The following is a 56,745-nucleotide window of genomic DNA, read 5'->3' on the forward strand; positions in this document are numbered from 1 at the left end:
GGCGTGATTACTCTGGCTAGCAGTTTGATTCGGGAGCTGGAAACCGAAGTGGCTAGCGGCGCCCTGAGCGTCGACTACGACGAACACCAGGTGATCATCCGTTTCTCTGAAGATTCCACATTCTTGTCGGGCGACGCCACTATTAAGAAAGAAATGCTGCCTATTATCGAGCGGGTAGTGAACGTGCTGAAAAATTGCCGTGGCGATGTGGTGGTGGCCGGATATACAGACGACAGGCCCATCGCCAGCAGCCGTTACCGTTCCAATTGGGACCTTTCAGCGGCGCGGGCGGTGTCGGTGGTACACGAGTTGGTTCTGAACCGTGATGTGCCTGCCGATCGGGTGATTGCCGCCGGCCGTGCTGAAACCAACCCGCTGGTGCCCAACAACAGCCCGGAAAACCGTGCTGTGAACCGGCGAGTGGAAATTGCCATTCGCGGCCCGGTATGCGAGGACGACGTGCCTATCGAGCAGTTGCCGGCAGAAGTCATACCTTAAACAGGCGAGTTACCGCGAGATTAGCTCAAGGAAAGACCCGGGCACCAGGTTGACAGGCTGTTTTACCACGACATTGGAGCCGAGCAGCAAGGTCGTGAGAGACGGGTCTAAGACCAAAATTCACATCTGATTGAAGTGCTTTGAATGCCGTTGTAATAGCGTGAACAACACAAACTCGATCAGATTCATGTCTTATTGCACACAACAGGCGCGGACATATGGCCGCTTAGATCAATAATGGTAGTCGTTGGCTTTTTCGGCCAGATACTCGTCTTTGAGCTTTACATAGTTGCTGGCGGTGTACGGAAAAAAGCCGCGTTCCTTATCGGTCAGAGCCCTTGCCTGCTTACACGGCGAACCTACATAAAGATAGCCGGATTGCAAACGCTTGCCTGGGGGTACCAGGCAGCCCGCGCCGATAATCACTTCGTCTTCCACTACCGCACCGTCCATGATGATAGAGCCCATGCCCACCAGTACCCGGTGGCCCACAGTACAGCCATGCAGTAATGCCTTGTGACCGATGGTGACGTCGTCACCAATAATCAGCGGCCAACCGCCGGGGTTGAATGCACTGGCGTGAGTGATGTGCAGCACAGAGCCGTCTTGAACACTGCAGCGCGCGCCAATGCGGATTTTGTGCATGTCACCACGCACCACCGTCATCGGCCAAATCGAACAGTCTTCGCCGGTTGTCACATCGCCGATCACGACTGCGCTGGGGTCTATCCAGTTGCGCTCACCAAATTGTGGCGTGCTACCCTTGTGAGAACGTACATTCGCCATTACATAGTCCTATTCCAGGGAATATTCCGAAGTTGGAGGGTGATCAGGGAGTTGGCTTTGCAAAACGGGGCGTAGCCAAGAAAGGTGGAGCTCAAACCGCACAGGACATTTTTTGAGGCGCGTTTTGAAAAGCCAACTCCCTGATCGCCTTGCTCCATAGATATTCTTTTCAAACTACCCGACATTTGAACCGCTGAGAAGGGGAACGATGAACAATCCACTACTGACCAACGACTTGCTACCCAAATTTGAACACGTGCGCACTGAGCATATGGAACAAGCGATCGACCAGATTCTCAGTGAAAACCGCATGAAAATTATCAGCCTGGCGCAGAACGAAGAACCGGACTGGGACACTCTGGTGCAGCCCATGCAGTCGCTTGAGGACAAACTGAGCAACGCATGGTCGGTAATCTCCCATCTGAACGCGGTGATGAACAACGACGACCTGCGCAAAGTGTACAAAAACTGCCTGGAAAAGCTCACCGAGTACAGCACTGAGCTGAGCCAGAATGCGGTTTTGTGTGAGGCTTACAAAAAGCTGGCAGCCCGCGATGATTTCAGCGGACTAAGCGAAGCCCAGCGTAAAGCCGTGGAAAACACCCTGCGGGACTTCCACCTGGGTGGCGTTGACCTGCCCGATGATCAGAAAAAGCGCTACGCCGACCGGGCCCGCGAGCTCTCGGAGCTGTGCAACAGCTTCAGTGAAAACGTCCTGGACGCCACCCAGCATTGGTTCAAGCAAATCTCCGATAAGAGCGAGCTGGCCGGCGTGCCTGAGAGTGCCCTGGAAGGCGCCAAAGCGGCAGCCAAACAGAAAGATCTGGAGGGTTATGTCATTACTCTGCATTTCCCCAGCTTCCACCCGGTAATGACTTACTGCGACAATCGCGAGCTGCGCCGTGAAGTGTATGAAGCCTTTGTTACCCGCGCTTCCGACATGGGGCCAGACGCCGGCACTTGGGATAACACCCCGGTGATGGCGGAAATCCTAAAACGCCGCCACGCTCTGGCACAACTACTGGGCTTTAATAACTTTGCAGAGCGCTCGCTGGTCACAAAAATGGCCCGCGATACCGATGAAGTATTGGGCTTTTTGACGGATCTGGCGAACAAAGCCAAGCCGGTGGCAGAGCAGGAATTTGCCGAGCTCAAGGCCTTTGCAAAAGACGAACATGGCTTGGATGACCTGCAGGCTTGGGACATTGGTTATTACAGCGAAAAATTGCGCCAACAGCGTTACGATATTTCCCCGGAAGCCCTGCGCCCCTGGTTTCCGGTGGACAACGTGGTGCCTGGCCTGTTCCGCGTGACAGAAAAGCTGTTTGATATCCAGATTGAAGCCAAACCAGACGTAGAAACCTGGCACGAAGACGCCACCGCCTACTGCATCAGCCGTGACGGCGAGCCCATTGCCTGGTTCTATTTAGACCTGTTTGCCCGCCAAGGCAAGCGTGGCGGTGCCTGGATGGCGGATTGCCGGGTACGCTGGCGAAACCTGCACGGCACCCTGCAGTTGCCGGTGGCTTTCCTGACCTGCAACTTTACCCCACCGGTGAACGGCAAGCCGTCGCTGCTGACCCACGATGAGGTCACCACCCTGTTCCACGAGTTCGGTCACGGCCTGCACCACATGCTGACCCAGGTGGAGGTAATGGACGTGTCGGGTATTAATGGTGTGGCGTGGGACGCGGTCGAACTGCCGAGCCAGTTCCTCGAAAACTGGTGCTGGAACCCGGAATCGCTGGCGCTGATTGCTGCCCACCACGAAACTGGTGAGCCGCTACCGCAGGATATGTTGGAAAAGCTGTTAGCCGCAAAGAACTTCCAGTCGGGCATGGGGTTGGTGCGTCAGCTTGAATTCTCGCTGTTCGATTTCCGCTTGCACGCCGAGTTCGTCGACACCGCGCCGACCAACCCGCTGGACGTTCACCGTCAGGTACGTGATGAAATAGCGGTTATTGAGTCGCCAGAGTTCAATCGCTTCCCCAACTCGTTTTCCCACATCTTTGCCGGTGGGTATGCAGCGGGTTATTACAGTTATAAATGGGCTGAAGTGCTGGCGGCAGACGCGTTCTCGCTGTTTGAGCAAAATGGCATTTTCGACCCGGCAACCGGCAAGTCTTTCTTGCAGAATATTCTGGAGAAAGGCGGTTCACAAGAACCCATGGAGCTGTTCAAAGCCTTCCGCGGCCGCGAACCCGAGGTAGACGCGTTGTTGCAGCAAACTGGCATCAGCCCACAAGTCGCCTGACTCCATTTGCCACTGGCAATCTGCCCCGCCGGCCAAGACCGGCAGGGGCCACTTAATATGGAGTTATCAAATGCTAAGCCCGAAGCGTTTCATCGCCGGAGCCGTTTGTCCCCGCTGTGCGGAGATGGACAAAATTACCATGTACACCGACGACGCCGGTGAGCAAATCCGCGAATGCGTGGTTTGCGGTTTCACCGACGGCATCTCTGACATAGAAGCTCCGGCTGCCCCGGAACTGCAAACCCGCGTGAACAAGCGCAAAAACGAAGATGACCATACCGTTAAGCAGGTGGTGTTCTTCAAAGGGTCTGGGGATTAGATTCTATTTGGTGGTCTGATTTTTCGGTGGAGGGTCAAGGATGTGGGGTGTCTTTTCTTCTGGGAAAAACAACTCGCTTCGCTCAGACATATTTTTCCTGACAGAAAAGACACCCCACACCCCTCCCATTTGACTGTAGAGATAGGCTGACAAACAACACAACCAGTTTTTCCGCAAAGGAACGGATTTCAAATCCGTCCCTGGTCTTTCTTTAAAGTTTAAGGGGACAGATTTCAAATCTGTCCCCTTAAACTTTAAAGAACCATCGCCGCAACCCACCCGAAACCAAGCAAAGGCAAGTTGAAGTGCAGGAACGTGGGCACCACTGAATCCCATATGTGATTGTGCTGGCCGTCGGCATTCAGGCCGGCGGTGGGCCCGAGTGTCGAGTCAGACGCTGGCGAACCCGCGTCACCCAAGGCACCCGCGGTGCCAACCAGGGCAATGATGGCCATGGAGCTAAAACCCATTTCCAGCGCCATCGGCACATACAGCGCCGCAATGATAGGAATGGTGGAGAAGGACGAGCCAATACCCAAGGTAATCATCAGGCCTACCAGCAGCATCAGCAGGGCCGCCAGGGCTTTGTTGGCGCCGATGATGTCGACCGAGCTTTGCACCAGAGTGGTGATTTCGCCGGTTTCGCGCATGACTTCGGCAAAGCCGGAGGCGGCGATCATTATGAAACCGATCATCGCCAGCATTTTCATGCCTTCGGTGAACAGGTCGTCTGCTTCTTTCCACTTCACCACGCCCGACAGGTTGAACAGCAGGAAGCCGGCCAATGCGCCCAGAATCATGGAGCCGAGCCATAACTGCACCACAAAGGTGACCACAATGGCGGCCAGAGCCATCACCAGGGTCATGGGTTTGTAGGTGGTGGTGACTTTTTCGGTGCGGGTTATGGCGCTGAGATTGTAGTTACGTTCGCCGCGGTAGGTAATAAAAATAGCGACCAGCAGGCCACAGAGCATACCCAGAGCAGGCAGAGCCATGGCTTTCATGACGCTCAGACCTTCGGTATCGCCACCATTGGCGCTGATTTTGGCCATCAGGATTTCGTTCAGGTAAATACCGCCAAAACCCACGGGTATGAACATGTACGGGGTAATCAGGCCAAAGGTGAGTGCGCAGGCCACCATGCGGCGGTCCATTTTCAGCTTTGCCATGACATACAGCAGCGGCGGAACCACCAGTGGAATAAACGCAATGTGAATCGGCAGGATGTTCTGGGACGACAGTGCAATGGCCACCAGAATGGCGATGATCATGTAGCGCACGCTTTTCACAGCCGTACTGCTACCTTCGCTTTGCCCGACTTTGGCCAGGATTTTGTCGGCCAGCAGGTTGGCCAGGCCAGATTTACCGATAGCAACCGCAAAGGCGCCCAGAACGGCGTACGACAGCGCCACTTTGGCGCCTCCGCCCAGCCCATTGTTGAAGGCATCAATGGTGTCGTTCAGCGACATTCCGGCAATCAGGCCGCCGGAAACGGCACCTACTATCAGGGCAACAACAACGTGAATGCGGGCCACGCTTAATACAAGCATGATCAGCACCGCAGCAACAACGGCATTCATGGCAAACTCCGGGTATGCGTAATGAGTTATCCGGCCTTCTTGCGAAGGCTGAGATTATGAAAACGCGGTAATGTGCAGTAATTTGCCAGCTTAGTCAAAGGGCTTGTGTAACGTTTAAGGTTGGTCGATACGAGCAAAACGCGGAAGCTGCTCCCCTGCAACGTTTACGGTTTCGCGGAACATGCTGAGGGGGCGCACCCAAAGGCTATAATCGCCGTAGAGGCAGCGGTAGACCACCAATTTTTCCTCGGTCTCGCTGTGGCGGGCAATGTCGATCACTTCGTAATCTTTGCCCTTGTAGTGCCGATAGCGGCCCGGAAGGACATCTATTTGTTTTTCAGTCATGCGGGTGTTGTGCCTCGTTTGCGTTGCACTTGTCTTTGCTGCCGTTGTCTTTATAACCTTTTTGTGACTTTTTTTCGCTGCGGGCTTTCAAAGATGTCGGATATCTGGGTACATCGGTAGCAGTTTTTTAATCAGCCGATTCTGCGCTGCTGTTGGCACATCGTTTTCTTCCATAGCGAGAATAAGGTTCTCTGCCAGGGCATTAAACTGGGTGTTTGTGATGCCCATGGCCGCGTGCGATTCGCGCATCTCGCGCCCGGAATACTGGCATGGGCCGCCACTTAGTTCACACAATTGATCTGTCAGGTGGCGATGAAACTGCGCAACGTTTATGCCCTTGAACTGATGACTAATTCGCGTGTCGTCCACGATGAGATACAGCAGATCTTCCACCACATCCGCAATGCCTGCGCGCTCGCCCAACTGAAGATAGAGGCTGTTGTCGGGTTCGCGGTGAAAGCTTTGGCAGCCCGATAAAACAAGGCTGGCCAGGACAACAAAAGCGGCGAAGTGGGTTTTCATTGTGCCCGGACGCATGATCAGAAACTCCCCTGCAGAGACAGATAAACACCCTGTTGATCTTTCAGGGTTGCGACATCACCCAGATTAACGAACGCTGCTGTTACGGCCAGCCTGCGGTCCGGCACCCAGGCAATAAACAGGTCCCACCAGTCGTCTTCGCGGGCAAAGCTCAGGTTATCCGGCTTCTGACGGTACTCGGCGCCCAGCAGCCATTGGCGGTTAATAAATACGCCAGCGCCGGTTTCGGCCATAAACTCATAGCTATTATTGAGGTCGCCGCCAAAACCCAGCAGCCCGCCCTGGTTGGCACGGGTTCCACGCACGGTGGCGTTTAGCAGCAGGTTGCGGCCAAAGACGGCGGCAAAAAACAGTTTCGACCCGGCGAAATAGACGTCCGTGCCGCTGTCGTCTCGGGCACCGATAGCTTCCGGCACCGTGAAATCCTGCTGCCGTTTGTGTTGCACGCCGGCAGACCACTGGCCCCAAGGGCTATAGAGAGCGTCTCCTATCAGCCGTACTTTCACCCCGAAAACATCCTGATTGAGTTCATCCTTTTTAAGGCTGCTTAGATCCAGGGTCTGCCGTGCGAATGTAACTTCAACCCGGTTGTTCCAGTTCAAACCGGCACCAATGACCGCGAGCGTGTAGTCATCCACCTCGGCGCGACTTATGGCCACCGTTCCGCCCCATTCTTCATCACTTGCGTAGCTGCCAAGCAAGGCCCAGGGCACAAGCCCGCCGCCGGCGCTGCCTTCTATAGTGGTGACGCCACCGGTTGCCCACAGGCGACTGCCAACATCCGCAGATGCCAAGGGTGTTGCAAGAATCCCCAGGGTCAGAAAGGGTGCGAATATCACAGCACCCCGGTTGCTGAAAAAACGTGTCATGGCGAAGGCTCCGGCGTTTTTTCACTCAGTTCCTGCTGGCGTTCTGACAGGGCTGCAACCGTCTGCGCAAGTTTATCCGCAGAAACCGGACGGCTCAGATAAAAGCCTTGGCCGACATCGCAGCCCCAAGCCTGCAGTAATTTCCAGGTTTCAAGGTTCTCGATACCCTCGGCGACTACTTTTAGCCCAAGCCCGTGGGCCATATCGATGGTGGATCTTACAATCAACTGGTCCTGAGGTTCGGAATTTAGTCTGAGCACAAAGGATTTGTCTATTTTCAGTTCCTGAACGGGTAGTTTGCGCAGCTGTGAAAGCGAAGAATAGCCAGTACCAAAATCGTCAACGGACAGGGTTACACCGAGGTTACGGAGGCGGTTCAATGTCGCCATCGCTTCTACTGGGTCCTCCATCAATGCGCCTTCTGTTACTTCCAGAGTGATGCGCTCCATGTGGTGGTGCCAGTCGCTGAAAATGCTGGCTACGCGATCGGTCAGCGCCGGCCAGGTCAGGTCCATTGCGGACAGGTTGATTGCGACACCAGCATCCAGGCCCGCGTTGAACCAGGCGCGGGCATCGTTGGCAACCTTCTGCAGGATATGATCTGTCAGGTCATGGATCTGCCCAGACTGCTCGGCGAGGAAGATAAATTCTTCCGGTGATATAAAGCCCAGCTCCGGGTGTCTCCAGCGCACCAGAGCTTCCACTTGAAGCAACTGCCCGGTGCCGTTATCCAATTTGGGTTGGTAGTTCATGTGCAGGCCGTCGTGGCGGATTGCACTGTGCAGGTCTGAGACCAGTTTGAGTTCGCGTAGGTGGTTTTCATCCTGGCCCGGCTTATATCGCGCAATCGCAACACCTTTTTGCAAGGCCTGCTCAAAGGTCAGGTTTACGCGTCTTCTCAGCTCATTGGTTTGGCTGGCATCGGCAGGTAATTGCAGTGTTATCAAGCTTGCACGCAGGGAAAACGGGGTGTTGTCGATATTTAGGGGTGATTCGGCAGTGTTACGCAGAGTCAGCGCAAGTTGCTCCAGCGCTTCAGGGCTAAGCTTGGGGATCAGCGCCAGAAACTCACCGCCACCGGTGCGAGCAATCAGGCTGGCATCCGGAAGTTCATCACGCAGCCGTTGCGAGAGACTAAGCAGAATTTTGTCGCCGAACTCCAGGCCAAGCGTATCGTTGATGTCAGAAAGGTCGCTAACGCGCAGACCAATCAGGCTGCAGGGTTTACCGGCGTTAAAGCCATCTTCGGCTTTTTGCAGCAAAGCGTTACGGTTGCCCAGCCCGGTGACTTCGTCATGGCTTGCGGCATGGCGGATTTCCGTTTCACGACGGATAAGCCGGGCCAGTGTGTCCCGAAGCGTATCCCTGAGTTGCCTCAGCTCGCCTCCGGTGCGGATGTCAGGCGCTGGCGGGTTTTCCCCCTGCCCAACGGCTCGAGCGTAATGGGCCAGTTGCAACACCGGCCGGCCAAGATGCCTGGCGGTAAGCAGTGCCAGTAATATGGCAAGTGCCATGATGACAGTCACCAGCAGGGCTATTTCCAGGGCGCGACTGTAATAGTTTTGCAGGCTGGCTTCCCGGCTGGTCAGTAGAACCGCCTCGAATGAGCTTTGCTCGAAAGCACCCAGGTTCAGCGTGCGGGTGAAGTAGCGGTCGCTTTTGATGAAGTTTCGGTCATTTGCAGATATGTTTAGAGCCGGGTTCCCGGCGTTGTCGATATCGGAGGACGCGGCAAAGTTAGTGAATCCGCCGGAGCCGTTCGGGCTTGCTCGAAAAATAACCGAACTGCCGCTGAGCCGGGCGATGACATTTGCCAGTTCCTGATCGAGCTCGAAACCGGCAACCAGCCATGCTCTTAATCCGGGTGCTTCGACAGGAGTGACCAACACCTCATAGCCGCGCTGGTTAATGGTGAGCAGTGAACGGTCAGCACCGTTTTTACGCGCTGTGGCTAGCTGCGTTTCGGTAATGCTGGGTATCGTTTGTGTCAACGTAGATGCCAAGAGTTGTCCCTGGCTATCCAGCAGTAGCGCAAAGTCTGCGTCTACGCGTCCGCTGTGGTTTTCCAGAGCGCTGTTCAGGGTTGCCGGATTGCGGCTGGCAATGGCAGAACGAAAACCAAAGTCGCGGACAACGACATCCAGACGGGAGAGCTCGAGATCGGTGCGGCGGTCAATCACCTCTGTGGTCAGGCGTTCGGCTATCGTGAGTTGTTCCATGGCACGGCGCTGTTCGTCTTCGAACAGGTACACCATCATCAGCGCGCCGATCAGCAGGCTTACCAGCGCGACCATAGCAACCATGGCAGTAACCAGGCGACCGCGAAACCCTATGCGGTTAGTCCGTCCACCCATCAAAGTTCCTGAAATCGCTTTTGAAGATCATCCATCGGGCCCTCGAGGCGTGGCTCGGGCGTCAGCTCAATGCTGACGGTTTCTATACTGGAATTTGTCAGGCTGGTCGCATTAATTTCCCGAACCAGCGGCCTGGTGTTGTCTGGTAGGCGTGGGTGCCAGATATTCAGGCTCAGCGAGCCGGGTACTAGAGTGTCGTCGAAGTCTAGCGCGATCGTTACCTCGCCCTGCTCATTGGTTTGGCCGATGGCTCGGCTATCGGCGACAACAATGAAGGCCTGCATATGGTCGTGAATATTACAGCCAAGCTCGACAATGCCGGGCTGATCAAACACAACCGGTGCTTCGGGCTTATCAGCATAAAGTTCGAGATTAAAGGTTTTCGCCGGCGAAAAAGAATAGACGTGGTGCTGGGTGTTGTCCTGATTGGGGAAATCCACGCTGGAGCCTGTGGGCAGAATCAACACATGGGGATGAAACATGCGGTCTTTCTGAAACACTTCTGACTGCACGGGAGAGGGTTTGCTGCCGTCATTCAAATACACAACGGCTCCCGCGACAGGCGCGGCGCCATCAGCAAGCTGAACCCTGACCGTCAGGTCATCTGCCAGTAAAGACGCCGGTAGAAGACAACAGGCCATCAGTAAAACGGTATGTATCTTCATTTTGGCTACGAACCTTTCGATTGGCCTGAATCTTCCGGGGCCAGGTGGAGTCAGGCACTGCCAATTTGCCCAAATAACTCGTGCAGCAGCAGGTTAGCACGAGTTGCCTCCATATCGATAAACCCGCTAGCCTTCACCTTTAAAGTGGCAACGGTGGCCAGGTTCCGGCGGGGCTTCAGCAAACACGGAATCCTCGTTTAGCACTCAGTTGCGCAGGGTATAGCGGCCTGAGCCGAGGAAAAACACGGCTACAGCACTCATCAGAAAGAAAAGCTGCAGTTCCAGGTGCAGCCCGCCGTTGCTGCTCAGCAGCATCAACTGGTGGCTGTGCACTAGAATCAGGGCCACCAACATGTTTGCCACAATCAACAGGGCGCCGGTGCGGGTGTGAAAACCCAGAATAATCATCAACGGGGCCAGTACTTCGCCAATAATCACGCCCCAGGCCAGAAACGCCGGCAAGTTACGGCTGATTAGCTGGGCTTCAATATAGCCCACACCGCTTATCAGTTTATCGATGCCGTGAAAAAGCAGCAGGCAGCCCAAAGTGAGGCGGATAATCAGTTTTCCAAGATCGGTATTGGCAAGCATGGTTTGGGCCTCGGGCAGGTAAAAGACAGCGCACAGCTTAACGACTTCGGCGTCAGGCGCAAGGCAATGAATGTGATATAAAAAATGCTGAGTGCAGAAGGGGCTAGCGCCGGCGGCGATTGCCCAGAGTAAAACGGATGTGGTTGCGCACCAGCAGATTTTCCCAATACTGGCGCATTGAGTCCCAAGCCGCGTTGTTGGCCTGTGCCACGAACGGGTCCAGATTAAGATCGTAGTAGTTTGGGCTGCCGGCAATCTGCCGCACAGTTATCGCTACCGCGTCGTCCAGCTCATTGGCGAAGGGCTCGCCAATGAGCTCGTGTACCAGCAGGTTGGCACGTGTGGCCTCCAGATCCACCAGTTGGCTGCGGCGGAAGCTGTGGTTATTTTCGTACATATCTTCCATCAGGCGGTGGCACAGATAGGCGCTGATTAGCAGCCCATCAAGGCCGATATAGTGGCTAAGAAGCACAGACGGGTTGGTGAAAAAACGGGTGGCGGCGTCTAGAAAGGGCGTGAATAGACCTTCGTGGCCGGCTTCGCGGGCGCAGGTGTCAATCGCGTGAATCAGCCGCGGGGCTGTTTCGATGTATTCCACTGAAAACTGAAACAGGCAGCTAGCCGGCGCTTGACTGTTAAAGCTGATGCACGTTGGCAGCGCCTTGGCACGCAACTGCAGTTGGCGCCAAAAAGCGCCTGAGCGGGCTTCCCTGCACCTTGCAGTGTCAATGATGTCCAGGACTGCTTTCGGAGTCATGTACACGGTTGCCGGTGTCGATACGTAAAAAGATCGCATGGCGCCTCCCGTTCATGTCACGGGTATATGGGTTGTGCAGGCAAATGACCTGGTTAGGCGCAGGGTGAAGCCTGTAATGTAAATAAAGTGTAGACGACTATTTCAGCCTTGCCGGCCGGGGCGGTAACAATTTAACTTGGCTGTGGGAAGCTGTTATCGGCTTTCCTTATCGCGAAACCAGCGCCCCTGACGGTTAAAGTGCAGGTATACCAACCCCATACTCAGCGCTCGCGCCAGCATCAGGCTGGTCATCGCAAACCACAGCCCGTGATTTCCCCAGTCGGTGGTTAGCCACCACACCGGCAAATATACGCCCAGGGCGGCAAATAGCATGGTGTTCTGCATGGCTCGGGTTTGGGTGGCGCCAATGAAAACGCCGTCAAATAGAAACCCCCACACCGCGGTGAAAGGCAGCAGCCACACCCAGGGCAGATACTGCCAGGCGTTGATTTGCACGGCTTCGATGTTGGTTAATAATCCGATCAGCGTCTGGCCGCCCAGCACAAAAAGCGCTGTCAGCAGCAAGGCACCCCAAATCGACCAGCGCAGGGCGGTGTCGAATACCTGCTTGAACTGGCGCCGGCTGCCACGGCCGACGGCCTCGCCGATCAGAGCTTCAGCGGCGTTAGCAAAGCCATCCAGGGCGTTGGAGATAACCAGCAGAAAAGTAAAAAGTACCGCGTTGGCTGCCAGAATAGCATCGCCTTGGCGCGCGCCCTGAGCGGTAAAAAAGGCAAACGCCAGCAGCAAGGCGATGGTGCGCACCATAATAAAACGGTTTACCTGAAGTATGCGCAGGTAGTCGGCAAGGGTGCCAATCAGCGCGCGGGTCATGCGCTGGCCTTCGGGCATGCGCCGTAAAACGATCGCCAAACCAATCAGCGCCGCACCGTATTCCGCGATCACCGTAGCCATGGCCACCCCGCGGCTGTTCCAGCCGAATCCGGTCACAAACAGCACGTCTAGAACCAGATTCACGCCGTTGGCCACCACCAGCATGATCATTGGGCCGCGGGAATACTGGGTGCCAATCAGCCAACCCACCAGGGTGTACTGGCACAGTACCGCCGGCGCGCTCCAGATGCGGATGGCAGCGTATTCGGAGGCTAATTCCAACACGCCTGCGCTGGGGTTCATCAGCGCCAGACCGGCGTGTATCAATGGCTTTTGAAAAGTAATCAACACCAAACCGATGACTACTGCCAACAACAGCGAGCGCACCAGCAGTGCCACCTGCTCATGCTCGTCACGTTTGCCCCAGGCCTGAGCCACCAAACCGGTGGTGCCCATGCGCATAAAGCCGAAGGTCCAATACAAAATGCTGAACAGGTTAGCGCCCACAGCCACGGCGCCAAGATATTGCGGATCTGGCAGGTGCCCCAGCACGGCGGTGTCTACCAGGCCAAGCATCGGCACAGTAAGATTGGTGAGCATCAACGGCCACGCCAACGCCCATAATCGGCGATCCAGGCGGGTTAAACGGTGCAAGGGCGTCATAAACGGTTATCCAGAATAGTCACGGCGGTAAAGCGCTGGAATCATAACGTTGTTGAATTTCAGCTGTTTGTTAGCCTTTTCGTCATCTATTATGCTTATAATGGAGATCGAGATATTTGAAAGCAGTCTTTCACCCGACAATAATAATCTATGTGGAGACGCAATATGCGTGTGCGCGCAAAACGGGCTTGGGCCCTATGCGGCTTGGCTTTGTTCCCGGTAATGTCCATGGCGGACTGGGCCATGAACATGAGACCCGGTGTTACCCAAACCAGCAACGACATTTATGGCTTGCACATGACCATTCTGTGGATCTGTGTCGTCATCGGTGTTGTGGTGTTCGGCGTCATGTTCTGGTCGATCTTCGCCCATCGTAAGTCTCGCGGTCACAAGCCCGCGAATTTTCACGAGAACACCACAGTGGAAGTGCTTTGGACCATCATTCCTCTGATTATTCTTGTGGCTATGGCGGTTCCGGCCACCGTCACGCTGATTGATATGTATGACACCACCGAAGCCGATGTAGACATCAAGATCACTGGCTATCAGTGGAAATGGAAATACGACTACCTGGACGACGAGTTCGGTTACTTCTCCAGTTTGAGCACCCCCCGCGACCAGATTAATAACCGCCAGACCAAAGGCGAAAATTACCTGCTGGAAGTCGATAACCCGCTGGTTGTGCCGGTAGGCCAGAAAGTTCGATTGTTGATGACCGCAAACGATGTGATTCACTCTTGGTGGGTGCCAGAGTTCGGACTGAAAAAAGACGCCATTCCCGGTTTTATCAACGAAGCCTGGATACGAGTGGACACGCCGGGTACCTACCGCGGCCAGTGCACCGAGCTGTGCGGTAAAGACCACGGCTTCATGCCCATTGTTGTAGTAGCGGTGCCGCAGGCTGAATACCAGACCTGGGTTGGTGAGCAGCGCGCCGCGGCCGAGAAAGAAAAAGAGCTGACTCAAAAAGAATGGACCATGGCCGAGCTGATGGAGCGCGGTGAGCAAAGCTACCAAAGCGCTTGTGCCGCCTGCCACCAGGCCGATGGCAGTGGCTTGCCGCCGTCGTTTCCGGCGCTGCGTGGCAGTGCTATCGCCGTCGGCGACATGACTGGCCATATCGATATTGTGGTCAACGGCAAGCGCGGTACCGCCATGCAAGCCTTTGGCGAGCAGCTCAACGAAGTCGATATTGCGGCGATCATCACCTACGAGCGTAACGCCTGGGGTAACAACGTGGGCGACATGGTGACGCCCAAGGAAATTTTTGATTACAAGGTCCAGCAACAACAGTGACCCGTTGGCGGCGCCACGCTGCCAACCCAGACCTCTATAAGAATAACACGGCGGTTACGGGAGAAATTATGAGTACGGTTGCAGACGCTCACACCTCAGAGCATTCTTTAGGGCAGAACCACGATCATCACGGCCCAGCCAAGGGTTGGACTCGTTGGCTGTTTACGACCAACCACAAAGATATCGGGACCATGTACCTGATATTCAGTTTCGCTATGTTTTTGTTGGGTGGCTCCATGGCTATGGTCATCCGCGCCGAACTGTTCCAGCCCGGATTACAAATCGTACAGCCGGAATTTTTCAACCAGATGACCACCATGCACGGGCTTATTATGGTGTTTGGTGCAGTGATGCCGGCCTTTGTGGGCCTGGCTAACTGGATGCTACCGCTAATGGTCGGCGCACCGGATATGGCGTTGCCGCGGATGAACAACTGGAGCTTTTGGTTGCTGCCCTGCTCCTTCCTGATTCTGGTATCCACTCTGTTTATGGACGGCGGCGGCCCTAACTTCGGCTGGACCTTCTATGCGCCGCTGTCGACTACTTACGGCCCACCCAGTACCACTTACTTCATATTTGCCCTGCATATTGCCGGTGCGTCGTCGATTATGGGCGCCATCAACGTGATTGCCACGATTCTGAACATGCGTGCGCCGGGCATGACACTGATGAAAATGCCCCTGTTTGTCTGGACCTGGCTGATTACCGCGTTTCTTTTGCTGGCGGTTATGCCGGTGCTAGCAGGCGTGTTGACCATGATGCTGATGGACATCAACTTCGGCACCAGCTTCTTTGACGCCTCTGGCGGCGGTGACCCGGTGCTGTTCCAGCACATATTCTGGTTTTTCGGGCACCCCGAGGTGTACATCATGATTTTGCCGGCGTTTGGTGCCGTTTCGCACATAATCCCGGCTTTTTCCCGCAAGCCGCTGTTTGGCTATGCCTCTATGGTGTACGCGGTGGGCGCCATTGCGCTGCTATCATTCCTGGTATGGGCCCACCACATGTTTACGGTGGGGATTCCCATCGCCGGCCAGCTGTTCTTTATGTATGCCACTTTGCTGATAGCGGTACCTACTGGGGTTAAGGTGTTTAATTGGGTAGCGACCATGTTCCGCGGTTCGCTGACGTTCGAAGCACCGATGCTGTTCGCTATTGCGTTCGTTATTCTGTTCACAGTGGGTGGGTTTTCGGGGCTGATGCTGGCCATTGCTCCGGCCGATTTCCAATACCACGATACCTACTTTGTGGTGGCGCATTTCCATTACGTGCTGGTACCCGGCGCAATCTTTGGCATCTTTGCGTCTGCGTACTTCTGGCTGCCCAAGTGGACCGGCTACATGTATGACGAAACCCTGGCCAAGACCCATTTCTGGCTGTCGTTTGTGGGTATGAACCTAGCGTTTTTCCCCATGCACTTTTTGGGACTGGCGGGTATGCCGCGGCGAATTCCGGATTACGCCCTGCAATTTGCCGATTTCAACATGGTGTCTAGCATAGGTGCATTTGTGTTCGGGGCTACCCAGCTTCTGTTCCTGTTCATTGTAGTGAAATGCGCCCGCGGCGGCGGTGAGCCAGCGGCGGCCAAGCCCTGGGACGGCGCAGAGGGCCTCGAATGGACAGTGCCTTCACCTGCGCCTTACCACACCTTCTCCACACCACCGGAGGTGCATTGATTATGTCGGAACACCAGGAGTATTACGTACCGGATCAAAGCAAGTGGCCGATTATTGCTACGTTTGGGCTTGGTACAACGCTGTTCGGCGCAGCCACTATTATGGTTGACGGCGGTCAGGGTGCCAGTACCAGAAGTGGCTGGATGATCTTTATTGTGGGCATGTTATTGATGGCCTATATGATTTTCGGCTGGTTTGGCAGCGTGGTGCGTGAAAGCCGCGCTGGTCTTTACAGCCCACAAATGGACCGGTCTTTCCGCTGGGGCATGAGCTGGTTTATTTTTTCTGAAATCATGTTTTTCGCAGCGTTTTTTGGCGCCCTGTTTTACGCCCGGGTGTTTGCCATTCCCTGGCTGGGGGGCGAGGGCGATCGCGGTAGCTCGAATATGTTGTGGGAAGGGTTTCAGGCGACCTGGCCGCTGCTTAACACGCCCGACCCCAGCTTGTACCCAGCGCCCAAGGGGGTTATCGGGCCCTGGGGCTTGCCGTTGATAAACACCATTTTATTGGTGAGCTCGTCATTCACCATTACCGTTGCCCATCATGCGTTAAGGGCCGATAACCGTAAAAAATTGAAGCTGTGGCTGGGCGCCACGATTATTCTGGCGCTGGTATTTGTGGGTTTGCAGGCCGAAGAATACATGCACGCCTATCAGGACCTGAACCTGACGCTGCAGTCCGGGATTTATGGCAGTACCTTTTTTATGTTGACCGGGTTCCACGGCGCTCACGTGATTTTGGGCACCATCATGTTGATTGTGATGCTAATACGCATTAGCAAAGGTCATTTCAGCGCTGATAACCACTTCGGGTTCGAGGCGGTGGCCTGGTACTGGCACTTCGTCGATGTGGTTTGGTTGGTGCTGTTTGTCTTTGTGTACGTGATCTGACATTGCTCATCTGCCTTGTCAGAGCTGCTATCAGGGTTGACGTTAGGGTGTCGGATTCAGCGTTAAGCCGCCTTGCCAAAGCGACAGCAGAATGACCAGCAGCAACAGCACGCTCAGGGCAACGCGCAGCGCGAGGGAATTGATGACGCGATTGGTTTTTCCACCGTCGCGAATGAGAAAAAATAGGCCGCTGAACAGGCTGACGATCACCGCCAGTAATAGGGTAACAATGAGTGTTTTTAACATGTACAGGTCCGTTCGGTTAGCTTGTCTGTTCACTATAGCAAAGCATGGGTAATTCGCAGGGTCCACGGCGTTACTGGCATTGGGATTGGCGTCTTATGTTGTTTAGCGGGCTGTTTTTGCCGCTGTTACTGGGTTTGGGGGTGTGGCAGCTGCAGCGCGCCGAGTTTAAGCAGCAACAGCAGGTCCAGTGGGACCAGCAGACGTCTGAATTGGCCTGGCCGCAGCTGGTAGAACAGGGCCTGGACGCAGGTCGCCCCGTGCAGCTTAACGGATCGTATGGAGACACCACCTGGCTGCTGGACAATCGCACCCGTGATGGCATGGCCGGATACGAAGTGTTAACGGTGTTTTATCCACTCCAGGGGCCTGCGTTGGTTGTTAATCGCGGCTGGGTAATTGCACCGCGTACCCGCGAGCAGTTGCCGGAAATCCCAGCAACACAAGAACGGGTAGAAATTTCCGGGCGCCTGGCAGACTTTCCCCAACCACCGGTGCTAGCTGCCGTTCAGCCAGGCAGCGGCTGGCCAAGGCGGGTGCAAAGCCTGCCTCCGGAGGTGGCGCAAGACGTGGTGCCGGAAATACCCAGGTTGATTTTGCGCCTGGCTGACCAGAACCAGCCTGGCGCATTGCGGGCCGACTGGGCGCCAGACCGAATGGCCGTCGCAACCCATTACGGTTACGCCACCCAGTGGTTTGCGTTGGCGCTAATGCTGACTATGTTGACGGTGGTGGCCAGTTACCGTAAAGCTGCAGATTAGCAATACAGAAGTCCGGTAGTAATGTTTTCACAGTTCTACTAAATCGTTGTTCTATAATAGACGTGACCCGTTCAGGAGCCAATAATGACAACAACGGTGGCCCAGGAGCCTTCCCAGACAGCCTCGCCCAAGTCCATGAGTCCGCAGCAGATACGCAAAGGGCGGCGCATGGCGCTGCTGCTTATGGCGGTGGGTTTTGGCCCGATTATTCTGGCCAGCGCGATGTTCTACGGCGGCTGGCTCAATCCGGCTGAGCATACCAACAACGGTGCTTTGGTGACGCCTCTTGTTCCGCTTAGCGATTTGCAGTTGCAAACCGCACAGGGCGCGCCTTTGGCAGCCCGTTTCGGCCCCACGCAAACCAGCGCCACCTGGTTGCTTCTGGTGGTGGCGGACAATTGCACCGAGGTTTGCCAACAACTGCTGTACACCACTCGTCAAACCAATATTGCACTCGGCAAATACGCCACGCGGGTCAGCCGTGGTGCGGCCCTGACAAGCCTGCCACCGGCTCTTGCTCAGCGCTGGCCAGCAGACTTTGAACGTATGGAGCGGTTTGAGCCGTTGCCGGCCCAAACTCCCGTATGGCCACCGGGCGTGGAGCCAACCCAAGCGCCACAACTTTTGCTGGTAGACCCATTAGGCAACATTATGATGCGCTACCCGGCAAGTGTGCCGGGGGGCGATGTGTTGGATGACCTGAAACATCTGCTGAAAATCTCGCGAATAGGCTAAGGCGGGTGATGATGACAACGAATTACGCCAGCAATACCGAATCCATTACGGTACCTCGTCTGATGTTGCGTCTGGCCGTTCTGGCCGTTGGGCTGGCCGTGGTGGTAATCATGCTCGGCGCCTGGACCCGGCTGGTACACGCCGGCCTGGGCTGCCCGGACTGGCCTGGTTGCTACGGTTTTCTGACGGTGCCGCAGAGCGAAACCAAAATGGCCATCGCCAATGCGCGCTTTCCCGAAACTCCGGTGGATGTTGCCAAAGGATGGCCCGAGATGATTCACCGCTATGCTGCCGGCATGTTGGGCCTTCTGGTGTTCGGGCTGGCGGCTTACGCTGTGCGCCAACGCAAACTGAACGTCCCGGTAAAACTGCCCCTGTTTATAGCCGGTTTTATCGTGCTGCAAGGCGCGTTTGGCATGTGGACCGTTACTCTGAAGTTGTGGCCCCAGGTGGTGGCTTTGCATTTGCTAGGAGGCTTTACCACCCTGAGTTTGCTGGCGCTGCTGGTGTTAAGGCTACGCAGCCGCGTTCGGGGCGGGTTGGCGCAAACAGCCGTGTTGAAGTCCGCCGGCACGCGTCTCTGGCTTTATGGCGGGCTGCTGCTGGTGATTATGCAGATTGCCTTGGGCGGGTGGACAGCCGCCAACTACGCCGCCGTGGCTTGTACCGACTTACCCACCTGTGGTGGCCAGTGGTGGCCGCAAGACATGGACTTTGCCCACGGCTTTGATATAACCCAGCACGTTGGGCCCAATTATCTGGGAGGTAAGCTTAACGCTGATGGCCGGGTGGCTATTCATGTCAGCCATCGCTTAGGCGCCGTCGTTGTGCTGGTTTATTTCAGCGTGCTACTGGGACTGCTGTGGGCCCGGCGCCGGCGCAATGGCCTGGGCCAGTCAGTGGCTGTGGTAGCGGTTGTTCTGCTGGCACAGATTGGGCTGGGTTTGGCAAATGTGATTCTTTACATTCCGCTGGCGGTCGCCGTGGCTCATAACGCCACCGGTGCGCTGTTGTTGCTGAGCGTGATTCACCTGATCTGGCATCAACGTCAGTTGTCCCAAGGCTTGCCGGCACAGCTTTCGGGCGCTAAAGACAAGAAAAACAATTCGACGAATTCAGCAAAGCATCAGGAGATAACGGCATGAGTGAACAAGCGAACGTTTTGCCGGTTCCAGCCAACGCTATTGGCAATTCTTTAGGGAACTCTTTAGGCAACACTGTCGATAATTCTGTCGGCCATTCGGCTGGTAACCGCGCTGCGGCGCACTGGCGTGACTATCTGGAGCTGACCAAACCCAAAGTCGTCGCGATGATGATTCTAACCTCGGTCATTGGCATGCTGTTGGCGGTTTCCGGTTTGCCATCTTTTCAGGTTCTGGTGTTTGGCAACGCTGGCATTGCGTTGCTGGCCGGGGCTGCCGCGGTGATTAACCACGTGGTGGACCAGAAAGTAGACATTGTTATGGCGCGCACTCACAAGCGCCCGGTCGCCACAGGGCGGATTTCGGCTGCTGAAGGGCTGTTATTTGCAGGCGTATTGGCGCTGAGCGGTATGGTGATATTGATGTTGCTGGTGAACAGCCTGACAGCCTGGCTGACATTGGCGTCGCTGGTGGGTTATGCCGGCGTGTACACGCTTTTTCTGAAACGTGCCACGCCGCAGAATATTGTGATTGGCGGGTTAGCCGGCGCCATGCCGCCGCTGCTGGGCTGGACTGCGGTAACCGGGCAGGTAGACGGCCACGCGCTGCTGCTGGTGCTGATTATTTTCGCCTGGACGCCACCACATTTCTGGGCATTGGCAATTCACCGTAAGGAAGAGTACGCCAAGGCCCGCATTCCAATGCTGCCAGTGACCCACGGTAATCACTACACAGAACTGCACATCCTGCTGTACACTATTATTCTGCTTGCGGTTAGCCTGCTACCGTTTGTGACTGGAATGTCCGGTATGATTTATCTGGTCGGCGCTCTTGTACTTGGCTCGCGTTTTTTACAGTATGCGATACGCTTGCTGCGCGATGACGATCGAAGCGTAGCGCTGGACACCTTCAAATATTCCATCACCTATCTAATGGCATTGTTTGTCATTTTACTGGTTGATCACTATGCCATTATTTGATGCCTGACATGGAGCCCCGATGACCCGCCAGATTCGCACAACGGTAATCCTGCTGGTACTGGCGGTGGTGGCTGTATTCGGCCTTTCAATAGCGCGGTATTGGCTGGCGGAGCCAGCACCGGTCGAACCGCCACCGGACTTGGCCAGTGCCAATATCTATGTGTACGAGCCGCCGCGGCCGGTGATTGAGTTTGAACTCACTGATGAAAACGGCCAGACCGTTACCCGTGAAAATCTCCGCGGCCATTGGACCTTTGCTTTTGTAGGCTACACCAACTGCCCTGATATCTGCCCGGTAGCCATGGCGGCCCTGCGCCAGACCAATAAGTTGCTGCCTGCGACCTTGCCCCAGCCCCGTTACCTGCTGATCAGCGCCGACCCAGAACACGACACACCTGAAGTTTTAAAAAATTATACGAGCTTCTTTGGTGAAAATTTCCACGGTTACAGTGGTGATATAGACATAACCCGCGCCCTGGCGACCAGTTTGGGAGCGGTGTTTGTGCAGCGTGAAACGGAGGGTGGTTTACTGGTGGATCACAGCGGCCATTTTGCACTGATCGGCCCCTCGGCCGAAGTGGTGGCGCTGATACAGCCGCCCCATAAGCCGCAGCAACTAGCCGATGGCTTCGAGCAGATTTACCGCTGGGCAGATCGCCAGCGTCAGACAAACAGCTCCGCTTATTAATTCAGTTCTGCTTCAACGCTTTTTATAATTACAAGTAACCCACATGACTCAGAAAACGGCGTTTTCCGCGCTTCACTCGTCGCCTGCCACTTCCCGCGAACTTTTTACCGCACTGGCCGCCGGTGCGGTGCTTCTTCTTGTGGTGCACGGCCTTGGGCGTTTTATGGTAAGCGCCAATAAATCAGCACCTACATTCCGGCTCGCCGATTGCACACACTGACTTCCTCACCCATTCCATGAGGAATCAGCATGACCCCAACCGAACGAGCACAGGTCTGGCAGCAGCATATTGCTGACTGGCAAGTCTCCGGCGTGTCCGGCAGCGCTTACTGCAAGCAACAGTCGCTGGTTTACCATCAGTTTGTTTACTGGCGCCAGAAGTTAACCCCGACTGGAGACCCTCCAAAGCAGGCGCAAACGGTCACCGGGTTCGCTCGGGTCGTTTCTGCTCCTGGCGCTGGCATCGGCGGAGCCGATGGTCTGACCGTTTCACTGCCCGGTGGTGTCTCCATCACCGGTTTGCACGCCGGCAATATCGAGTTGCTCGGCGCTGTGTTGAGATAACTGTAATGCGCCACCGATATTTGCGCCCGTCCTTATCGTTGCCAGAGATTTATCTGTACCGGGCACCCGTTGATTTCCGCAAGCAGGCCCAGTGCCTGGCGGTCTTGGTTGAACAGGAGCTGGGCCACAACCCGTTTACCGGAGCGCTTTACGCCTTCACCAACCGGCAGCGGAATAAGATCAAGTGCCTGATGTGGGAAGACAACGGTTTTGTACTCCATTACAAGGCGCTGGCCGAGGAGTAGTTCAAGTGGCCTAAGGCCTCAGATGAGCTGATGCCACTGACGGGGGAGCAGATCAACTGGTTGCTGGACGGCTACGATATTGCCTTGTTAAAAGGGCACAAAACCCTGCATTATGAGGCTGTTAATTAGCCCTTTTATCGTGCTTCAGAGTGTTGTTTTTGCTATACTTTGTCCATGAAATTAAAGCCTGAAGCACCTTCAAAAACACCCGATATCAGCGACCTTTCGGCCGCTGAATTACGGCCGCTGAATTACGGCCGGTTGTCGAAGGTCTTCAGCAAGAACTGACCGCCAAGAGCGCTGAAATCCAACAGCGCGATCACACCATCCAGATTCTCGAAGAACTGCTGCGCTGGAAACGGATTCAGCAGTTCGGCGCCAGCAGTGAGAAGTCCGCACACCAGATTCATCTGTTTGACGAAGCCGAGCTGGAAGTTGAGATTGATGCCCTGCGCGATCAGTTGCCAGACGATGTTGCAGAGGAAGAGGCACCGCCGGCCTCCCGTAAACGTCGCCAGCGTGGATTCTCGGATACACTGCTGCGCGAGCGCATCGAACTGGCCCTCAGCGACGAAGAGAAGGTCGGCGCCTGTAAAACCTTTTTTACCAAGGTCAAAGAAGAACTGCAGTTCATCCCAGCCCAACTGAAAGTTCTGGAATACTGGCAGGAAAAAGCCGTGTTCGAGCAGGATGGTGAAGAGCGTATCCTGGCCGCCACCCGCCCGGTTCATCCACTGGGCAAATGCACGGCCACCACTTCTTTGCTGGCTTACATCATTACCTCAAAATACGCCGATGGCCTGCCTCTGTATCGTCTGGAGCACATGCTCAAACGCCTGGGCCATGAGATCAGCTGCACCAGCATGGCACACTGGGTTATCCGCCTGGATGACGTGTTCAAACCGCTGATCAACCTGATGCGAGAAGTGCAGAACAGCAGTGATTACCTGCAAGCCGATGAATCCCGAATGTACGTTCTGAAAGAAGACGGCAAAACGGCGCAATCTGATAAGTGGATGTGGGTCACCCGCGGTGGCCCGCCAGGGCGACCGTCGGTTCTATTTGAATACGATCCGTCACGGGCGGGAAAAGTGCCGGTGCGTCTGCTGGATGATTTTAACGGCATTCTGCAAGCCGATGGCTATTCGGGTTACGGCAAGGTGTGTCGAGATAACGACATCACCCGAATCGGTTGTTGGGATCACGCCCGGCGTAAGTTCGTGGAGGCCACCAAAGCGGCCAAGCCTCAGGGCAAAGGCAAACCCACGAACGTGTCCAAAGCCGATGTGGTTTTAAGCCACATCAACAAACTCTACGCCATCGAACGCAAGATCAAAGAATTGAGTGTAAGCGAGCGTTACCGCATTCGTCAGGAGCTGAGTGTGCCCGCATTAAAAACACTGAAGACCTGGCTGGAGACCAACGCAGGCCGAGTGGCAAAGGGCACGCTGACCCGTACCGCGATGGATTATACGTTGAACCAATGGCCCACCCTGGTGGGTTACTGCGAACGGGGCGACCTGCAGATCAGTAACGTACTGGCCGAAAACGCCATCCGTCCGTTCGCTCTGGGTCGAAAAGCCTGGCTATTTGCAGATACCTCACGGGGCGCCCGTGCCAGTGCAACGTGTTATTCCCTAGTCGAGACCGCTAAAACCAATAGCCTCGAACCCTCGATTTACATAGAGCATGTGCTAGAGCGTATTGCCAAGGCTGACACACTGGAAAAGCTGGAAGCACTGCTACCGTGGAACGTCGACCTGGAGCGGGCCTCAAAAAATGTGTCGCAGATCGACTGAGGACAAGTGGGTCGATTTAAGGGCGCTGGCCCAACAACTGGCGTTGGTCGGGCCGGTTTGTAGCGCTGCGCTCCACAAACCGGCCGCTGATGTGCATGTCGGCTTTTACCCCAAAAATCCTGCCACTGAGACTAAAACGTAGGGGGCGTGTTTACCCAGAGAACGCGAGCGATGATTCTGCCGGGATTGCGGTAACGATGGTGGCACTTCGATGAAAATGAGAAAGAATCTCCCGTTTGCAGAAAAAATTTGTCCCCGTCGACTTCGAGTTCTAGGCAACCCTCAATTAGATAGCCCAGTTCCTCCCCGTCGTGGCTGATTGTGCCATCGCTTTCCGCGCCGGGTTCGATGATGTGGATGTTCGCCTCCAAGTTTGCACCTTCTTGGGTCGGCGCGAGCCGTTCTAGTGCAATTTGGCCCGGATTGTCCTGGCTGCTAAGCCGAATCACAGGGCGCTCTCCGGCGCGACGCACCAGACTCTCCGACCTTGGTGGCTCGAACAATGCCGCAATACTCGTGTCCAGCGCATGGGCGATGTTGTGCAGTACGCGGAGCGACGGGGCGGTATTCCCGGATTCAATCTTTGAAACCATGCTTTCGGAACAGCCGGCGCCTGCAGCAACGTCCTTCATGCGCATACCTCGACTCATCCGAAGATGCTTCAGTCGCAGTCCCAACTCGCGATGATCCATCCCGGTTCTAGCGATTTCCGCCTCTCGGTCCATCAAGTAATCCTCCAACCTACGAGCGTCTGATTATTCCACATTGAACATCATTTTTGATGCTCGCGGCGATCTTGGCATATTCATTGCTCCGATTAATATTCAAGCCCATGAATAATAGTCACGGGAATGGTTAATCATAGTCAAGTTCTTCGGCAGTCGAGCGCTCTTTCTGTATTCGCGGCGCACTTAGCGATCAGAACTGGCAAAGATTGCATAACGGAACTGAACGGCTTCACTCCAGCCCAAGTTTACACCGGAGAACACAAAACCGTGGCAAAGAAACGACAGGCTGCACTGGAGCGGTATTACCAGAAACACTCCGAGTGCTTCGTGCGCGGAAAACCAGAGGCCAAACGGCCGCCAGAAGCCGCACACATCAACCCGATCACCTCGGAGGAATCAGGCGACGAAATGAGTGTTGCGGTGAACTTCCCGACATTGCCGGCGGCACGCCAGGCACTCAAACGGGAAAATCTACATTAACTTTTTAAAGAACTGTCCATATGAGGTTGACACGCAGGGATAACGGACTAATTTTCATGTACGTGAATATTATGAATGCACAATAATCCAAATCTGACGAGCCACTGGCAATCCTAGGCACTGAATTGGTTTGCGTGCATAGAGACAGTACTCGGTTTAGACGCCGGTTCGTGGAGATAACGGGCATTGAAGAGTCCTCATTTAGTGGGCACCGGCGGTGAAACTGACCAACAGACATTGAAAATTGAGTTCAACTCCGAGCGGACGACTGTGTATAGCACGTATGACCGGCACTAGCCGACGCTTGAATAGGCAACCTGACTGACAAAAGAGAGGTCTCATCTAATGAAAATTTCAGGCATTAAAGTTTTGGCTGGAGCTGCGGCTATTGTGCTGACGTTCGGCCTTGGGTCGGCGCAGGCCAAGGAAAAAGTTGAAGTAGCATTTATCGGACCGCTGACCGGTGGTGTCGCCGCTAACGGGATTGGTGGGCGGAACTCCGCGGAATTGGCGGTCTCGCTCCGCAACAAGGATCCGGACGCTAAATACGAATATGAGCTTCAAGTGCTGGATAGCGAATGCAAGTCCAATGTAGGTGTGCAGGTGGCCACTAAGGCCGCTGCGGATCGTAAAATCATTGCCGGAGTGACGCATTACTGCTCTGCGGTCGCAATGGCAACGGTGGATGTCTATCACCGGTTCAACCTTCCGATCGTGGTCTGGGGCGCGGTTTTGCCGGATGTGACCTACGGCAACAAATACCCGGAAGTTCATCGGGTCAACGGCACGATGATCAACCAGAACGAAACGGCCGCGAAGTTCATGACCGGCAATGGCTACAAAAAATGGGTAATCATCCATGACACCACCGACTACGGAAAGGGCCACAATAAGTACTTTTCGAAGTTTCTCACCGAAGACGGTGGCAAGATTCTCGCAACCTTTGGTGTTTCCGCCGATCAGCAGGATTTTACTGCGGTACTGACTCAGGCAAAGGCGCTCGACCCGGACGTGATTTACTTTGGAGGCCTTACGCCGCTGGGCGTACGTATTCGCCGACAGATGGAGAAGCTCGGAATCGATGTTCAGTTTGAAGGTACTTCCGGCATAGTCTCCGATGCCTACCTCGATGGTCTGGGTGATCTGGCCGAGGGTACGGTTGCGTTCATTGAAGGGGCGCCTATAGACAAACTCCCCGGCGGTCGTTTCTTCAAGGAAAAATACGACGAGGCTGGTTACGCGGATCCGGCGGAAGCCTACGGCCCGTTTGCTTTTGCAGCAATGAATCTGGTTCTCGACACGATTGAGAAGGTCGGACCTGACCGTCGCAAGGTGGTCGATGCTCTTTCCGAGGTTAAAGACGCGGACTCTATTGTCGGCAAAATCAGCTTCGATGATCACGGCCAGAACATCGTCGCACAAATCACCAATTATGTGGCCCAGGATGGCAAGTGGGTGGTCTGGGAAGACAGCAAGTACGCCACAGGGGAACGCAGCCTGGTCGGCCGCTGATTGCCCTACGGCTAATAATCCGGGGTCTCGTCAAGGGGCCCCGTTGGATTTTTAACGCCGAATTCTGACTCCTGCAGGACGCGAGCTCAGGATTCGGATTCGCACTAAGCTTTGAGGTGTTTGCCAATGGACGTCGGACTTTTCGGTCAGTACGTCATGAATGGCGTCATGCTGGGAATGATGTATGCACTGGTGGCTGTCGGATTCACCCTGTTTTTTGGGGTGCTGAACGTTATCCAGTTTTCTCATGGTGACGTGTTAATGGTCGGATCGTTTGTCGGGTACACGGCGATCCTGGGCCTTACCGCGATTGGGATCGACAATCCCGTTATTGAGTTGCTGGCCGCGGTTCTGGCTGCTGTTGGCCTGGTTGCAATGCTCGGTGCACTGATCGCCCGATACCTGGTCCTTCCGCTACGATCGTCGCCGCCGCTTAACACACTGCTCATCACTCTCATGCTTGGTACTGTGCTGCGGGAAAGCGTGCGTCTCTTCTTTCCCGACGGTTCCAACCCAAAACGTTTTCCATCTTTGCTGCCCACCGATGGCTTCAATTTCGGCAGCTTTACATTACGGGTCGATAGTGTGTTGCTCTTGATAGCCGGCATCGCCGTAATCTGGGCTATCCACCTGGTGATCAATCGGACCCGTCTCGGGTTAGCGATCCGCGCAGTCGCCCAGGATGAGGAAACGGCAATGACCATGGGCATCAATTTCCGCCTGGTCGTGCTGGTGACCTTCGCGATCGGTTCGGGCCTGGCCGCGTTTGCCGGTGTGATGAATGGGCTGTACTACAACGAGATCAACTTCAGTAATGGCCTGTTACTTGGCGTCATTGGTTTCGCTGCGGCGATCGTCGGCGGCCTCGGCAGCATCTACGGGGCCATTCTGGGAGGATTCCTGTTTGCGGCTCTGCAGACATTTGGTTCCGTGGCGCTGCCGTTTGCCAGTGCCTACAAGGACGTATTTGCCTTTACAGTGGTGATCGCAATCATGGCATGGCGGCCCACCGGTCTGATCGCCGAGCGCGAAAGCGAAAGGGTTTGAATTAATGAAACAATCACCTGTAGATATTAGTACGCCCGCGGTGGGTAGACTCCCGAAGTCTGCCCGCGCCCTCGGGATCGGGCTGCTTGCCGCAGCTCTTGTAACGGGTTACGCAATCTGGTTCCTGCATACCGAGGATGAGCTGACCGTTGGGTTTTTGCTGGTATTCGCCGTTGTTGCAACGGTTATTGCTGCCAGAACGGGTACGTTCCGTCATGTAGAAAGAGCCTTCAGCCAGCATGAGAAGGTCATGAACGGGGCTGCAATATGCGGCGTTCTCGTCATAGCCGGCGTGTTCCATGAAGCCCACTTCACTTTGCTGATGATTTCCACCGTATTGCTTTACATGCTCGCCGGCCTCGGCCTGACGATTCAGTTCGGGTATCTGGGGCTGGTGAACCTCTCCGGGGCCTCGTTTCTCGGCGTCGGTGCCTACACGGCTGCGGTGATGATCGAGCACACGTCTGTGCCACCTCTGCTGATTCTCCTTGCAGGCGGGTTGATGGCCGCGCTGGCGGGCGGGCTGCTCATCCTCCCGGTGCTTCGCACGAAGGGACACTATGCGGCAGTGGTAACCATCGCATTCGCCATCCTGTTCAAGAGTTTCCTTGAGGTGAACGATACCCTCGGCGGTGCGCAGGGCCTGTCGACAGGGGAGATGTCGCTGTTTGGCTGGGGGTTTAACTCCAGTATTGAGTTCGCAAACGGCCTCTTCATTTCTTTCTACTTCCAGTACCTGTTGCTCTCATTGGCGCTCCTCGTGGTGGCATTTGCGCTCACCAAGCGTCTTGAGCGGTCATGGATCGGTCTGAGCATGGATGCCGTGCGCCTCGATGAGACAGCCGCCGCCTGTTACGGACTGAACATCGGGCGCTGGAAGGCGCTGGGCTTTACTCTGGGCAATTTCCTGATCGGTATTGCCGGCGCTCTTTACGCAATGATGCTTGGTTTTATCGCCCCGGCAAACTTTGGTTTCAGTGACTCGCTGATCCTGGTGTCCATCGTTCTGCTGGGTGGCATGGGTAATCCCTGGGGCCTGGCGGTAGCCAGCGCGATCGTGGTCATCCTGCCTGAGAAATTGCAGATGATTCAGGAGTACCGGTTCCTTCTGTTTGCCTCGCTGGTCATATTGATTCTTTTGTTCCGCCCCGGTGGGCTTTTGCCGCGTGGCATGCGCAATTACATCCCGGGATGGAGTGGCAAGTCATGAGCGAAAAGGACGTATTGCTCTCCTGCGAGGGCGTGACGCGACGTTTCGGTGGGCTTGTTGCACTGGACGACCTGAATCTCGATGTGAATCAAGGCGACATCATGGGCCTTCTCGGGCCGAACGGTTCCGGCAAGACCACGTTTTTCAACGTTCTCACTGGCATTTACGACTTCAGCGATGGCCGGGCATTACTTGATGGCGAGGACATTACCTGGCACAGCGCCCAGGCGGTTTACCGGGCCGGCATCGCACGGACCTTCCAGCGCTCACGCATGTGTCTGTCGCTGTCTCTGCTGGACAATATCCTGGTGGGCGACCACAAGCGCCTGAACTTGGGTCTTGGCTTCAACCTCTTTCGGCGAAGTGCGTTTGCCCGGGATTTTGAGCAGAATTTCGAGCAAGCGCGTGACCTGGTAAAGGTTTTCAGCCCGGCGCTCGCGGATTGCATGTTTGATGCGGTCAGCGGGTTTCCGATGCTTGACCGTCGCCGCATCGAGATTTGTCGCGCGTTGATCAGTCAGCCAAAACTATTGCTGCTCGATGAGCCTTCGGCGGGCATGACGCACGAGGAAACGCACCAGCTAATGGACGACATCCTGTCGGTCCGGGAGCACACGCCCGAACTCGCCATCATCATTATTGAACATGAGATGAGCGTCATGGAGCGAATAACGGAGCACTGTACAGTGCTGAATTTTGGTAAGAAGATCTGCGAGGGCTCCTACGAGGAGATTGTTCATAATCCACAGGTGCGCGAAGCGTACCTGGGCATCGAGTGAGAACCGCTATGTCCGAAGGACTGAAAGTCGATGATGTGTACACGGGGTACGACAAGGCCGATGTGCTTGAAGGCGTTTCGCTGGAGGTAAAGCCCGGTAAAATAACCTGCCTCCTCGGCTCCAACGGCGTTGGCAAGACCACGCTGATCCGATCGATCCTTGGGCTGACGGCACCACGCGCAGGAGAAATCACCTTTCACGGTCGCAAAATAACCGGACTGCCTACGCACAAGGTCATCTCAACGGGCATTTCCTGTATTCCGGAAGGCCGTAAGGTCTTTCCGAAACTTACCGTTGAGGAAAACCTGCGTCTCGGCGCCTATCAGGTGAAATCCGAAGTGGAAATTCGGAAGCGTATCGAAGAAGCCTACGAGATTTTCCCACGCTTGAAGGAGAGGCGCCTTCAACTTGCCGGCACCATGTCCGGTGGTGAACAGGCCATGCTCTCAATCGGACGGGGGCTGATGAGCTCCCCGGATCTGCTGCTTATTGACGAACCGTCACTGGGTCTGTCCCCGCTGTTTGTGAAGGAAAACTTCCAGGTTATCAAGCGAATCAACGAACGCGGTGTGACCGTGTTTCTGGTGGAACAGAACGTCCGCCAGACACTTGCAATCTCCGATTACGGTTACGTGCTGAGTAAAGGCCGTGTCGCGGCGGAAGGTGACGCCGCGTCGCTGCAGGACAACGAAGATGTCCACCAGGCGTATTTCGGTTGATGCCCGGTACCCGGAGGGTGACGCGGCCATGTTCCCGACTGCGGGAGCAGGACCACAGATTGTTCACCAAAAGACAGGAGAGCAAATGTTATGAAAGCGACAATCGACCCGATTGAGCTCACTCAGGCTCTGATCCGTTTCAATACTATCAATCCACCCGGTAATGAGCATGATTGCGCACATTATCTGGGGACCCTCCTCGAAGATGCAGGGTTCCGGGTTTCCTACCCGGAGGGCGAGGGCGGGCGCACGAACGTGATTGCGCGGCTCGGTAACGGCTCGGGAAAACCCATCTGTTTTACGGGTCACATCGATACCGTTCCCCTTGGCGGTGAGCCCTGGCACGTCGATCCGTTTGCGGGCGATATCAAGGACGGCAAACTATACGGGCGCGGCTCGACTGACATGAAAGCGGGCGTGGCCGCGTTCGTTGCAGCCGCCATTGATCTTGCCGATGAACTCGATAGCGGACCTGGGGTGGTGCTGGTCATCACCGCCGGCGAGGAGACCGGCTGTGAGGGCGCCCACTTTCTGGCGGAACAGGGCGATGTGCTCGGCGAGGCCGGCGCAATGATCATTGCTGAACCGACCAGCAACTATCCGATGGTCGGCCATAAGGGCGCTTTGTGGCTGCATGCCATCACAAAGGGCGTTACGGCCCATGGTTCCATGCCGCAGTATGGCGAGAATGCGGTGTACAAGGCGGCGCGGGTGACCAGCAAGCTGGAGCAGTTTGAGTTCGGTCGCCCTGAGCACGAGGTGCTCGGCTTCGACACGCTGAACGTCGGGACCATCCATGGTGGCATGAACATGAACTCCGTGCCCGATCTTTGCCGGGTCGGCATCGATATCCGGACAACCCCGGGGGCTGACCATGCGGCGTTGAAATCGAATCTCGGCAATTATCTCAGCCCCGACCTGAGTGAACTGAAACCGATGGTTGACCTCAAGGGCATCTGGACAGAGCCGCAGCAGGAATGGGTAAAGGCTGTGTACGATATCATGACGCCGATTCTGGGCGAGGAGCCCGAACCGCGGGCAGTAACCTATTTCACCGATGGCTCGGTGCTGACTCCCTATTACGGCAACATTCCGTCCGTGATTCTCGGCCCCGGTGAGCCTCACATGGCCCATCAGACCGATGAATTCTGTTACGTCGAGCGTATCGAACAAATTCGCTTGGCCTATCGAGAGATCATGGCTCGCTGGGCGGCAGCATGACCCCTGAAGCGGGGTGGCGCTCGGCAACGGAAGCCCGGGCGGACATTGCAGCCGGCAGGCTCTCCAGTGAGGCTGTCACACTGGAGTGTCTTGAACGAATCAAGGAACGGGAGCCCGAAATCCAGGCCTGGGCTCACCTCGATGAGGGGGCGGCAGTCGATGCTGCCCGCCGAATCGATCAGTCCACTAATAATGGGATATTGCGTGGACTTCCCGTGGGTGCCAAAGATCTGTTCGACACCCACGACATGCCGACGGGGTGCGGCTCGCCCATATACGCGAACCGCCAACCTGCCTCGGATGCCGCTGCCGTTGCGTTAATTCGCCGTGCAGGCGGTCTGGTGTTGGGCAAGACCGTGACCACTGAATTCGCGTTCTTCTCGCCCGGCAAGACACGCAACCCACATGATCCGACGCGCACGCCGGGCGGTTCCTCCAGCGGGTCAGCCGCCGCCGTCGCTGACGGCATGGTGCCGTTCGCCCTGGGGACCCAAACCGCGGGATCCATCATCAGGCCGGCGTCCTACTGTGGCGTATTTGGCTATAAACCGACCTACGGTGACGTCAATACTGCCGGGCTGAAGCCCGGTGCCTGGTCACTCGATACGGTGGGTGTATTTGCCCGCAATGTTCCGGACGTGGCGCTTCTTGCGTCCGTCCTCAGCAGTCATGAACTGGAGTTGCGCTCGACGGATTCGATGCGACCGAGGATAGGCCTGTGTCGCACGCCCCAATGGCGTTCAGCACTACCGGAGACGGTGGACGCGTTGGCCTCGGCGATAAAAATCATAACGGATGCGGGGTGCGAGGTATCCGAAGTCACATTGCCGGAGCAGTACGACGACCTGCTCGAAGCGCAGTATGCGATTATGACTTTTGAGGCTTCGCGAGGCCTCAGCTTTGAGCGCGATGCTCACGGAGAGCATTTGAGTCGTCGTCTCCGAGAACTGCTGGACGAAGGTTCTCAGGTCTCGCACCAGAAATACATCGACGCAAAACACAAGGCCGCTACCTGCCGTGCCGCGCTGGATGACGTCTTCTCGGACGTTGACGTCCTGCTGGCGCCGAGCGCACCGGGTGAGGCACCGGCTTACACCGCGGGTACCGGCGACCCGATCTTCAACCGCATCTGGACACTGCTGGGAACCCCTTGCCTGAACGTCCCCGGTATGACCGGACCAAACGATCTCCCCGTCGGCGTTCAGCTGATTGCCCCGCTGCACGGCGATCGACTGTTGCTGGAGGTCGGGCAGTGGCTGGATCGGGCGTTCCGTGCGAACTGAGGGAATGATCACTGGAGGATAGCTAAAACCTCTGGTGCCGAAAACTGGGAAACCGGGAAGGATTGATTTTCTCCCATGCAAAGCCATGCTGCAGGGCTATCAAAATAGTCCTGCCCCGGTTTTTTGCAAACACCTAATAGGAGCCTGCGGGTCCTCAAGGTGAGCAGCAAACGACCGGATCATCGTCGCAGTTTCCTGTGCTCGTGGTTTGTCGGTCGTCCTGCGTACGCGAAGGTTGGAATTTCAACGCGTATTCAGGAGCACACTCATGTCATCTGCCGCTCAGGCATCCTCCCGGTCTGCCGAAGTCACCGCAGCCACGGCCTGGACTTACCCCGGTGCAGTAGTGGATCTTCCTCGGTCCTTTGCCCATTGTTAATGATCTTGCAGAGCAAGCGGTCTTGAGTAGTAAAAGCCCTGAACTAGATCCGCTCCCAGATCGGTGACAATCTTCCCTTGCTGCTCTGTTTCTATGCCCTCTACCGTGACCTCAAGCTTTAATGCCATAGCCATAGCAATCATGGATTCCATGACTGTGCGTGCATCAGCGCTGACTTCTAGGTCAATGACGAAAGCACGGTCGATTTTCAGCCCAGTCAGTGGTAACTGGGACAGATATTGAAATGAGGAATAGCCAGTACCGAAATCATCAAGACTGACTTTGAATCCTTGCTCACGCAGCTTTCTTATAGCAAGGTTTGCGTGATCAGGGTCCTGAATTAACGCGCCTTCTGTGATTTCTAGCTCCAAGGATTCTGTAGAGTAAGCGCTGCCGGATGCGCCGGAGACTTCCCAGTCTGTCAACGCCAACTCAAAACTGACCCACCCTTGGCGTTTAAGTATTGGTTAATAGGTTTTGGCTGCTGGTTGAGATCGGTGCGGTACCCGCCATTTTCTTATCCTTCAATCGACAACTTTCTCCCCGGATTTGGACGATGTGCGCGTGGTGTAACAGCCGATCCAATAGCGCAGCGGTTAATGTCGTGTCGCCATAGAAGGCACTGGCCCACTGTGAGAATGGGAGGTTACTGGTGACGATGACACTGCCGTGCTCGTAGCGTTTGGCAATGACATTAAAGAACAGATTGGCCTCTTCGCGACCAAATGGCAGATAGCCGATTTCGTCGATGATCAATAGCCGTGGCGCTAAGATACTGCGTTTTAAGTACTGATCCAGACGTTCCTGTTTTCGGGCAATAACCAGTTGCAGCATCATGTCGGCCGCGGCAATGAAGCGCGTTTTAATGCCTTGGCTGACGGCTTTGTGGCCCAGGCTGATGGCCAGGTGGCTTTTGCCAACGCCACTGGGGCCCAGAAGCACCACGTTCTCTGCTCGCTCTACAAAGGCCATGCTCGTCAGTTCATTCAGCTGTTTACGCGGGGCTCCGCTGGCGAACTTGAAATCATAATCTTCAAATAACTTTCGCCCCGGGAAACCCGCGAACTGCAGCAACGTCTCTCGGGATCGTTGTGACCGGGCGTTCAGTTCCAGGTGCAAAAGCTGTTCCAGGAAGTCAGCCAGGGTGCCTTCGTTTGAAGCAGCATGGTCGGCGATAGCCGCCCATTCACTGGCCAAGGTATCAAGTTTTAGGCTTGCGCAGGCGTGCTCGATACGTTGATGTTGCAGGTTCATAGGCGAGCCTCCAACAGCCGGTCGTACACGCTGAGGGGGTGCTGAAAGCTCTCTGTCGGAACAGGTCGGATTGAGGCCGGCGCTTGTTGTACCACCGGTTGTGGCCGTGATGGCAGCGGCGCGAGTTCAAAGCGCTCCTGATCCAGCCGTATCTGAGGTTTAACACCGGTGGTGCCGTGAATGCGCTGATGCGCTATTAACTCAAGCCAAGGCCCTATGTGCGCGTTGGCGGTGGCCACGTCCAACCTCAGTCCAGCCTGGTTCAGGGTGGCCGCCAGAGGCGTGATGAAGCTGCCCTTCAAATAACCATTGAAGCGCTCAACCTTGCCCTTGGTGCGAGCTCGGTAGGGCCGGCAGGCGCGGGCGATAAAACCGTAATCCTGAGCCGTCGCCAACAGTTGAGCATTCCAGCGATGGCGGCCTTCGTCGTAAGCATCACGCTCGATCATGATGGTCTTGGCGTTGTCGAACAGGATCTCTTGGGGGACTCCGCCAAAGTAATGGCAGGCCTCTTCGATGCCTTGCAACCAGTCTTCCTGGCGCTCGTGCTCGGAGAACCGGACGTAAGTGGCGCGACTGAACCCCAGCGTGGCCACAAAGGCTTTGATCTTGCGCCGGTGACGGGAAATGGTCGTAAAGTCGACCTGCATCTGTTTGCCAGGTGGCGTCTCAAAGCGAACCACCGGATCAGATTCAACGGTTTTGAAGTCGGCAATGTAGAACTTGAGCCGGCTGATCCCGCCGGCATAGCCGCGATCCTGAATCTCTCTTAACAGCACGGTTGCCGGTATCCAGTGTGGCTTCGCGGCTTCGATCCGCGCCAGCAAATAGTCTTTATAGGGATCCAGCTTAGTCGCTCTCTGCGTTCGGTCTGGATAGGTGGGTACCACGCTCAGATCCCGCAGATAGCGGCGCACGGTGTTGCGGGAAACGCCCAGTTTCTGAGCGATGGCGCGAATACTCTCGCCCTGACGATGCAATACATGAATTTCCACAAGTGTCTCCTGAGTCAACATCGGCCGCCCTGATCATGTTATTAGGCGGCTATTTTGCCTCAGGTGGGTCAATTTTCAGTTGGCGCTGGTGGGTCAGTATTACTGTGGCGGTGACACCAGTCAGCAATATGCTGCTGCCAGACCTGTGCTCGTTCGGTTGGGGTCATGCTGATTCCTCATGGAATGGGTGAGGACGTCAGTGTGTGCAATCGGTGAGCTGGAATGTAGGTGCTGATTTATTGGCGCTTACGTTTTATGTACACCCCACTTTTGCCTTATTTGGTGAATGACGGCCTGTTTTCCGCCGCAGACGGTGCGGCCGTGGCCACCTGGAATTATATGGGCTATCTGATGGGTGCCATGCTGGCCATTCGCTGGCACCGCATTGACCATATTCGCCGTATTTTGCCGCTGGCCGTGGTGGTGCACATTGCCACCACTGTGCTGGTGGCGGTTGAAGCCGATCTGACGGCTATTTCCACGACCCGCTGGCTTAACGGCGTGGCCAATGGCGTGGTGTTTGTGCAGGCACCAGCGCTTATTCTGGAGTGGCTGGTGTTGCGTAACCGCGCCAGCCTGAGCGGGCTGGTGTATTTCGGAGTGGGTTTTGGCCTGCTGCTGTCCGCAGGTGTGGTCAGCGGCACGGCGGACTGGCTGGAAGGCCCGGAACGCTGGTGGCCGGCGGCTGTTATCTCTGTCCCGCTGGCGGCTTGGGGCACCTGGAAGCTGATGCAGCTAGATGTGCCGATGCATCCACCGGTGGCTATTAACAAGTGCGGTAAAGCTCTCAGCACCCGGCTGTTCGACCGAGCCAGTACGCCACTGTTTCTGGCTTACGCCGGCGCCGGCCTGGGGTATATCCTGCCAATGACCTTTCTGCCCCTGCTGGCCAACGTAGAGCTGAAACCCGGGCATTGGTTGCAGGACGGCAGCTGGTTGCTGGTGGCGTTGTGCACCATTCTGGCACCGTGGATATGGAATCGCCTGGGTGCGATTATCGGCGACATTCTGGCGCTGAAGATTAACTTCGCCATTCAGTTAGCGGGTGTTCTCGCTGCGGTGGTGATTCCGGGTGCACCGGGGCTGATTCTATGCGCCATCCTGGTAGGCGTTACTTTCCTTGGTACGGTATTGCTGACCCAGCGCATTGGACGGGCACTGCATCCGCACCAGGGGCCACGCCTGTCTGCGGCAATGGTGGCCTTGTATGGCTTTACCCAAATGGTTGGCCCCTGGTTGACCAAGCAGTGGCTGGATGCTGGTGGAACTTTGTCGTCAGCGTTCGGTATAGGGGTAGGGGCGCTGGCATTTGGACTTGTGTTTCTGTTCTTCGTGCCGCGGCCTAATGAGTGGCATTCTCGTGTGGTGTGAGGTTTTTGCCGGTAAAGCGTAGCCTGTTGGTTGCGGTGGATTGATCGCGGCGGTGGGGAATATTTTTTCTTGGAAATGGAACTCGCTGCGCTCAGACACCCATTTCCGGCGAAAAAAATTCCCCACCACCCCGCTCTATGTAACAAAGTCGATATCGTTATGGAAAAGATTAAAGCGGTTTTTGGCTTATAGCTCATAGTAATCGTTAGCGGCTGGTGATCAAGCCTACTGACTCAGGCAATTTTTCACCGGGTCAACCGAAGCCTCGCCATGCTAAGCTTTCGACTTATCACCGGTTTCTGCAGGGTGTGGGGGTGAATTTGAATTTTTGGCCGGACAAAGGTGTCTGAGCGCAGCGAGTTCTTTCCCGGCCAAAAATTCAAATTTGCTCCCGCGCCAACTCTCAATCCGGCAGACTAAGCCCAGCCCAGCGAACCGAATTCAACCAAGAAGCCGAAGCAACGTGCTCCCAATAGAACACATCCTCCCCCAACTCAAACAAACCCTGGAAACCAACACCACTGCCTTGCTGCAGGCGCCGCCGGGCGCTGGCAAAACCACCCGTGTGCCGCTGGCATTGCTGGATGCACCCTGGCGTCAGGGAAGGCGGATTTTGATGTTGGAGCCGCGGCGACTGGCGGCTCGTTCGGCGGCGCGGTATATGGCCGGGCAGATGGGCGAGCAAGCCGGGCAGACGGTGGGTTACCGTACGCGTCTGGATACCCGGGTGTCGGCGGCTACCGTGATTGAAGTGGTGACCGAAGGCATTCTTACCCGTTTGATTCAGAGCGATCCGCTGTTAGAAGACTATGCCGCGGTGCTGTTTGACGAGTTTCACGAGCGTTCGTTACAGGCTGATCTAGGGCTGGCTTTGGTGCGGGAATCGCAGCAAGTGCTGCGAGAGGATTTACGGGTGTTGGTGATGTCAGCCACGTTGGATACGGCGCCCATTGCCCGATTGCTGGGCGACGTGCCGGTTCTTAGCAGCGAGGGCCGGGCGTTTCCGGTGGAGGTTTTGTATCGGCCTGCTGCGTCTGCGCAACGTCAGCCGCGGGTGGTAGACCAGGTAACGGCGGTGGTGCTTGAGGCCTTGGCTCAGCAGCCGGGTTCGGTGTTGGTGTTTTTGCCTGGCGCCGGTGAAATCCGGAGAGTGGCGCAAGCACTTGCGGGGCAGGTAGCGTCGGATGTGGTGATTGCACCATTGTTTGGCAGTTTGCAGGCAGCGGAGCAGGATCGTGCGATTGCTCCGGCAGCTGAGGGCTCTCGCAAGGTGGTGCTGGCCACAGCGATTGCCGAGACCAGTTTGACCATTGAAGGCGTGCGGGTGGTGGTTGATAGTGGCCAGCAGCGGCGGGCGGTGTTTGACCCCGGAAGCGGCATGACGCGGCTAGTGACGGGCCGGGTATCCAAAGCGTCGGCAGAGCAGCGCAAAGGCCGCGCTGGGCGAACCCAATCCGGGGTTTGCTATCGCCTGTGGAGCGAGTCTGAGCAGTATGGTCTGGCAGACTTTACCCCACCGGAGATTCGTGAAGCAGACCTGGCGCCGCTGGTTTTGGAGCTGGCTCAGTGGGGCGCGCGGTCGCCCGATCAGCTGCAGTGGGTTGAGCCGCCGCCGGCAGCGCATTGGCAGCAGGCGGTGGAGTTGCTGCAATTGCTGGATATGCTGGGTGAAGACTGCGCTATTACTGGCCACGGTAAGGCAGCGCGAGCACTGGGCGTTCACCCGCGGTTGGCGCACATGGTATTGCTGGGCCGTTCATTGGGGCAAGGCTCCTTGGCGTCAGAATTAGCGGCACTGCTGGAAGACCGGGATCTGCTTGGGCCGGGTGCTGGCGCCGACATGCACCAGCGCGTGCGGGTACTGCGTGGCCACGCACGGGTAGACCCAGCGCGAATTCAGGCGGTGCGAAAGCAGGCCAGGCGCTTGGAACCCGCAACACCATCGGCCAAACATGCTTCTGCGCCTGCGTCCACTGCGACAGAGGTAGGGCGTTTGCTGGCGCTGGCCTATCCGGATCGTATAGCCCGCCGCCGGCCCGGTGATGCCCCCCGTTACCAGCTTAGTAATGGAAAGGGTGCGCTGCTGCGCGACGACGATGCCCTGGCCCGTTACGACTGGCTGGTGGCGGCGGATCTGGACGGTAAGGCCCGCGAAGCGCAAATTTACCTGGCGGCGCCGGTGGATTTGGCGAGTCTGGAAAGTGACCTTGCCGCGCACATTCAGCAACGTGACGAAGCCGAATGGGATGATCGGCGCGGCACCGTGGTTGCGCGCCAGGTACGCCGCTTGGGTGCCTTGCTGCTGGCCGAAAAACCGCTGGCCAAACCGCCTGCAGAACTGATGCAACAGGGCTTGCTGACCGCGGTGCGGCGCAAAGGGCTGGACAGCTTGCCGTGGACCGCCGGCGCCCGGCAGTGGCAGGCGCGGGTCGGGCTGCTGGCACGGCATTTCCCGGAAGACTGGCCGGATGTCAGTGACACAGCGCTGATGAATTCGCTAGAGGATTGGCTGGCGCCCTACCTGATGGGCCTGAGCCGTTGGGCTGAACTGCAAAAGCTGAATGTGCACGGCGCGCTGAACGGCTTGCTGGATTACGCCCAGCAGCAACGCCTGAACGAGTTGGCGCCGACCGCGCTGACGATTCCAACCGGTAGTTTGGTGACGCTTGATTACGCCGCGGAAAACGGCCCTGTGTTGGCGGCCAAGCTGCAGGCGCTGTTTGGCTGGACGCGAACGCCCACCGTCGCCGGTGGTCAGGTGCCTGTGTTAATACACCTATTATCGCCTGCCCAGCGGCCGCTGGCGGTCACCGCGGATCTGGCCAGCTTCTGGGCCAACGTGTATCCACAGGTGCGCAAAGACACTCGTGGGCGCTATCCCAAACATCCGTGGCCGGAAGATCCGCTGACCGCGGTGGCTCAGCAGGGCGTGAAGCGTAAATCCTAGCGCTCGATGGCATTTTGTCATTGTGTAGGTTGGTTTGTGCTTTCAGGTCGTTTATTTTGGGGTTTTCGACGGATTTCCCAATATCGGATGAACGTCAAATTACCTATATCGATAGTGCTTGCCAGCGGACAGAAAACGCTTAGAATTCGTGCACTTCAACCTGTGTGAAACCCTCATGCACTGTGTCTCGTTTGATATTTTCCGTACCCTTAGTTTTCCCGATACGACCGTACTCAAGCCGGATCAGTTTTTGCGCCATAAAGAATTGCTGCGCGACGCTGACTGGGTGCTGTTTCCGGAGTATTGGCAGTTGAACGCTCTGGTACATGGCCTGAAATGTCGGGTGTTTCCCAGTGTTGCCAGCTACCGCATTGGCCACGACAAGGTGGAAATGACTCGGGCGTTTCAGGCCGTTGCACCTGAGCACACGCCCTGGACGTTGATTACCGCCAACGGCCCCGAGGAGCGCGAACAGATATGGCAGGACATGGCTCTGCCTTTTGTCGCCAAGCTGCCAAAAGCGAGTATGGGCGAAGGTGTGTGGCTGATTGAAAACCGTGCCGATTGGCAGCGCTACTGCGATCGTACTGACGTGCTCTATGCCCAGCAATATCTTCCCCTGGAGCGAGACGCGCGGGTAGTAGTGGTGGGCGACAAAGTCGTCACCGCCTATTGGCGCACTCAGGCGGACCAGGGCTTTTACAACAACGTGGCTCGCGGCGGGCGTATCGATTGCAGCCCGGTGCCGGCGGTCGTGACCGATTTGGCCCTGCGATTGGCGCGGGAGCTGGGGGTAGACCACGCCGGGTTTGATATTGCGCTGGTTGAAGGCTACCCCTTTGTACTGGAATTCAACCGCCTGTTTGGCAACCAGGGTTTAGGCCAGGGCACTGATTTGCAAGATGCGATATTGGCGTACCTGCGCCAGTGCAACGAACCCCGTAGCCCGGAAGAGCCGATGATGCCTGATCCGGTATGGCCAATGGCGGTTTAAATCTTACTGGGGTCCTGCTGGCCGGCGCTTGCAGCGGCTGGCATTCTGACTATCTTGTAAAGCAGTTCGATTCTCCCACGGTCTGTTTTATAAGTAGATATACTGATATGCGGACTTTAAAAAAAACCTGATGATCGCGATAATCAACGGGCTCTGCCGCTAAAGCGCAGAGCCTTTTTTCTGCTGAATACCCTGTGGAGGGACACACCACCCATGACCGAGTTAGCCAACGCCCGTATTACCGACTATTACACCGAAAGCACGTTCAATCGTATTCGGCAGTTCGCCGAAGGCAAAGAAACGCCATTTGTGGTGATTGATACCGCCACTATCGATTATCACTATAACGAATTGGTTGAGGGCTTCCCTTACGCACAGGTCTATTACGCGGTGAAAGCCAATCCGGCCCCGCAGGTTCTGACTCTGCTGCGCGACAAGGGCGCCAGCTTTGACATCGCTTCGGTGTACGAGCTGGAAAAAGTAATGGCGTTGGGTGTGACCGGCGACCGTATCAGCTTTGGCAACACCATTAAAAAAGCCAAAGATGTACGCACATTTTACGAGAAAGGCGTTCGCATGTTTGCCACCGATTCGGAAGCAGATCTGCGCAATATTGCCAAGGCTGCGCCGGGCTCGAAAATCTACGTGCGGATTCTGACGGAAGGCACGCAAACCGCCGATTGGCCGCTGTCGCGCAAGTTTGGTTGCCAACAGGACATGGCGATGGATCTTCTGATTCTGGCCCGTGACCTGGGCTTAGTGCCTTACGGTGTGTCGTTTCACGTAGGTTCGCAGCAGCGTGAAATCGGCGCCTGGGATTCCGCGCTGGCTAAAGTGAAAGTGATTTTCGAGCGCATGAAAGAAGAAGATGGCATCGAACTGAAAATGATCAATATGGGCGGTGGCTTTCCGGCTAATTACGTTACTCGCACCAACGAATTGAAGGTGTATGCCGAAGAAATCAACCGTTTTTTGCACGAAGACTTTGGTGACGAGCTGCCGGAAATCATTATTGAGCCAGGCCGCTCGCTGATTTCTAACGCCGGTGTGCTGGTAAGCGAGGTGGTGTTGATTTCCCGTAAATCCCGCACGGCTATGCACCGCTGGGTTTATACCGACGTGGGCAAGTTTTCCGGGTTGATTGAAACCCTAGACGAAGCCATCAAGTTTCCGATTTGGACTGACAAGGTCGGCGAAGGCGAGGACTGCGTGATTGCCGGGCCAACCTGTGACAGTGCCGATATCATGTATGAAGACCACAAGTACCCGTTGCCGCTGAATCTGGCGATTGGTGACCGGATGTACTGGTTCTCGACCGGCGCTTATACCACCACCTATAGCGCGGTGGAATTCAACGGCTTCCCGCCGCTGAAAGATTACTACATTTAGCGGCGGTTGATTTAGCCGGGTCAGATCAACGGCCCGGCTGACAGATTTCAGACGATAACGTTGCAGTACAAAAACGGGGCCAGAGGGGCCCCGTTTTTTATGAGCTGCGTTCCAGCTTCAGGTTGAACGCGATGGGCAATACCAGCACGCCGTAAGCGATCATTACCCAGAACGCATGACGGATGTCGCCGCTGGCGTCTGACACCAAGCCGCCGATCATCGGCACTATGAAGGCGATGGTGTAGCCAACCAGAAAGTTACCCGCCGATAAGCGTCCGGTTTCGGCCGCGGACACCAACAGTGGCGTCACGGCCACCATCAAGATCAGCAGAAGTCCAGCGGTGAAGCTCATAAAGGTAGCGCTGATAATGCCAGACCATCCGGGCATCAGCACGGCGCCGCCGGCTCCCAGCAGGCTTAGAATCAGCACGATAATCAGAGGGCTATTGCGCCCCACCCAAAAGCGCGCCATTTTAAGCATCAGAAGAGATGCAACCACTTGCGCAAAGTTGTACCAGAACAGGGCATCGGTGAGCTGGTCCAGTTCACCGCGCTGTTCTAGCAGGTTACTCATGTACGCGTTGAAACCGAAAAACAACGAGCTGGGTACGCCCAGTAGCAGGCCAATCCGCAGGGTCAGCGGGTTACTCCAATCTGGCAGCCAGGCCACTTTTCGAATGGGCGGTGCCAGATCACGCTTGGGTAGGAAAAGCGCCGCAGCCAACAGCAGAGCCGGCAGCGACCAGGCAATCAAGGTAGCGCGCCAGCTCTCACCCAACAGCGGCATTACCACCGGCAGGGTTATCCCGGCGCCGATGAACTCACCCATCAGCATGCCGTTCATATAAATTGCCGCGCCCATGGCCATATGATGGGGTGCCAGCCAACGCGGCAGCAGTGCCGGCAGTGCCGGTTGCATCATGGCAATACCCAGGCCCATAACGGCGCCTGCGACCATTAACAAAATGGTGTCCGGCGCCATGCCACGGGCGGCAGATCCGATGGTCATGATCAGTATGGCCAGCGCCAGAGTATTGCGTGGGCCGATGCGGGAAATAGCTAGGGAACCGGGCATGGCGCCAATGGCCAGCATCAGAATAGGTAAGGTGGTCAATGCGCCGGTCAGGGTTTGCGACAGTGCCAGTTCGTCGGCAATGTACGGTGCTAAAGGTGGCGCAACCAGAATGGGTATGCGCAGGTAAGCACCGGCCAGCCAAAGTAAAACCGCCACCGGAAGCAGGGTAGCTGCCGGTGGCGGTAGGGTGCTGCTGTGTTCAGCAGCAGCGGGTATTGAGTTAGTCTTCACTGGTATCCGGCAGGTACGCACCGTCTTCGTCGTGTACTTCTTGTCCGGTGACGGGCGGGTTGAAGGAGCAGATCAGGCGCATATCTTCAGTGCCACCGCGAAGGGTGTGCTGATCGTGCTTGTCGAGTGCGTAAAGCGTGCCGTCGGAAATCTCGTGGGTTTCACCGGTTGCTTTGTCCGTAATCGTGCCGTTGCCGGCTACGCAATAAACCGCTTCCAGGTGATGCTTGTACCACAGGTTCAGTTCGGCGCCTGCCGGAATGATTGTTTCGTGAAAAGAGAAGCCCATACCGTCTTTTTTCAGCAGCATACGACGGCTCGTCCAGCCTGGGCCGTGCACTTCACGTTCGGTACCGATAATGTCCTTAACTCGTACAATTTTCATTAGTATTCCTCACGTTAGATTAGCGCGGCCGGGTAAATAGCGGAGCGGCCGATTATGAAATAGCCCGGTAGTATAAACACCCCTGTCATACACTTTTCAACTGCCAGTCGTTGTAAGCCTTCATAGCGTGGGTAATCACCTGCCCCAGTTTATGCTGATCGCTAGGGTCTGCGGACTTGCCTTTGCGGGCTTTTTCCAGAGCCCGATGCAAGATGTTGCGATCCTGTTTTGACAAGCTTTCCAACCAGTGGCTGTCGGTGGTGCCAAGCGGGAGTGGCGCCCGCCCAGCGTGGTTTCGGTGGCTTACATGCCACCAGTGATTCAGCGCCCTGCCCAACACGACGTAGCCAAATTGAGTGTCTGGCGCCGGGCCGAAGCTGGCGGTTTTCACACCGTCGCGCAGGGGCCTTATCTTCAATGTAGGCAGTGGCAGGCGGTCACCGTAAAAATAACTACCGGCAGCGCCGATTATGCCTCCGATCAGGGCTCCGGTGCCAAATGATGCACCTAACGTTAGTGCGTCAATACCAACACCCCCGACGGCACCAGCGCCAAAGCCGACCCCCGCCAGGTAGCCTTTGTTCACGCCCCATAGCTGGCGGCTGTCTTCGGAAAACAGATCGTGTTCACTTTGCCACTCCAGCTCGGCTTCCTGACGCTGTAGCTGGCCGTGTTGGTACAGCTGCTGAATGTCGCCCCGCAGCTGCTGTTCACGCTGGCGCTGATGCTGATACCAGCTCTTGCGAAGCTCGGAGGCAAGGGCGTCTTTGTTCTGGCTGGAGCCACTGGCAGCCAGATCCTCCGCTAAGCTACGGCTGTGACGGTAGCCCATCATTTGCTGCAGGGTTCGCGCAATCAGCGTGGCGGCCTGTTGCCCGCGTTGCTGGCGCTGACGGTCCAAAAATCCGGTGGCGGTTTCAAGGGGTTTTTCCCAGGCCGGTTCGAGCTGGCCGAAAGCCCGCAAAAGGCTTAGATGTTGCTCGAAAGGTGCACGAACTGCATCGAACTTGCGCACAATCTGAAAGAATTGCCCCAGCGCCGCCTGCCAGGTGTCGCCGTAGTCTTCATTGCCAATGCTATTGATGAGCGCCAGGCTGGGGCGCCCGGTCCAGCGTAATATGGTCATTTCTGCTTCGTGCTGAGGGCTGTATGGCACCGAACCGTCGACCACGTAAATAATACCGGCGCCCTCGATTAATGGTGCCAGCAGTTCGCATTCGTCGCTGAACTGCAGATTACCGCGATGCTGGGTAGCAAACGCAGCTACCGTGGCGGCTCGGTCTGATGCCGAAACGCTGTGTGCTTCCAACCACTCAAGTACCCGTCGCGGGCGTTGAAAGCCTGGCGTGTCCACCAGGGTGTAAAGCACTTGCCCGTCTACCTGTAACGGGTAGGCATGGCTGCGGCGGGTGGTGCCAGGTTCCAGCTCAATAGCGATAGCATCATTTTGGGACAATGTCGCGACGATCGAAGATTTGCCTTTGTTAGGGTGACCCACCACGGCAAATACCGGAGCCTGATTCATGAATGCGACAGTCCTGTGCTAATGGCGATATCTCCGACGGTAACAAAACCTGGTGGGCAGCGTTCTGCAAAACGTAACCAGGGTTGCAGCTGGCGGTCTGTAGCGGTGTTGGATGGCTCCCGGGTTTCGGCCGCTAATGGCAACAAAAAAACCCGGCTGTTGGCCGGCCAGTTGTGGCGAGCGCTGTCTAAAAAGTCCAGCAACTCGCCCGTGGGTGGCTCCCAGCTACGAACTAACATAATGGCGGTGACTGCATCGCTGCTGACAGCGAGCTGGGCAATTGCCTGCTGATCTTGGCTGAGGCTGGCCAAGCCGCCAACATTGAGTGTCGGGCCTGGGCAGATAGCGGCCAGAGCCGCGGGCAGTGTTTGTTTGTCAGTGACAGTTCCCGCGCCGGCCCAGCTCAGCAGCTGCGCTTTTTCCGGAAGCGGCTGCAGCAGGGTATTGTGCCGCGTGTCGGGCAGGTCACCGGCGTCATTGTGACCGGCGCCGGTATCCAGCACCGATGTTGCCATGCGTTCGCGCAGGGCTCGCAGCCCGGGGTGGCACAGCAACAGTTTGCGCGTCCGCAAGCGCACGAGTGCGCTTGCCAGCAGGCGCAACAACAGGCGTGGCAACACAACCCATATCAACCAAAGCATGCTGACAAACGGCCACCACTGGCCCCAACGTGCCGGTGTGAGTGCGGTGTTTTTGCCGGCGCGAAAAAACCGGGTGGCTTCCACCAGTGCCGGGTCTGGTACCGCCGACGGCCATAGCCATGCCCAAGGCGTGGCCAGGGCGCTGGTGAGTTGGTGATAGCCGCTGGCGGCGGTATTCAGGGTGGTGCTCCAGCCGAACGCCAGATCTTGAGTCACCACCATTGCCAATAGGGTAAGTAAAGCCGCCACTGCAAAACTGAGCCCGCCGCCCTGGGTAGCCCGCGCCATAAGAGCCGGTTGCAGTGGCTGCAAGGCCGGGTTAGAAGCAGGCATAAAGCGGTTTAGCAGTGGACGCCAGGGTTGCCATCCCATCACCGACTGCAGGCTGGTCAGCAACGCCAGCAGCAGTTGCAGAGCCACAAAACCAATAATCACGGTCACGTTAATGCGTTGGCCACCGTCGTAAAACAACAGGCCGGCCATGGTAATAATGCCCAGAACCGCGCCCAGCGCTATAAAGCCGCTGTTGATCCGCTGCCAACGTTGCTCTGTGGATTGGCCGGTGCCTGCTAATTGCTCGCTGCCGTTGTCAAAACGCCCTAGCCAGGCCAGCCAGTGTGCGGGGTCACTTGGGCTGTTGTGCTCTTCGCAGTTCAGCGCAAACTTGCGGTCGCGACGATGAATAAAGTCTGATGTTTGCTGACCGTCCCGCTGAATCTGGGCGTCGAAATCCATTAACAGGCGAAGAGGCTGTTTGATGATGGGCGTCTTGGTCATTGACGGTCTTGCCGCTGACTGCTTTACCATGGAATAACTCGTTGGTGAATTCGGCGCTTCATGCTTTGGTGCTAGGATATAGCCAAGGCCGCCACCGACCAACCCCAACGAGGTTCCATGCCCCATCATCTAATGAATTTACGCCACGTGCCCGACGACGAAGCAGACGACATTCGGGATCTGTTCGAGCGTGAAGAAGTGCGCTATTACGAAACGCCGCCCAGTTTTTGGGGCATTAGTATGGGCGGTTTCTGGGTGCACGATGACGACGAAGCCGAGCGGGCACGACAATTACTTGCAGGCTACCAGCGGCAGCGCCAAAGCCAGCAGCAGTTGGAGTGGCAGGAACGTGTGGCGCGGGGTGAAGCCGGCTATGGCAGTATGCTGCGGCGCCACCCGCTGCGCATGCTGGCGGCCATTATCGCTCTGGGAGTCATTGTAGGTGTGAGCCTGCTGCCCTACCTGCGAATGGGCTAATATTGAATATAAGGCTTGATCAGGTCACTGGCTGGCTCAGGGTTTCTGCTGACGCGCCAGAAAATTCAGGCCCTGCTCTACGGCATTGCCGCCGGTCAGAAAGCTGGTGATGTGGCCACGTAAGTTCAGTTTCAACAGGCCGCTGTCTACGCCCTTTTTCAACAAAGCCCGATGAAAATTTTCAGCCTGAGAGAACGGCACCAGTAAATCCATGCCGCCGTGAAACAGGAAAAACGGTGGTGTTTGCGGCGTTATGTGAGTGATGGGCGAAGCAATGCGATAGGTCTCAGGTATTTGTTGTTTGTTGGCGCCCAGAAACTGAAACAGTAGCTTGCCCGAATCAAAGCCGGTCAAATCCGCTGGTATGCCGCCGGCGACCACCGCTTGCAGCCGTGTGTTTACGCCGCCGTAAGGCTGATTAAGATCGCTATCGCTGCTTGCAACCACTGCCAGAAGCGCAACCAGGTGCGCACCGGATGAAAACCCGAAACCGCTGACCCGCTGGGCATCCAGACCATAACGTGAACCGTTAGTGGCCAGCCACTGGCGTGCTACCTGCAGGTCATGCAACTGGGCGGGAAACGTGTATTCGGGTGCAAGCCGGTAGGCAATGTTGAACACCGCAAATCCGTGGCTGGCGAGCTCTTCAGCAATCCACACCATGTCCGCCGGCGAACGGCTGTTCCAGCCGCCCCCATGCACCATCAGTACGACTGGGCTGGGGCCACTTTGTTGCGGCAAATACAAGTCGCCGGTCAGTGCCTGGGGCCAGTCCCCCGGGGTGTATACCAAGCCTTCTACCACGTCATATTCGGTGGTTTCCGGTTCTGGGCCAGTCAGGTTTTTCGCGCCGTAGTAGTGGCTGCAGCCTGGCAGTGACGCCAGCGCTGTGAGCAGAAAAATGGATGCACCCAGTATCTTTCCAGGATAACCGGCGGCGTGGGACATGGCTTGAAAACTCCTTCTGGTAAAATATTCAGCCTAGTATGAACCTTAGCCGGCGTCACTCTTTAATACGTTGTTGCAGTGTAATAGGCCATTCTGCTGGCGCCATCACAGTCGGTTTGCTCCCCGGGAAAGCGGGCCATATACTCCTGCAGTGCATTTGGCACCCGAGTTTTCACCACGCATGACACGAACCCCGGCGGTACCTGTTCAATGACCCAACCGTTTAAAGGCACGAACAAAAGCGGTCTGACGCGGGAGCTGATAGAAGCCCTGTTTCCGATGTTTGAGCAAGCCAGCGTCGGCGCCATTGTGGTTGATCGCGAGGCCCGTATTACCTGGATAAATAACAGCTATGCCCAGCTGCTCAGCTTGGGAAACCCGTCTGGCGTCATCGGTCTCCCGGTGCGCCAGGTGATTCCTGAAACCCGCATGCCCGAAGTTGTGGAAACCGGCAAACCACTGCTGCTCGATATCATGGAGCACCATCAACAACAGTTGGTGGTTACTCGGTTGCCATTTTATGACGGCGCTGGTGAGATCGAAGGCGCTGTGGCGTTTGTGCTCTACGGCGACCTGCAACCGCTTACCCCGCTGATCAGCAAGTATCGACGTTTGCATCAGGATCTCGCTGCGGCTCGCAAGGCGCTGGCTAAAAAAGCGAGGAGCACACGATACAGTCTTGGCGATTTTGTTGGCGCCACCCCTGGAGCCCTTGAGGTCAAGCGCCGTGCGCGCTTGGCTGCCGGTCGTGAAATGGCGGTGCTGTTGCTGGGTGAGACCGGTACCGGCAAGGAAGTGCTGGCCCAGGCCATCCACTCTGTTTCCAGCCGTGCAGAAGGGCCGTTTGTGGGTGTGAACGTGGCGGCCATTCCCGATAACCTGCTGGAAGCCGAGTTCTTCGGAGTGGCGCCGGGCGCCTATACCGGGGCTGATCGTAAGCTTCGGGAAGGAAAGTTCCAGCTTGCTAACGGCGGCACGCTGTTTCTCGACGAAGTCGGCGACATGCCTTTGCCGCTGCAGGCCAAACTCTTGCGAGTCTTGCAAGAAGGAGAGGTCGAGCCTCTGGGTTCCAACAAGGTGACATCGATAGATGTCCGGGTTATCGCGGCAACCAGTCGCAACCTCAAAACTATGATTGCCGACGGCATTTTCCGCTCAGACCTGTATTACCGGCTCAACGTGCTGGAAATCCCTATACCACCTCTGAGAGACCGTCTCGCTGATCTCGGATTGCTGTGCGAGACCCTGCTTTGGGAAATCAGCGAGGGGCTGGGTGTGCGTGCGGAGATTACGGATGCGGGTATTGCGGCTCTTGCCAGTTATGACTGGCCCGGGAATATCCGCGAATTACGCAATTTGCTGGAAAGGGCCCTGACCATGAGCGAGGGCGGCGGCGTGCTGGATGCCGATGCCATGTTTAAAGTGTTGCCTCGGGTTGGCGGGCGCCCCGCCTCGAAAATAGGGTTGCGGCCCGTCAGGCCACTGGCCGCGACTTTGGCAGAGGCGGAAGCTCAGGCGATAGCAGAGGCACTGGTTGCAAGCAGGGGTAACCGTACCAAAGCTGCTCGGCTACTGGGTATTTCTCGCTCGATGCTGTACGAGAAACTGGCAAAAATGTCCTGATTTCCGGACAAGCGTCTTGATTTATGTACAATTACCTACGACCATAGTATCAATGTGCCCGAGATTTCGGACACATTGATACTCGTATATTTTTTAATATTATCTATGCTTATGATATGTATGATAAAAAATATTTTGGCGTGATATGTGCATATTCTCAGCAGCAGGACGTCAGAACAACACAGAAAACAAGACTGACGCTTTCGTTGGATCCGAAAATTACAAATGTCCGTCTCGCTTCCTGTGATTTCTGACTAACCTCAGACTAGGCCATCGGGAAAATCTTCCTGTTGGCCAAATAAAACAACAAAGCCAGGAGACTTGCCAATGACACTCTTTAAGGCCCTAGCCGGAATCGCCGGTGCGGTTGTGCTGACAACAGGAACGGCTTTCGCGGATGACCTGCGCTGGAAAATGCCGGTTGCCTTTGCCACTAATCTCCCCGGCCTGGGTTCGCCTGCCGCCTGGGTTGCCGATAGTCTTAACACCGCTTCCGATGGCAGCATTCAGGTTCGCGTCTATGAACCCGGTAAGCTGGTTCCGCCTTTCGATATCTTGCAGTCCGTTTCCGATGGCAAGGTAGAAGCAGGTTACACCTGGATCGGTTACGACCAGGGCAAGGTACCTGCGATTCCCCTGTTTGCAGCTGTACCCTTTGGCATGAAGCCCTGGGCCTATACTGGCTGGTACTACTACGGTGGTGGCCATGAAATGCTGCAGGAAGTTTATGCCAACAAGGGCTTTGAAGTTCACGCTCAGCTGTGCGGCATTATAGGGCCTGAAACAGCGGGCTGGTATTCGGAACCCATTGAAACACTAGAAGACTATAAGGGTCTGAAGATTCGTTTCGCGGGTCTGGGCGGCAAGGTTCTGGAAAAATTGGGCGCCTCGGTTACTATGATGCCGGGCGGTGAGCTTTATCAGGCGCTGGAGAAAGGCACCATCGACGCCACTGAATTCTCGATGCCTGCCATCGATCAGATCCTCGGTTTCGACCAGATAGTGAAATACAACCTCTTCCCCGGTTGGCACCAGCAGTTCACTGCCCAGTACATGTTGATCAACAAAGGTGAGTGGAACAACGCGACCGTTGCGCAGAAAGCGCTGGTTGTAGCCTCTTGCACTGCCGCAACAACCATGGCCCTGGCCGAGGGTGAGTACAAGAACGGTAAGGTTCTGGCCGGCTTCCAGGAAAATGGAATTCAAGCCGATCAGATTCCCCTGGATGTGTTGCGTCAGTTAAAAGCGGTGACCGACGAAGTGCTTGCGGAAGAATCCGCCAATGATGCTGACTTCAAGCGCGTCTACGAAAGCCAGAACGAGTTCATGAAAACCTACAAGGTGTGGGATACACGCGCCTATGTTCCGGCAGATCTGTAAGGCCGGGCGCAGACCCTGAGACATCGGAAGCGATTCCGGTGCTCCTTAACCAAGTCTGAATGGCCCCTCGGGGCCATTCTTTTTTCATGACGGGCTTTCTGAACAAGGAACTGTTGTATGACGGTGTCTGGTAAAGGCTCACCGCAGAACGTGCGGGCATCGGTGTTTGACACCGACGAATTTCTTCATCATCACACAGAGTTACCAACAACCCGGGTCAGCCAGGGGGTAGACCGTGTGATTGCCGCGATCGGCAAGGGTGCTTCCTGGCTCTGGGTCGTGTTAACCGGAGTAATTATCTGGGCCGTAGTTGGCCGCTATGCGTTTGACCATGGCTCTGTGACATTGGAAGAAGTGCAGTGGCATCTGGCCGGCACCGGCTGGCTGCTGGGGCTGGCCTATACTCTGGTGGTCGATGACCACGTGAGAGTGGATGTAATCCATGAGCGCTTGTCCCTGAGAAACCAGGGCTGGATTGAACTGTTCGGTCTGGTGGTTCTGTTGTTGCCGTTCCTCGGGTTGGCGGTCTACGAAATGATCCCCTACGCCTTCAGTTCCTGGCAACAGGGTGAAACCAGTCAGGCACCTGCCGGGCTGCCATACCGCTGGGTTCCCAAGGGCATTTTGGCATTGTCTTTTATTCTTCTAATGCTGGCTGCGCTATCCCGTTTGCTGAAAGTCACTGCATTACTTTTCGGCTTTCCGAAGCCAATCCGGATCAAATCCGGGAATGACAAGAAAGAAGGTGTGTCTTGATGGAGCTTGAAACGCTATTTGTAATCGGAATGTTTCTGACTTTCATGGTGTTATTGATGACCGGTTTCCCGGTTGCCTGGGTGTTGGGTGGCACAGCAGTCATCTGGACGGTCGTTGGTGTGGTGGCCGTGGAAAATTTTGGTGCCAATCTATGGTTCGACTATTCCTCCTCCCTGGGTCTTGTGCCCGAGCGGGTATGGAATGTCGTAAACAGCGAGACCCTTGTCGCTCTGCCGATGTTTATCTTTATGGGCATCATGCTTGATCAGTCTGGTGTCGCCGAGCGACTGATGAACAGTATGGTAAAACTTTTTGGCGCGGTTCGCGGCGGATATGCGGTAACGGTGATTATCATTGGCGTGCTGTTGGCGGCGACCACCGGCATCATTGGTGCTTCCGTGGTGTTGCTGGGCATGCTCTCTTTGCCGGTAATGATGGAGAACAAGTACGACAAAGGTTTTGCCGTGGGCACCGCCTGCGCCACCGGCACTCTTGGAATCCTGATTCCTCCTTCTATCATGCTGGTGCTGATGGCCGACCGGCTGGCGGTTCCGGAAGCGTCGGTGGGTGATCTTTTCATGGGCGCGTTCTTGCCCGGCCTGATGCTGGGTGCTATGTACGTTGCCTACGCCATAATCCGCCCCATGCTGCAGCCGCATATTGCGCCAGTGCCGGAGGGCACAGAGAAGGTGTCCTGGGGCATTGTCTGGGAAGTGGCCAAGGCAGTTCTGCCTACCGCGGCCCTAATTCTCGGTGTGCTTGGTTCTATCTTTGCCGGTATAGCCACGCCCACGGAGGCTTCCGGTGTGGGTGCCCTCGGCGCTCTTTTACTGGCCCTGATGTCAGGACGTCTGAACCTGAAAGTACTCAGCTCCTCGCTGCAGCAGACAACTCGTACGTCGGCGTTCATTTTCGCCATTTTCCTGGGGGCAACGGCGTTCTCCGTAGTGCTGCGGGGTCTTGGTGGCGACGAGGTGATCAAAGATGCGCTGCTGGGGCTGCCATTCGGACCCTATGGCGTGGTATTGACCATTCTGTTTTCGGTGTTTTTGCTTGGCTTTTTCCTGGATTGGGTTGAGATCACCCTGATTATTCTTCCGCTGGTGGCACCGGTTGTTCAACATCTTGGATTCGACCTGGTGTGGTTCACCATCCTTTTTGCCATGTGCCTGCAAACGTCTTTCCTGACGCCACCGGTAGGCTTTGCACTGTTCTATATCAAAGGTGTGGCGCCGCCGGAAATCACGGTGATCGACATCTACAAGGGCGTCATACCCTTCATCATCATTCAGGTGGTGGCCCTGGCGATCGTATTCCTGGTGCCTGAAATCGCGACTTGGCTGCCCAGCGTGGCTTACGACTGAGGAGATAATAATGCGTCTAGAAAACCGAATAGCCCTGATTACCGGGGCAGGTCGCGGCATCGGCCGGGCAGTCGCCGAGCACTATGGCCGTGAAGGTGCCCGTGTAGCGGTAGCCGACTTGGACTACAGCACCGCGCAGGAGGTTGCCGAACATATCAACAGCGCCGGTGGAAGCGCCATGGCACTGGCCATGGATGTTACAGACGAACAGGCGGTGGAGCGGGGCGTTAACTCGGTGGTCGAAGCTTGGGGTGGTCTGGATATTGTGCTGGCCAATGCCGGTATACAGCACATCGCGCCACTGGATCAGCTGAGTTTTAATCACTGGCGTCAGGTGATGAGCGTGCATCTGGACGGCGCTTTCCTGCTGACCCGGTCAGCCCTGCAAACCATGTACGCCAAAGGTGGCGGCACAATCCTGTATATGGGCTCGGTCCACTCGCTGGAAGCGTCGCCATTAAAAGCACCTTATGTGGCGGCTAAACACGGCATGCTGGGCTTGTGCCGTGCGGTAGCCAAAGAAGGCGCTGAACACGGTGTGCGCAGCAACATTATCTGTCCCGGATTTGTGCGCACCCCGCTGGTGGACAAACAGATTCCCGAGCAAGCGCAGGCTTTGGGTATATCTGAGGAAGATGTGATCTCTAAAGTAATGTTGAAAAACACCGTAGACGGAGAATTCACCACTCTGGCGGACGTGTCAGAACTTGCCGTATACCTGGCGGCTTTCCCGTCAGCAGCGCTGACGGGGCAATCGATAGTGGTCAGCCACGGCTGGCACATGCAGTAAGAAAACGGAGTAACGGATGAATAGCAACGAACAATCCCCGGTAGTCTGGTCGCCTTCTGACACAGTCCTTAAAGACAGCCAGATGGGGCGCTTTCAACACTGGCTGGAAGACCTGGGTTACGGCCCTTTTGCGGACTACCACGAACTGCATGAATGGTCGGTGAGCGACCTTGAAGGCTTCTGGAAAGCTGTTTGGGATTACTGCGGATTGGTCAGCCACACGCCTGCGCAAAAGATATTGGGTAAACGTGACATGCCCGGCGCTGAATGGTTTCCGGGTATGACTCTGAACTTTGCCGCCAACCTGCTACGCCACGCTGAAGGCGAACAGGCTAACAGCGAAGCCATTGTTGCTTACTGTGAAACCCGCCCGGTATTGCGCCGCACCTATACCGAATTGCGCGCCGACGTGGGCGCTCTGGAAGCTTACCTAAGCAGCCAGGGCGTTATCAAAGGTGACAGGGTTGCCGGTATTGTCACCAACGGCTACGAAGCCATGGTGGGCATGCTGGCGGCCACCAGTATGGGTGCGGTCTGGAGTTCAGCGTCACCGGACTTCGGCATTGGCGCCATTCTGGACCGCTTTGGCCAGATTGAACCCACCGCGCTGGTTGCCGTAAACGGCTACGGCTACGGTGGCAAAGTATTCCAGCGTCAGCAAGAATTCGCCCAATTGATTAGCGGCCTGCCCTCGTTGAAATGCGTCGTCAGCGTACCACAGCTACCGGACGCCCCGGCCATCGACAGCCCTTTGGTCAGCGACTGGCAAGACGCCATTGCAGCCGGCGCAGGCACCCCGCCGTCGTTCACCCCAGTGGCCCCGGATCACCCTGTGTATATCCTCTATTCCTCTGGTACCACCGGCAAACCCAAGTGCATCGTACACGGCACCGCTGGCCTGCTGGTCAACCACGCGAAAGAATTGATGTTGCACGGCGATGTCGGCAGCGGCGACCGCTTCATGTACTTCACCACCTGTGGCTGGATGATGTGGAACTGGCAGGCATCTGCCCTGCTGACCGGCGCGGCGGTGATCACCATAGACGGCTCTCCGGGCTATCCCAGCCTGAACATGCTGTGGCAAACCGTAGCCGATGAAAAAGTCAGCCACTTCGGCACCAGCGCGAGATTCCTGGCCGGTTGTCGTAAAGACGGCATGACCCCGGATAAAGAGCTGGATTTGAGCGTTCTCAGAGTCGTTTTCTCAACCGGCTCGCCGCTGCTGCCAGAAGACTACGACTGGATGTACACAGACGGCGCACCGAATGCCCTGTTAGGCTCCATCGCCGGCGGCACTGACATCTGCGGCTGCTTTGTAGGCTCCACACCCTTGTTACCTGTACGCCGCGGCGAAATACAGTGCCGCTTCCTGGGCGTAGACGCTGTCGCCTTTGACGACAACGGCCAATCTGTCAGCTCCGGCCGCGGTGAGCTGGTGTGCCGCCAGCCCCTGCCGTCCATGCCCGTCAGCTTCTGGGACGACCCAGACGGCGAACGCTACCGTAATGCCTACTTCGACACCTTCGCCGAATCCGCCCCTGGCGTATGGGCCCACGGCGACTTTATCGAATTCACCGAACACGGCGGCGCCATTATCTACGGCCGTTCCGACGCCACCCTGAATCCCGGAGGCGTTCGCATCGGTACCGCCGAAATTTACCGCCAGGTTGAAACCGAAGCCGCTATAAAAGATAGCCTGGTGGTTGGTCGTCAAATCGAAGGCGACGTAGAAGTGGTATTGCTGGTCGTACTGGCCGATGGTGAAACCCTGAGCGACGGGCTGCTCAAGCGCTTGAAAACCCAAATTCGCAAAGGCGCCAGCCCTCGCCACGTACCCCACCACATCATCCCGGTACCAGACATCCCCTACACTCGCAGCGGTAAAAAAGTAGAACTTGCCGTAGCCCGCCTCATCAACGGCTCTGCCCGCAGCGACAACCGCGACGCGCTTGCCAATCCGGAAGCACTGGACGCTATTCAGGCGCGTTTGCAGAAAGCAGGCTTGTTGCCAAAAGAAGGTTAAACAGGGTTTAGTCGAAAGAACGAAGAGTCTTGGTGGGGCTTGCTCTCATCAAGGCGATACCACCAAATCCCGTCCTCATACTAAGATCTTAGCCGCAATTCACCAAAAAATGTTATCTTAGTGAGTCAAATAAAAACTACCCACCAGTCACAGCCAAAGCCAGAGGTGCCAAGCACAACTGCCAGCCGTGACCGTCCTGAATCCAACCTTTATAGCTCGAGGACGAACATGTCAGAGTCAATAACCAAAATTATCTACACACTGACCGACGAAGCGCCAGCGCTTGCCACCCGGTCACTGCTGCCGATCTTGAAGACCTACGCCAAGCC

Annotated in this window: 55 protein-coding genes and 1 pseudogene (2 of these 56 running past the window's edge); 35 read left to right on the forward strand and 21 right to left on the reverse strand. The window is 56.1% G+C overall.

Annotated elements, in window-relative coordinates; translation table 11 throughout:
• Positions 1-498, forward strand: the 3' portion of a protein-coding gene (locus MRBBS_RS00215; RefSeq protein WP_014869365.1) for a flagellar motor protein MotB. The gene continues 363 nt to the left of window position 1, outside the view; only the last 498 of its 861 coding nucleotides appear in the window; its start codon lies beyond the left edge, outside the window; it ends in the stop codon at positions 496-498.
• A gap of 231 nt (positions 499-729) precedes the next feature.
• Here MRBBS_RS00215 and MRBBS_RS00220 read toward each other — a convergent pair whose 3' ends face one another.
• Positions 730-1,284, reverse strand: a complete 555-nt coding sequence (locus MRBBS_RS00220) for a gamma carbonic anhydrase family protein (RefSeq protein ID WP_014869366.1) — start codon at positions 1,282-1,284, stop codon at positions 730-732.
• Between the two features lie 208 nt (positions 1,285-1,492).
• Here MRBBS_RS00220 and prlC point away from each other — a divergent pair, with 208 nt between their 5' ends.
• Together prlC and MRBBS_RS00230 are read left to right on the forward strand one after the other, a co-directional pair.
• A complete protein-coding gene (gene prlC, locus MRBBS_RS00225; RefSeq protein WP_014869367.1) occupies positions 1,493-3,538 on the forward strand; it encodes an oligopeptidase A in 2,046 nt (681 codons plus the stop codon).
• 70 nt (positions 3,539-3,608) lie between these two features.
• Positions 3,609-3,857 carry a YheV family putative zinc ribbon protein gene (locus MRBBS_RS00230; RefSeq protein WP_014869368.1) on the forward strand — a complete coding sequence of 83 codons (249 nt, stop codon included), beginning with the start codon at positions 3,609-3,611 and terminating at the stop codon, positions 3,855-3,857.
• A 254-nt stretch (positions 3,858-4,111) separates the two neighbouring features.
• Here the strand turns inward: MRBBS_RS00230 and MRBBS_RS00235 are convergent, their stop codons facing one another.
• From MRBBS_RS00235 to MRBBS_RS00275, 10 genes are all read right to left on the reverse strand, one after another.
• Entirely contained in the window at positions 4,112-5,437 is a 1,326-nt protein-coding gene (locus tag MRBBS_RS00235; RefSeq protein ID WP_014869369.1) for a Na+/H+ antiporter family protein, read from the reverse strand.
• 114 nt (positions 5,438-5,551) lie between these two features.
• Positions 5,552-5,782 carry a DUF1653 domain-containing protein gene (locus tag MRBBS_RS00240; RefSeq protein WP_014869370.1) on the reverse strand — a complete coding sequence of 77 codons (231 nt, stop codon included), beginning with the start codon at positions 5,780-5,782 and terminating at the stop codon, positions 5,552-5,554.
• An 87-nt stretch (positions 5,783-5,869) separates the two neighbouring features.
• On the reverse strand, positions 5,870-6,319 hold the full coding sequence (locus MRBBS_RS00245; protein WP_041634993.1) for a group I truncated hemoglobin: 450 nt from the start codon (positions 6,317-6,319) through the stop codon (positions 5,870-5,872).
• Positions 6,320-6,321: 2 nt separating this feature from the next.
• Positions 6,322-7,191, reverse strand: a complete 870-nt coding sequence (locus MRBBS_RS00250; protein ID WP_014869371.1) for a DUF3034 family protein — start codon at positions 7,189-7,191, stop codon at positions 6,322-6,324.
• A complete protein-coding gene (locus tag MRBBS_RS00255; RefSeq protein WP_014869372.1) occupies positions 7,188-9,545 on the reverse strand; it encodes a putative bifunctional diguanylate cyclase/phosphodiesterase in 2,358 nt (785 codons plus the stop codon). The genes MRBBS_RS00250 and MRBBS_RS00255 overlap by 4 nt, the downstream gene beginning before the upstream one ends.
• Positions 9,545-10,210 carry a methylamine utilization protein gene (locus MRBBS_RS00260; RefSeq protein WP_014869373.1) on the reverse strand — a complete coding sequence of 222 codons (666 nt, stop codon included), beginning with the start codon at positions 10,208-10,210 and terminating at the stop codon, positions 9,545-9,547. Before MRBBS_RS00260 ends, MRBBS_RS00255 begins: the two co-directional genes overlap by 1 nt.
• Positions 10,211-10,260: 50 nt before the next feature.
• On the reverse strand, positions 10,261-10,392 hold the full coding sequence (locus MRBBS_RS20165) for a hypothetical protein (RefSeq protein ID WP_014869374.1): 132 nt from the start codon (positions 10,390-10,392) through the stop codon (positions 10,261-10,263).
• Positions 10,393-10,414: 22 nt separating this feature from the next.
• On the reverse strand, positions 10,415-10,801 hold the full coding sequence (locus tag MRBBS_RS00265) for a DoxX family protein (RefSeq protein ID WP_041634994.1): 387 nt from the start codon (positions 10,799-10,801) through the stop codon (positions 10,415-10,417).
• Between the two features lie 103 nt (positions 10,802-10,904).
• Positions 10,905-11,558, reverse strand: coding sequence for a hypothetical protein (locus tag MRBBS_RS00270; protein WP_041634995.1), 654 nt, complete (start codon positions 11,556-11,558; stop codon positions 10,905-10,907).
• Positions 11,559-11,750: 192 nt separating this feature from the next.
• Positions 11,751-13,094 carry an MATE family efflux transporter gene (locus MRBBS_RS00275; protein WP_014869378.1) on the reverse strand — a complete coding sequence of 448 codons (1,344 nt, stop codon included), beginning with the start codon at positions 13,092-13,094 and terminating at the stop codon, positions 11,751-11,753.
• Between the two features lie 165 nt (positions 13,095-13,259).
• Here MRBBS_RS00275 and coxB point away from each other — a divergent pair, with 165 nt between their 5' ends.
• The 3 genes from coxB (at position 13,260) to MRBBS_RS00290 (ending at position 16,956) form a co-directional block, all read left to right on the forward strand.
• Positions 13,260-14,390, forward strand: a complete 1,131-nt coding sequence (coxB, locus tag MRBBS_RS00280; RefSeq protein WP_014869380.1) for a cytochrome c oxidase subunit II — start codon at positions 13,260-13,262, stop codon at positions 14,388-14,390.
• 68 nt (positions 14,391-14,458) lie between these two features.
• Positions 14,459-16,066: a cytochrome c oxidase subunit I gene (gene ctaD, locus MRBBS_RS00285; RefSeq protein WP_014869381.1), complete on the forward strand. Its 1,608-nt coding sequence runs from the start codon at positions 14,459-14,461 to the stop codon at positions 16,064-16,066.
• A 2-nt stretch (positions 16,067-16,068) separates the two neighbouring features.
• Positions 16,069-16,956 (forward strand): cytochrome c oxidase subunit 3, encoded by an 888-nt coding sequence (locus MRBBS_RS00290; protein ID WP_014869382.1) that lies wholly within the window; start codon positions 16,069-16,071, stop codon positions 16,954-16,956.
• Positions 16,957-16,998: 42 nt separating this feature from the next.
• Here the strand turns inward: MRBBS_RS00290 and MRBBS_RS00295 are convergent, their stop codons facing one another.
• Positions 16,999-17,202 (reverse strand): twin transmembrane helix small protein, encoded by a 204-nt coding sequence (locus MRBBS_RS00295; protein WP_014869383.1) that lies wholly within the window; start codon positions 17,200-17,202, stop codon positions 16,999-17,001.
• Between the two features lie 95 nt (positions 17,203-17,297).
• Here MRBBS_RS00295 and MRBBS_RS00300 point away from each other — a divergent pair, with 95 nt between their 5' ends.
• The 9 genes and pseudogenes from MRBBS_RS00300 (at position 17,298) to tnpC (ending at position 24,113) form a co-directional block, all read left to right on the forward strand.
• Positions 17,298-17,960 (forward strand): SURF1 family protein, encoded by a 663-nt coding sequence (locus MRBBS_RS00300; protein WP_014869384.1) that lies wholly within the window; start codon positions 17,298-17,300, stop codon positions 17,958-17,960.
• An 84-nt stretch (positions 17,961-18,044) separates the two neighbouring features.
• The gene (locus tag MRBBS_RS00305; RefSeq protein WP_014869385.1) at positions 18,045-18,695 is read left to right on the forward strand and encodes a hypothetical protein; all 651 of its coding nucleotides are present in this window, start codon (positions 18,045-18,047) and stop codon (positions 18,693-18,695) included.
• A gap of 11 nt (positions 18,696-18,706) precedes the next feature.
• Positions 18,707-19,840 (forward strand): COX15/CtaA family protein, encoded by a 1,134-nt coding sequence (locus MRBBS_RS00310; protein ID WP_041634996.1) that lies wholly within the window; start codon positions 18,707-18,709, stop codon positions 19,838-19,840.
• Positions 19,837-20,817 carry a heme o synthase gene (gene cyoE / locus MRBBS_RS00315; protein WP_014869387.1) on the forward strand — a complete coding sequence of 327 codons (981 nt, stop codon included), beginning with the start codon at positions 19,837-19,839 and terminating at the stop codon, positions 20,815-20,817. The genes MRBBS_RS00310 and cyoE overlap by 4 nt, the downstream gene beginning before the upstream one ends.
• Positions 20,818-20,836: 19 nt before the next feature.
• Positions 20,837-21,505, forward strand: a complete 669-nt coding sequence (locus tag MRBBS_RS00320; RefSeq protein ID WP_014869388.1) for an SCO family protein — start codon at positions 20,837-20,839, stop codon at positions 21,503-21,505.
• A gap of 43 nt (positions 21,506-21,548) precedes the next feature.
• Entirely contained in the window at positions 21,549-21,725 is a 177-nt protein-coding gene (locus MRBBS_RS19580; protein ID WP_014869389.1) for a hypothetical protein, read from the forward strand.
• Positions 21,726-21,754: 29 nt separating this feature from the next.
• Positions 21,755-22,069 carry an IS66 family insertion sequence element accessory protein TnpA gene (gene tnpA / locus MRBBS_RS00325; RefSeq protein ID WP_014869390.1) on the forward strand — a complete coding sequence of 105 codons (315 nt, stop codon included), beginning with the start codon at positions 21,755-21,757 and terminating at the stop codon, positions 22,067-22,069.
• 5 nt (positions 22,070-22,074) lie between these two features.
• Positions 22,075-22,314, forward strand: coding sequence for an IS66 family insertion sequence element accessory protein TnpB (tnpB, locus tag MRBBS_RS00330; RefSeq protein ID WP_014869391.1), 240 nt, complete (start codon positions 22,075-22,077; stop codon positions 22,312-22,314).
• A gap of 168 nt (positions 22,315-22,482) precedes the next feature.
• A pseudogene (gene tnpC, locus MRBBS_RS00335) lies at positions 22,483-24,113 on the forward strand (IS66 family transposase).
• A gap of 131 nt (positions 24,114-24,244) precedes the next feature.
• On the opposite strand, the gene MRBBS_RS00340 reads toward tnpC, so the two are convergent.
• The gene (locus MRBBS_RS00340) at positions 24,245-24,838 is read right to left on the reverse strand and encodes a cupin domain-containing protein (protein WP_083846959.1); all 594 of its coding nucleotides are present in this window, start codon (positions 24,836-24,838) and stop codon (positions 24,245-24,247) included.
• Between the two features lie 270 nt (positions 24,839-25,108).
• Here MRBBS_RS00340 and MRBBS_RS00345 point away from each other — a divergent pair, with 270 nt between their 5' ends.
• From MRBBS_RS00345 to MRBBS_RS00380, 8 genes are all read left to right on the forward strand, one after another.
• Entirely contained in the window at positions 25,109-25,321 is a 213-nt protein-coding gene (locus tag MRBBS_RS00345; protein WP_014869396.1) for a hypothetical protein, read from the forward strand.
• Positions 25,322-25,666: 345 nt separating this feature from the next.
• The gene (locus tag MRBBS_RS00350; RefSeq protein WP_014869397.1) at positions 25,667-26,833 is read left to right on the forward strand and encodes a branched-chain amino acid ABC transporter substrate-binding protein; all 1,167 of its coding nucleotides are present in this window, start codon (positions 25,667-25,669) and stop codon (positions 26,831-26,833) included.
• 126 nt (positions 26,834-26,959) lie between these two features.
• Positions 26,960-27,880 (forward strand): branched-chain amino acid ABC transporter permease, encoded by a 921-nt coding sequence (locus MRBBS_RS00355; protein WP_014869398.1) that lies wholly within the window; start codon positions 26,960-26,962, stop codon positions 27,878-27,880.
• A gap of 4 nt (positions 27,881-27,884) precedes the next feature.
• Positions 27,885-29,090: a branched-chain amino acid ABC transporter permease gene (locus MRBBS_RS00360; RefSeq protein WP_014869399.1), complete on the forward strand. Its 1,206-nt coding sequence runs from the start codon at positions 27,885-27,887 to the stop codon at positions 29,088-29,090.
• Positions 29,087-29,869 (forward strand): ABC transporter ATP-binding protein, encoded by a 783-nt coding sequence (locus tag MRBBS_RS00365; RefSeq protein WP_014869400.1) that lies wholly within the window; start codon positions 29,087-29,089, stop codon positions 29,867-29,869. Before MRBBS_RS00360 ends, MRBBS_RS00365 begins: the two co-directional genes overlap by 4 nt.
• A gap of 8 nt (positions 29,870-29,877) precedes the next feature.
• The gene (locus tag MRBBS_RS00370; protein ID WP_014869401.1) at positions 29,878-30,588 is read left to right on the forward strand and encodes an ABC transporter ATP-binding protein; all 711 of its coding nucleotides are present in this window, start codon (positions 29,878-29,880) and stop codon (positions 30,586-30,588) included.
• Positions 30,589-30,678: 90 nt separating this feature from the next.
• Positions 30,679-31,809 carry a M20 family metallopeptidase gene (locus MRBBS_RS00375; protein ID WP_014869402.1) on the forward strand — a complete coding sequence of 377 codons (1,131 nt, stop codon included), beginning with the start codon at positions 30,679-30,681 and terminating at the stop codon, positions 31,807-31,809.
• Positions 31,806-33,092 (forward strand): amidase, encoded by a 1,287-nt coding sequence (locus MRBBS_RS00380; RefSeq protein WP_041634998.1) that lies wholly within the window; start codon positions 31,806-31,808, stop codon positions 33,090-33,092. The genes MRBBS_RS00375 and MRBBS_RS00380 overlap by 4 nt, the downstream gene beginning before the upstream one ends.
• Positions 33,093-33,467: 375 nt before the next feature.
• Here the strand turns inward: MRBBS_RS00380 and MRBBS_RS00385 are convergent, their stop codons facing one another.
• The 3 genes from MRBBS_RS00385 to istA are packed head-to-tail and all read right to left on the reverse strand — an operon-like array spanning position 33,468 to position 35,741.
• Complete coding sequence (locus tag MRBBS_RS00385; protein WP_187290766.1) at positions 33,468-33,896, reverse strand: EAL domain-containing protein; 429 nt, start codon at positions 33,894-33,896, stop codon at positions 33,468-33,470.
• A 31-nt stretch (positions 33,897-33,927) separates the two neighbouring features.
• Positions 33,928-34,725: an IS21-like element helper ATPase IstB gene (istB, locus tag MRBBS_RS00390; RefSeq protein WP_014869405.1), complete on the reverse strand. Its 798-nt coding sequence runs from the start codon at positions 34,723-34,725 to the stop codon at positions 33,928-33,930.
• On the reverse strand, positions 34,722-35,741 hold the full coding sequence (gene istA / locus MRBBS_RS00395) for an IS21 family transposase (protein WP_041634999.1): 1,020 nt from the start codon (positions 35,739-35,741) through the stop codon (positions 34,722-34,724). Before istA ends, istB begins: the two co-directional genes overlap by 4 nt.
• Before the next feature lie 234 nt (positions 35,742-35,975).
• Between istA and MRBBS_RS00400 the strand changes: the two genes are divergently transcribed.
• From MRBBS_RS00400 to MRBBS_RS00415, 4 genes are all read left to right on the forward strand, one after another.
• A complete protein-coding gene (locus MRBBS_RS00400) occupies positions 35,976-37,091 on the forward strand; it encodes a YbfB/YjiJ family MFS transporter (RefSeq protein WP_227497548.1) in 1,116 nt (371 codons plus the stop codon).
• Positions 37,092-37,554: 463 nt separating this feature from the next.
• Positions 37,555-40,038, forward strand: a complete 2,484-nt coding sequence (gene hrpB / locus MRBBS_RS00405; protein ID WP_014869409.1) for an ATP-dependent helicase HrpB — start codon at positions 37,555-37,557, stop codon at positions 40,036-40,038.
• Between the two features lie 175 nt (positions 40,039-40,213).
• On the forward strand, positions 40,214-41,032 hold the full coding sequence (locus MRBBS_RS00410) for an ATP-grasp domain-containing protein (RefSeq protein WP_041635410.1): 819 nt from the start codon (positions 40,214-40,216) through the stop codon (positions 41,030-41,032).
• A 213-nt stretch (positions 41,033-41,245) separates the two neighbouring features.
• Entirely contained in the window at positions 41,246-42,421 is a 1,176-nt protein-coding gene (locus MRBBS_RS00415) for a type III PLP-dependent enzyme (RefSeq protein WP_014869411.1), read from the forward strand.
• Positions 42,422-42,518: 97 nt separating this feature from the next.
• On the opposite strand, the gene MRBBS_RS00420 is transcribed toward MRBBS_RS00415, so the two are convergent.
• The 4 genes from MRBBS_RS00420 to MRBBS_RS00435 all read right to left on the reverse strand — a co-directional run bounded on the left by MRBBS_RS00420 (position 42,519) and on the right by MRBBS_RS00435 (position 47,085).
• Complete coding sequence (locus tag MRBBS_RS00420) at positions 42,519-43,727, reverse strand: CynX/NimT family MFS transporter (RefSeq protein WP_014869412.1); 1,209 nt, start codon at positions 43,725-43,727, stop codon at positions 42,519-42,521.
• On the reverse strand, positions 43,717-44,112 hold the full coding sequence (locus tag MRBBS_RS00425) for an ectoine synthase (protein WP_014869413.1): 396 nt from the start codon (positions 44,110-44,112) through the stop codon (positions 43,717-43,719). The genes MRBBS_RS00420 and MRBBS_RS00425 overlap by 11 nt, the downstream gene beginning before the upstream one ends.
• 85 nt (positions 44,113-44,197) lie before the next feature.
• On the reverse strand, positions 44,198-45,637 hold the full coding sequence (locus MRBBS_RS00430) for a DUF3482 domain-containing protein (protein ID WP_014869414.1): 1,440 nt from the start codon (positions 45,635-45,637) through the stop codon (positions 44,198-44,200).
• Positions 45,634-47,085, reverse strand: coding sequence for a DUF2868 domain-containing protein (locus MRBBS_RS00435; RefSeq protein ID WP_050996547.1), 1,452 nt, complete (start codon positions 47,083-47,085; stop codon positions 45,634-45,636). The genes MRBBS_RS00430 and MRBBS_RS00435 overlap by 4 nt, the downstream gene beginning before the upstream one ends.
• An 87-nt stretch (positions 47,086-47,172) precedes the next feature.
• Here MRBBS_RS00435 and MRBBS_RS00440 point away from each other — a divergent pair, with 87 nt between their 5' ends.
• Complete coding sequence (locus MRBBS_RS00440) at positions 47,173-47,532, forward strand: DUF6164 family protein (RefSeq protein ID WP_014869416.1); 360 nt, start codon at positions 47,173-47,175, stop codon at positions 47,530-47,532.
• Positions 47,533-47,568: 36 nt separating this feature from the next.
• On the opposite strand, the gene MRBBS_RS00445 is transcribed toward MRBBS_RS00440, so the two are convergent.
• On the reverse strand, positions 47,569-48,480 hold the full coding sequence (locus MRBBS_RS00445) for an alpha/beta hydrolase (RefSeq protein WP_014869417.1): 912 nt from the start codon (positions 48,478-48,480) through the stop codon (positions 47,569-47,571).
• 210 nt (positions 48,481-48,690) lie between these two features.
• On the opposite strand from MRBBS_RS00445, the gene MRBBS_RS00450 reads away from it, so the two are divergent.
• From MRBBS_RS00450 to MRBBS_RS00480, 7 genes are all read left to right on the forward strand, one after another.
• Entirely contained in the window at positions 48,691-50,103 is a 1,413-nt protein-coding gene (locus MRBBS_RS00450; protein ID WP_014869419.1) for a sigma-54 interaction domain-containing protein, read from the forward strand.
• A 327-nt stretch (positions 50,104-50,430) separates the two neighbouring features.
• Positions 50,431-51,483 carry a TRAP transporter substrate-binding protein gene (locus MRBBS_RS00455; RefSeq protein ID WP_014869420.1) on the forward strand — a complete coding sequence of 351 codons (1,053 nt, stop codon included), beginning with the start codon at positions 50,431-50,433 and terminating at the stop codon, positions 51,481-51,483.
• A gap of 117 nt (positions 51,484-51,600) precedes the next feature.
• Positions 51,601-52,239: a TRAP transporter small permease subunit gene (locus MRBBS_RS00460; RefSeq protein ID WP_014869421.1), complete on the forward strand. Its 639-nt coding sequence runs from the start codon at positions 51,601-51,603 to the stop codon at positions 52,237-52,239.
• Complete coding sequence (locus tag MRBBS_RS00465; RefSeq protein ID WP_014869422.1) at positions 52,239-53,603, forward strand: TRAP transporter large permease; 1,365 nt, start codon at positions 52,239-52,241, stop codon at positions 53,601-53,603. Before MRBBS_RS00460 ends, MRBBS_RS00465 begins: the two co-directional genes overlap by 1 nt.
• 10 nt (positions 53,604-53,613) lie before the next feature.
• Positions 53,614-54,393 (forward strand): 3-hydroxybutyrate dehydrogenase, encoded by a 780-nt coding sequence (locus MRBBS_RS00470; RefSeq protein ID WP_014869423.1) that lies wholly within the window; start codon positions 53,614-53,616, stop codon positions 54,391-54,393.
• A 16-nt stretch (positions 54,394-54,409) separates the two neighbouring features.
• Complete coding sequence (locus MRBBS_RS00475; RefSeq protein ID WP_014869424.1) at positions 54,410-56,416, forward strand: acetoacetate--CoA ligase; 2,007 nt, start codon at positions 54,410-54,412, stop codon at positions 56,414-56,416.
• 228 nt (positions 56,417-56,644) lie between these two features.
• Positions 56,645-56,745: the beginning of an NADP-dependent isocitrate dehydrogenase gene (locus MRBBS_RS00480; RefSeq protein WP_014869425.1), read on the forward strand. Its footprint extends 2,140 nt past the window's final position; the window shows 101 of its 2,241 coding nt (coding positions 1-101); its start codon is at positions 56,645-56,647; its stop codon lies off the right edge, out of view.

It is taken from the genome of Marinobacter sp. BSs20148, from assembly GCF_000283275.1.
Lineage (GTDB): Bacteria > Pseudomonadota > Gammaproteobacteria > Pseudomonadales > Oleiphilaceae > Marinobacter > Marinobacter psychrophilus.

Bases quoted from the DNA above. Each gene is read 5' to 3' on its own strand.
- MRBBS_RS00360 (WP_014869399.1), top strand. From the start codon at position 27,885: ATGAAACAATCACCTGTAGATATTAGTACGCCCGCGGTGGGTAGACTC.
- MRBBS_RS00440 (WP_014869416.1), top strand. From the start codon at position 47,173: ATGCCCCATCATCTAATGAATTTACGCCACGTGCCCGACGACGAAGCA.
- MRBBS_RS00425 (WP_014869413.1), bottom strand. From the start codon at position 44,112: ATGAAAATTGTACGAGTTAAGGACATTATCGGTACCGAACGTGAAGTG.
- MRBBS_RS00400 (WP_227497548.1), top strand. From the start codon at position 35,976: ATGTACACCCCACTTTTGCCTTATTTGGTGAATGACGGCCTGTTTTCC.
- MRBBS_RS00265 (WP_041634994.1), bottom strand. From the start codon at position 10,801: ATGCTTGCCAATACCGATCTTGGAAAACTGATTATCCGCCTCACTTTG.
- MRBBS_RS00445 (WP_014869417.1), bottom strand. From the start codon at position 48,480: ATGTCCCACGCCGCCGGTTATCCTGGAAAGATACTGGGTGCATCCATT.
- MRBBS_RS00305 (WP_014869385.1), top strand. From the start codon at position 18,045: ATGACAACAACGGTGGCCCAGGAGCCTTCCCAGACAGCCTCGCCCAAG.
- MRBBS_RS00370 (WP_014869401.1), top strand. From the start codon at position 29,878: ATGTCCGAAGGACTGAAAGTCGATGATGTGTACACGGGGTACGACAAG.
- MRBBS_RS00455 (WP_014869420.1), top strand. From the start codon at position 50,431: ATGACACTCTTTAAGGCCCTAGCCGGAATCGCCGGTGCGGTTGTGCTG.
- MRBBS_RS00365 (WP_014869400.1), top strand. From the start codon at position 29,087: ATGAGCGAAAAGGACGTATTGCTCTCCTGCGAGGGCGTGACGCGACGT.
- coxB (WP_014869380.1), top strand. From the start codon at position 13,260: ATGCGTGTGCGCGCAAAACGGGCTTGGGCCCTATGCGGCTTGGCTTTG.
- MRBBS_RS00460 (WP_014869421.1), top strand. From the start codon at position 51,601: ATGACGGTGTCTGGTAAAGGCTCACCGCAGAACGTGCGGGCATCGGTG.
- MRBBS_RS00450 (WP_014869419.1), top strand. From the start codon at position 48,691: ATGACCCAACCGTTTAAAGGCACGAACAAAAGCGGTCTGACGCGGGAG.
- MRBBS_RS00375 (WP_014869402.1), top strand. From the start codon at position 30,679: ATGAAAGCGACAATCGACCCGATTGAGCTCACTCAGGCTCTGATCCGT.
- MRBBS_RS00275 (WP_014869378.1), bottom strand. From the start codon at position 13,094: ATGACGCCCTTGCACCGTTTAACCCGCCTGGATCGCCGATTATGGGCG.
- MRBBS_RS00340 (WP_083846959.1), bottom strand. From the start codon at position 24,838: ATGGACCGAGAGGCGGAAATCGCTAGAACCGGGATGGATCATCGCGAG.
- MRBBS_RS00320 (WP_014869388.1), top strand. From the start codon at position 20,837: ATGACCCGCCAGATTCGCACAACGGTAATCCTGCTGGTACTGGCGGTG.
- MRBBS_RS00430 (WP_014869414.1), bottom strand. From the start codon at position 45,637: ATGAATCAGGCTCCGGTATTTGCCGTGGTGGGTCACCCTAACAAAGGC.
- MRBBS_RS00355 (WP_014869398.1), top strand. From the start codon at position 26,960: ATGGACGTCGGACTTTTCGGTCAGTACGTCATGAATGGCGTCATGCTG.
- MRBBS_RS19580 (WP_014869389.1), top strand. From the start codon at position 21,549: ATGACTCAGAAAACGGCGTTTTCCGCGCTTCACTCGTCGCCTGCCACT.
- MRBBS_RS00230 (WP_014869368.1), top strand. From the start codon at position 3,609: ATGCTAAGCCCGAAGCGTTTCATCGCCGGAGCCGTTTGTCCCCGCTGT.
- ctaD (WP_014869381.1), top strand. From the start codon at position 14,459: ATGAGTACGGTTGCAGACGCTCACACCTCAGAGCATTCTTTAGGGCAG.
- MRBBS_RS00435 (WP_050996547.1), bottom strand. From the start codon at position 47,085: ATGGTAAAGCAGTCAGCGGCAAGACCGTCAATGACCAAGACGCCCATC.
- MRBBS_RS00470 (WP_014869423.1), top strand. From the start codon at position 53,614: ATGCGTCTAGAAAACCGAATAGCCCTGATTACCGGGGCAGGTCGCGGC.
- MRBBS_RS00410 (WP_041635410.1), top strand. From the start codon at position 40,214: ATGCACTGTGTCTCGTTTGATATTTTCCGTACCCTTAGTTTTCCCGAT.
- MRBBS_RS00290 (WP_014869382.1), top strand. From the start codon at position 16,069: ATGTCGGAACACCAGGAGTATTACGTACCGGATCAAAGCAAGTGGCCG.
- MRBBS_RS00245 (WP_041634993.1), bottom strand. From the start codon at position 6,319: ATGCGTCCGGGCACAATGAAAACCCACTTCGCCGCTTTTGTTGTCCTG.
- MRBBS_RS00350 (WP_014869397.1), top strand. From the start codon at position 25,667: ATGAAAATTTCAGGCATTAAAGTTTTGGCTGGAGCTGCGGCTATTGTG.
- tnpB (WP_014869391.1), top strand. From the start codon at position 22,075: ATGCGCCACCGATATTTGCGCCCGTCCTTATCGTTGCCAGAGATTTAT.
- MRBBS_RS00295 (WP_014869383.1), bottom strand. From the start codon at position 17,202: ATGTTAAAAACACTCATTGTTACCCTATTACTGGCGGTGATCGTCAGC.
- MRBBS_RS00250 (WP_014869371.1), bottom strand. From the start codon at position 7,191: ATGACACGTTTTTTCAGCAACCGGGGTGCTGTGATATTCGCACCCTTT.
- istA (WP_041634999.1), bottom strand. From the start codon at position 35,741: ATGTTGACTCAGGAGACACTTGTGGAAATTCATGTATTGCATCGTCAG.
- MRBBS_RS00310 (WP_041634996.1), top strand. From the start codon at position 18,707: ATGACAACGAATTACGCCAGCAATACCGAATCCATTACGGTACCTCGT.
- MRBBS_RS00235 (WP_014869369.1), bottom strand. From the start codon at position 5,437: ATGAATGCCGTTGTTGCTGCGGTGCTGATCATGCTTGTATTAAGCGTG.
- tnpA (WP_014869390.1), top strand. From the start codon at position 21,755: ATGACCCCAACCGAACGAGCACAGGTCTGGCAGCAGCATATTGCTGAC.
- cyoE (WP_014869387.1), top strand. From the start codon at position 19,837: ATGAGTGAACAAGCGAACGTTTTGCCGGTTCCAGCCAACGCTATTGGC.
- prlC (WP_014869367.1), top strand. From the start codon at position 1,493: ATGAACAATCCACTACTGACCAACGACTTGCTACCCAAATTTGAACAC.
- MRBBS_RS00380 (WP_041634998.1), top strand. From the start codon at position 31,806: ATGACCCCTGAAGCGGGGTGGCGCTCGGCAACGGAAGCCCGGGCGGAC.
- MRBBS_RS00270 (WP_041634995.1), bottom strand. From the start codon at position 11,558: ATGACTCCGAAAGCAGTCCTGGACATCATTGACACTGCAAGGTGCAGG.
- MRBBS_RS00220 (WP_014869366.1), bottom strand. From the start codon at position 1,284: ATGGCGAATGTACGTTCTCACAAGGGTAGCACGCCACAATTTGGTGAG.
- MRBBS_RS00300 (WP_014869384.1), top strand. From the start codon at position 17,298: ATGTTGTTTAGCGGGCTGTTTTTGCCGCTGTTACTGGGTTTGGGGGTG.
- MRBBS_RS00240 (WP_014869370.1), bottom strand. From the start codon at position 5,782: ATGACTGAAAAACAAATAGATGTCCTTCCGGGCCGCTATCGGCACTAC.
- istB (WP_014869405.1), bottom strand. From the start codon at position 34,725: ATGAACCTGCAACATCAACGTATCGAGCACGCCTGCGCAAGCCTAAAA.
- MRBBS_RS00415 (WP_014869411.1), top strand. From the start codon at position 41,246: ATGACCGAGTTAGCCAACGCCCGTATTACCGACTATTACACCGAAAGC.
- MRBBS_RS00255 (WP_014869372.1), bottom strand. From the start codon at position 9,545: ATGGGTGGACGGACTAACCGCATAGGGTTTCGCGGTCGCCTGGTTACT.
- MRBBS_RS00260 (WP_014869373.1), bottom strand. From the start codon at position 10,210: ATGAAGATACATACCGTTTTACTGATGGCCTGTTGTCTTCTACCGGCG.
- MRBBS_RS00465 (WP_014869422.1), top strand. From the start codon at position 52,239: ATGGAGCTTGAAACGCTATTTGTAATCGGAATGTTTCTGACTTTCATG.
- MRBBS_RS00475 (WP_014869424.1), top strand. From the start codon at position 54,410: ATGAATAGCAACGAACAATCCCCGGTAGTCTGGTCGCCTTCTGACACA.